Source organism: Rhodococcus sp. IEGM 1366 (assembly GCF_033142425.1).
GTDB lineage: Bacteria > Actinomycetota > Actinomycetes > Mycobacteriales > Mycobacteriaceae > Rhodococcus_F > Rhodococcus_F globerula.
In genome coordinates this window covers 405,367-460,447 of sequence record NZ_JAWLRZ010000007.1, presented here as the reverse complement: position 1 = coordinate 460,447, position 55,081 = coordinate 405,367, and the positions used below count along the sequence as shown (strand labels likewise).

The 55,081-nt window shown below is 61.5% G+C and carries 57 protein-coding genes (1 of these 57 cut by a window edge); 28 read left to right on the top strand and 29 right to left on the bottom strand.

Annotated features, from left to right (window positions below; genetic code table 11):
- Nucleotides 1-275: the 3' portion of a winged helix-turn-helix transcriptional regulator gene (locus tag R4P64_RS23155; protein ID WP_033237353.1), read on the top strand. Its footprint begins 79 nt before the window's first position; the window shows 275 of its 354 coding nt (coding positions 80-354); the start codon falls outside the window, past its left edge; it ends in the stop codon at nt 273-275.
- Between the two features lies 1 nt (nt 276).
- Here the strand turns inward: R4P64_RS23155 and R4P64_RS23150 are convergent, their stop codons facing one another.
- Nucleotides 277-693 (bottom strand): PPOX class F420-dependent oxidoreductase, encoded by a 417-nt coding sequence (locus R4P64_RS23150; protein WP_317822849.1) that lies wholly within the window; start codon nt 691-693, stop codon nt 277-279.
- 237 nt (nt 694-930) lie between these two features.
- Here R4P64_RS23150 and R4P64_RS23145 point away from each other — a divergent pair, with 237 nt between their 5' ends.
- Entirely contained in the window at nt 931-1,755 is an 825-nt protein-coding gene (locus tag R4P64_RS23145; RefSeq protein ID WP_033237355.1) for an esterase/lipase family protein, read from the top strand.
- Between the two features lie 15 nt (nt 1,756-1,770).
- Here R4P64_RS23145 and R4P64_RS23140 read toward each other — a convergent pair whose 3' ends face one another.
- Genes R4P64_RS23140 through R4P64_RS23130 form a run of 3 tightly spaced genes read right to left on the bottom strand, consistent with a single transcriptional unit; the run spans nt 1,771 to nt 4,387 of the window.
- Nucleotides 1,771-2,964 carry an acetyl-CoA C-acetyltransferase gene (locus tag R4P64_RS23140; RefSeq protein WP_317822848.1) on the bottom strand — a complete coding sequence of 398 codons (1,194 nt, stop codon included), beginning with the start codon at nt 2,962-2,964 and terminating at the stop codon, nt 1,771-1,773.
- On the bottom strand, nt 2,961-3,623 hold the full coding sequence (locus tag R4P64_RS23135; RefSeq protein ID WP_287165120.1) for a CoA transferase subunit B: 663 nt from the start codon (nt 3,621-3,623) through the stop codon (nt 2,961-2,963). The genes R4P64_RS23140 and R4P64_RS23135 overlap by 4 nt, the downstream gene beginning before the upstream one ends.
- Nucleotides 3,620-4,387, bottom strand: a complete 768-nt coding sequence (locus R4P64_RS23130; RefSeq protein WP_172937628.1) for a CoA transferase subunit A — start codon at nt 4,385-4,387, stop codon at nt 3,620-3,622. The genes R4P64_RS23135 and R4P64_RS23130 overlap by 4 nt, the downstream gene beginning before the upstream one ends.
- A 169-nt stretch (nt 4,388-4,556) precedes the next feature.
- Here R4P64_RS23130 and R4P64_RS23125 point away from each other — a divergent pair, with 169 nt between their 5' ends.
- Nucleotides 4,557-5,336, top strand: a complete 780-nt coding sequence (locus tag R4P64_RS23125) for an IclR family transcriptional regulator (protein WP_092803607.1) — start codon at nt 4,557-4,559, stop codon at nt 5,334-5,336.
- 14 nt (nt 5,337-5,350) lie between these two features.
- Here the strand turns inward: R4P64_RS23125 and R4P64_RS23120 are convergent, their stop codons facing one another.
- The gene (locus R4P64_RS23120; protein ID WP_317822847.1) at nt 5,351-6,202 is read right to left on the bottom strand and encodes an alpha/beta fold hydrolase; all 852 of its coding nucleotides are present in this window, start codon (nt 6,200-6,202) and stop codon (nt 5,351-5,353) included.
- Between the two features lie 201 nt (nt 6,203-6,403).
- Here R4P64_RS23120 and R4P64_RS23115 point away from each other — a divergent pair, with 201 nt between their 5' ends.
- Nucleotides 6,404-6,607, top strand: coding sequence for a PspC domain-containing protein (locus R4P64_RS23115; protein ID WP_033237019.1), 204 nt, complete (start codon nt 6,404-6,406; stop codon nt 6,605-6,607).
- 9 nt (nt 6,608-6,616) lie between these two features.
- Here R4P64_RS23115 and R4P64_RS23110 read toward each other — a convergent pair whose 3' ends face one another.
- A complete protein-coding gene (locus tag R4P64_RS23110; protein WP_230590437.1) occupies nt 6,617-7,276 on the bottom strand; it encodes a TetR/AcrR family transcriptional regulator in 660 nt (219 codons plus the stop codon).
- A 100-nt stretch (nt 7,277-7,376) separates the two neighbouring features.
- On the opposite strand from R4P64_RS23110, the gene R4P64_RS23105 reads away from it, so the two are divergent.
- Nucleotides 7,377-8,876 carry an MFS transporter gene (locus R4P64_RS23105; RefSeq protein WP_317822846.1) on the top strand — a complete coding sequence of 500 codons (1,500 nt, stop codon included), beginning with the start codon at nt 7,377-7,379 and terminating at the stop codon, nt 8,874-8,876.
- Between the two features lie 61 nt (nt 8,877-8,937).
- Here R4P64_RS23105 and R4P64_RS23100 read toward each other — a convergent pair whose 3' ends face one another.
- A complete protein-coding gene (locus tag R4P64_RS23100; protein WP_045064834.1) occupies nt 8,938-9,642 on the bottom strand; it encodes a TetR/AcrR family transcriptional regulator in 705 nt (234 codons plus the stop codon).
- 142 nt (nt 9,643-9,784) lie between these two features.
- Here R4P64_RS23100 and R4P64_RS23095 point away from each other — a divergent pair, with 142 nt between their 5' ends.
- Nucleotides 9,785-10,222, top strand: coding sequence for a GtrA family protein (locus tag R4P64_RS23095; protein WP_045066699.1), 438 nt, complete (start codon nt 9,785-9,787; stop codon nt 10,220-10,222).
- Between the two features lie 35 nt (nt 10,223-10,257).
- Nucleotides 10,258-11,028 carry an ABC transporter permease gene (locus tag R4P64_RS23090; protein WP_233366244.1) on the top strand — a complete coding sequence of 257 codons (771 nt, stop codon included), beginning with the start codon at nt 10,258-10,260 and terminating at the stop codon, nt 11,026-11,028.
- On the opposite strand, the gene R4P64_RS23085 is transcribed toward R4P64_RS23090, so the two are convergent.
- Together R4P64_RS23085 and R4P64_RS23080 are read right to left on the bottom strand one after the other, a co-directional pair.
- Nucleotides 11,006-11,677 carry an NAD(P)H-binding protein gene (locus R4P64_RS23085; RefSeq protein WP_245006131.1) on the bottom strand — a complete coding sequence of 224 codons (672 nt, stop codon included), beginning with the start codon at nt 11,675-11,677 and terminating at the stop codon, nt 11,006-11,008. The genes R4P64_RS23090 and R4P64_RS23085 overlap by 23 nt on opposite strands.
- 345 nt (nt 11,678-12,022) lie before the next feature.
- Nucleotides 12,023-13,486 (bottom strand): flavin-containing monooxygenase, encoded by a 1,464-nt coding sequence (locus R4P64_RS23080; RefSeq protein ID WP_045064827.1) that lies wholly within the window; start codon nt 13,484-13,486, stop codon nt 12,023-12,025.
- Nucleotides 13,487-13,670: 184 nt separating this feature from the next.
- Here R4P64_RS23080 and R4P64_RS23075 point away from each other — a divergent pair, with 184 nt between their 5' ends.
- Nucleotides 13,671-14,804, top strand: coding sequence for an alpha/beta hydrolase (locus R4P64_RS23075; RefSeq protein WP_317822845.1), 1,134 nt, complete (start codon nt 13,671-13,673; stop codon nt 14,802-14,804).
- Here the strand turns inward: R4P64_RS23075 and R4P64_RS23070 are convergent.
- From R4P64_RS23070 to R4P64_RS23055, 4 genes are all read right to left on the bottom strand, one after another.
- Entirely contained in the window at nt 14,801-15,175 is a 375-nt protein-coding gene (locus tag R4P64_RS23070; RefSeq protein WP_095887071.1) for a CD225/dispanin family protein, read from the bottom strand. The two genes, R4P64_RS23075 and R4P64_RS23070, sit on opposite strands and share 4 nt — an antisense overlap.
- Nucleotides 15,176-15,247: 72 nt before the next feature.
- The gene (msuE, locus tag R4P64_RS23065) at nt 15,248-15,811 is read right to left on the bottom strand and encodes an FMN reductase (protein ID WP_045064822.1); all 564 of its coding nucleotides are present in this window, start codon (nt 15,809-15,811) and stop codon (nt 15,248-15,250) included.
- A gap of 8 nt (nt 15,812-15,819) precedes the next feature.
- Nucleotides 15,820-16,878, bottom strand: coding sequence for an LLM class flavin-dependent oxidoreductase (locus tag R4P64_RS23060; RefSeq protein WP_317822844.1), 1,059 nt, complete (start codon nt 16,876-16,878; stop codon nt 15,820-15,822).
- 11 nt (nt 16,879-16,889) lie between these two features.
- On the bottom strand, nt 16,890-17,393 hold the full coding sequence (locus R4P64_RS23055; RefSeq protein WP_317822843.1) for a MarR family transcriptional regulator: 504 nt from the start codon (nt 17,391-17,393) through the stop codon (nt 16,890-16,892).
- Between the two features lie 118 nt (nt 17,394-17,511).
- On the opposite strand from R4P64_RS23055, the gene R4P64_RS23050 reads away from it, so the two are divergent.
- Nucleotides 17,512-18,759: a vWA domain-containing protein gene (locus tag R4P64_RS23050; RefSeq protein ID WP_317822841.1), complete on the top strand. Its 1,248-nt coding sequence runs from the start codon at nt 17,512-17,514 to the stop codon at nt 18,757-18,759.
- On the opposite strand, the gene R4P64_RS23045 is transcribed toward R4P64_RS23050, so the two are convergent.
- Nucleotides 18,749-19,372 (bottom strand): TetR/AcrR family transcriptional regulator, encoded by a 624-nt coding sequence (locus R4P64_RS23045; protein ID WP_045064816.1) that lies wholly within the window; start codon nt 19,370-19,372, stop codon nt 18,749-18,751. The two genes, R4P64_RS23050 and R4P64_RS23045, sit on opposite strands and share 11 nt — an antisense overlap.
- 161 nt (nt 19,373-19,533) lie before the next feature.
- On the opposite strand from R4P64_RS23045, the gene R4P64_RS23040 reads away from it, so the two are divergent.
- Together R4P64_RS23040 and R4P64_RS23035 are read left to right on the top strand one after the other, a co-directional pair.
- Entirely contained in the window at nt 19,534-20,658 is a 1,125-nt protein-coding gene (locus tag R4P64_RS23040) for a phosphotransferase family protein (RefSeq protein ID WP_239654628.1), read from the top strand.
- Nucleotides 20,643-21,755, top strand: coding sequence for a hypothetical protein (locus tag R4P64_RS23035; RefSeq protein ID WP_317822840.1), 1,113 nt, complete (start codon nt 20,643-20,645; stop codon nt 21,753-21,755). Before R4P64_RS23040 ends, R4P64_RS23035 begins: the two co-directional genes overlap by 16 nt.
- A gap of 8 nt (nt 21,756-21,763) precedes the next feature.
- Here the strand turns inward: R4P64_RS23035 and R4P64_RS23030 are convergent, their stop codons facing one another.
- On the bottom strand, nt 21,764-22,822 hold the full coding sequence (locus tag R4P64_RS23030; RefSeq protein ID WP_033237005.1) for an alpha/beta fold hydrolase: 1,059 nt from the start codon (nt 22,820-22,822) through the stop codon (nt 21,764-21,766).
- 89 nt (nt 22,823-22,911) lie between these two features.
- Complete coding sequence (locus R4P64_RS23025) at nt 22,912-23,739, bottom strand: NAD(P)-dependent oxidoreductase (protein WP_317822839.1); 828 nt, start codon at nt 23,737-23,739, stop codon at nt 22,912-22,914.
- Between the two features lie 70 nt (nt 23,740-23,809).
- Between R4P64_RS23025 and R4P64_RS23020 the strand changes: the two genes are divergently transcribed.
- From R4P64_RS23020 to R4P64_RS23005, 4 genes are read left to right on the top strand one after another with little or no spacing between them, the layout of a single operon-like run.
- A complete protein-coding gene (locus R4P64_RS23020) occupies nt 23,810-25,387 on the top strand; it encodes a methylmalonyl-CoA mutase family protein (protein WP_033237029.1) in 1,578 nt (525 codons plus the stop codon).
- On the top strand, nt 25,387-25,815 hold the full coding sequence (locus R4P64_RS23015) for a cobalamin B12-binding domain-containing protein (protein WP_317822838.1): 429 nt from the start codon (nt 25,387-25,389) through the stop codon (nt 25,813-25,815). Before R4P64_RS23020 ends, R4P64_RS23015 begins: the two co-directional genes overlap by 1 nt.
- On the top strand, nt 25,800-26,756 hold the full coding sequence (locus tag R4P64_RS23010) for an LLM class F420-dependent oxidoreductase (protein ID WP_317822837.1): 957 nt from the start codon (nt 25,800-25,802) through the stop codon (nt 26,754-26,756). Before R4P64_RS23015 ends, R4P64_RS23010 begins: the two co-directional genes overlap by 16 nt.
- Nucleotides 26,753-27,805 (top strand): CaiB/BaiF CoA transferase family protein, encoded by a 1,053-nt coding sequence (locus R4P64_RS23005; protein WP_033237002.1) that lies wholly within the window; start codon nt 26,753-26,755, stop codon nt 27,803-27,805. Before R4P64_RS23010 ends, R4P64_RS23005 begins: the two co-directional genes overlap by 4 nt.
- A gap of 82 nt (nt 27,806-27,887) precedes the next feature.
- Here the strand turns inward: R4P64_RS23005 and R4P64_RS23000 are convergent, their stop codons facing one another.
- The 7 genes from R4P64_RS23000 to R4P64_RS22970 form a co-directional block, all read right to left on the bottom strand.
- Nucleotides 27,888-29,462, bottom strand: coding sequence for an ABC transporter substrate-binding protein (locus tag R4P64_RS23000; protein WP_317822836.1), 1,575 nt, complete (start codon nt 29,460-29,462; stop codon nt 27,888-27,890).
- 39 nt (nt 29,463-29,501) lie between these two features.
- On the bottom strand, nt 29,502-30,521 hold the full coding sequence (locus tag R4P64_RS22995; RefSeq protein WP_045064800.1) for an ABC transporter ATP-binding protein: 1,020 nt from the start codon (nt 30,519-30,521) through the stop codon (nt 29,502-29,504).
- A gap of 8 nt (nt 30,522-30,529) precedes the next feature.
- The gene (locus R4P64_RS22990) at nt 30,530-31,528 is read right to left on the bottom strand and encodes an ABC transporter ATP-binding protein (protein WP_033236997.1); all 999 of its coding nucleotides are present in this window, start codon (nt 31,526-31,528) and stop codon (nt 30,530-30,532) included.
- 52 nt (nt 31,529-31,580) lie between these two features.
- Nucleotides 31,581-33,149, bottom strand: a complete 1,569-nt coding sequence (locus R4P64_RS22985) for an ABC transporter substrate-binding protein (RefSeq protein ID WP_317822835.1) — start codon at nt 33,147-33,149, stop codon at nt 31,581-31,583.
- Nucleotides 33,150-33,239: 90 nt separating this feature from the next.
- Nucleotides 33,240-34,142, bottom strand: a complete 903-nt coding sequence (locus R4P64_RS22980) for an ABC transporter permease (RefSeq protein ID WP_033236995.1) — start codon at nt 34,140-34,142, stop codon at nt 33,240-33,242.
- Nucleotides 34,139-35,092 (bottom strand): ABC transporter permease, encoded by a 954-nt coding sequence (locus R4P64_RS22975; RefSeq protein WP_033236994.1) that lies wholly within the window; start codon nt 35,090-35,092, stop codon nt 34,139-34,141. The genes R4P64_RS22980 and R4P64_RS22975 overlap by 4 nt, the downstream gene beginning before the upstream one ends.
- A 366-nt stretch (nt 35,093-35,458) precedes the next feature.
- Nucleotides 35,459-36,505, bottom strand: a complete 1,047-nt coding sequence (locus R4P64_RS22970) for a ferredoxin--NADP reductase (protein WP_033236993.1) — start codon at nt 36,503-36,505, stop codon at nt 35,459-35,461.
- A gap of 139 nt (nt 36,506-36,644) precedes the next feature.
- Between R4P64_RS22970 and R4P64_RS22965 the strand changes: the two genes are divergently transcribed.
- Genes R4P64_RS22965 through R4P64_RS22950 form a run of 4 tightly spaced genes read left to right on the top strand, consistent with a single transcriptional unit; the run spans nt 36,645 to nt 40,781 of the window.
- On the top strand, nt 36,645-38,051 hold the full coding sequence (locus R4P64_RS22965; RefSeq protein WP_317822834.1) for a class I adenylate-forming enzyme family protein: 1,407 nt from the start codon (nt 36,645-36,647) through the stop codon (nt 38,049-38,051).
- Nucleotides 38,032-38,937, top strand: a complete 906-nt coding sequence (locus R4P64_RS22960; protein WP_033236991.1) for an acyl-CoA dehydrogenase family protein — start codon at nt 38,032-38,034, stop codon at nt 38,935-38,937. The genes R4P64_RS22965 and R4P64_RS22960 overlap by 20 nt, the downstream gene beginning before the upstream one ends.
- A complete protein-coding gene (locus R4P64_RS22955) occupies nt 38,924-40,012 on the top strand; it encodes an acyl-CoA dehydrogenase family protein (RefSeq protein ID WP_233365034.1) in 1,089 nt (362 codons plus the stop codon). The genes R4P64_RS22960 and R4P64_RS22955 overlap by 14 nt, the downstream gene beginning before the upstream one ends.
- A gap of 1 nt (nt 40,013) precedes the next feature.
- Entirely contained in the window at nt 40,014-40,781 is a 768-nt protein-coding gene (locus R4P64_RS22950) for an enoyl-CoA hydratase/isomerase family protein (RefSeq protein WP_033236989.1), read from the top strand.
- Between the two features lie 61 nt (nt 40,782-40,842).
- Here the strand turns inward: R4P64_RS22950 and R4P64_RS22945 are convergent, their stop codons facing one another.
- Both R4P64_RS22945 and R4P64_RS22940 read right to left on the bottom strand, forming a co-directional pair.
- Nucleotides 40,843-41,736, bottom strand: coding sequence for a TIGR03619 family F420-dependent LLM class oxidoreductase (locus tag R4P64_RS22945; RefSeq protein WP_233365036.1), 894 nt, complete (start codon nt 41,734-41,736; stop codon nt 40,843-40,845).
- Nucleotides 41,737-41,930: 194 nt separating this feature from the next.
- A complete protein-coding gene (locus R4P64_RS22940) occupies nt 41,931-42,692 on the bottom strand; it encodes an SDR family NAD(P)-dependent oxidoreductase (RefSeq protein WP_033236987.1) in 762 nt (253 codons plus the stop codon).
- A 52-nt stretch (nt 42,693-42,744) separates the two neighbouring features.
- Here R4P64_RS22940 and R4P64_RS22935 point away from each other — a divergent pair, with 52 nt between their 5' ends.
- From R4P64_RS22935 to R4P64_RS22925, 3 genes are read left to right on the top strand one after another with little or no spacing between them, the layout of a single operon-like run.
- Entirely contained in the window at nt 42,745-44,208 is a 1,464-nt protein-coding gene (locus R4P64_RS22935; RefSeq protein ID WP_045064786.1) for a class I adenylate-forming enzyme family protein, read from the top strand.
- Nucleotides 44,201-45,340, top strand: coding sequence for a thiolase family protein (locus R4P64_RS22930; RefSeq protein ID WP_233365038.1), 1,140 nt, complete (start codon nt 44,201-44,203; stop codon nt 45,338-45,340). Before R4P64_RS22935 ends, R4P64_RS22930 begins: the two co-directional genes overlap by 8 nt.
- Before the next feature lie 58 nt (nt 45,341-45,398).
- On the top strand, nt 45,399-46,277 hold the full coding sequence (locus tag R4P64_RS22925; protein ID WP_033236984.1) for an ArgK/MeaB family GTPase: 879 nt from the start codon (nt 45,399-45,401) through the stop codon (nt 46,275-46,277).
- Between the two features lie 9 nt (nt 46,278-46,286).
- Here the strand turns inward: R4P64_RS22925 and R4P64_RS22920 are convergent, their stop codons facing one another.
- From R4P64_RS22920 to R4P64_RS22910, 3 genes are read right to left on the bottom strand one after another with little or no spacing between them, the layout of a single operon-like run.
- The gene (locus R4P64_RS22920; RefSeq protein ID WP_317822833.1) at nt 46,287-47,366 is read right to left on the bottom strand and encodes a dihydrodipicolinate reductase; all 1,080 of its coding nucleotides are present in this window, start codon (nt 47,364-47,366) and stop codon (nt 46,287-46,289) included.
- 42 nt (nt 47,367-47,408) lie between these two features.
- Nucleotides 47,409-48,233 carry an acyl-CoA thioesterase gene (locus R4P64_RS22915; RefSeq protein ID WP_033236983.1) on the bottom strand — a complete coding sequence of 275 codons (825 nt, stop codon included), beginning with the start codon at nt 48,231-48,233 and terminating at the stop codon, nt 47,409-47,411.
- A gap of 56 nt (nt 48,234-48,289) precedes the next feature.
- A complete protein-coding gene (locus R4P64_RS22910) occupies nt 48,290-48,946 on the bottom strand; it encodes a TetR/AcrR family transcriptional regulator (protein ID WP_230590427.1) in 657 nt (218 codons plus the stop codon).
- Nucleotides 48,947-49,122: 176 nt separating this feature from the next.
- On the opposite strand from R4P64_RS22910, the gene R4P64_RS22905 reads away from it, so the two are divergent.
- Genes R4P64_RS22905 through R4P64_RS22895 form a run of 3 tightly spaced genes read left to right on the top strand, consistent with a single transcriptional unit; the run spans nt 49,123 to nt 52,073 of the window.
- Complete coding sequence (locus R4P64_RS22905; RefSeq protein WP_045064781.1) at nt 49,123-50,121, top strand: acyl-CoA dehydrogenase family protein; 999 nt, start codon at nt 49,123-49,125, stop codon at nt 50,119-50,121.
- Nucleotides 50,105-51,280: an acyl-CoA dehydrogenase family protein gene (locus R4P64_RS22900; protein ID WP_033236980.1), complete on the top strand. Its 1,176-nt coding sequence runs from the start codon at nt 50,105-50,107 to the stop codon at nt 51,278-51,280. Before R4P64_RS22905 ends, R4P64_RS22900 begins: the two co-directional genes overlap by 17 nt.
- Before the next feature lie 10 nt (nt 51,281-51,290).
- Nucleotides 51,291-52,073, top strand: a complete 783-nt coding sequence (locus R4P64_RS22895) for an enoyl-CoA hydratase (protein ID WP_033236979.1) — start codon at nt 51,291-51,293, stop codon at nt 52,071-52,073.
- A 57-nt stretch (nt 52,074-52,130) separates the two neighbouring features.
- Here R4P64_RS22895 and R4P64_RS22890 read toward each other — a convergent pair whose 3' ends face one another.
- Nucleotides 52,131-52,712, bottom strand: a complete 582-nt coding sequence (locus tag R4P64_RS22890; protein WP_141485100.1) for a nuclear transport factor 2 family protein — start codon at nt 52,710-52,712, stop codon at nt 52,131-52,133.
- A 199-nt stretch (nt 52,713-52,911) separates the two neighbouring features.
- Between R4P64_RS22890 and R4P64_RS22885 the strand changes: the two genes are divergently transcribed.
- The 3 genes from R4P64_RS22885 to R4P64_RS22875 are packed head-to-tail and all read left to right on the top strand — an operon-like array spanning nt 52,912 to nt 55,056.
- Nucleotides 52,912-53,838: a TIGR03564 family F420-dependent LLM class oxidoreductase gene (locus R4P64_RS22885; protein WP_317545203.1), complete on the top strand. Its 927-nt coding sequence runs from the start codon at nt 52,912-52,914 to the stop codon at nt 53,836-53,838.
- 17 nt (nt 53,839-53,855) lie between these two features.
- Nucleotides 53,856-54,485 (top strand): PaaI family thioesterase, encoded by a 630-nt coding sequence (locus tag R4P64_RS22880; protein ID WP_317545205.1) that lies wholly within the window; start codon nt 53,856-53,858, stop codon nt 54,483-54,485.
- Complete coding sequence (locus tag R4P64_RS22875) at nt 54,463-55,056, top strand: PaaI family thioesterase (RefSeq protein WP_317822831.1); 594 nt, start codon at nt 54,463-54,465, stop codon at nt 55,054-55,056. The genes R4P64_RS22880 and R4P64_RS22875 overlap by 23 nt, the downstream gene beginning before the upstream one ends.
- Nucleotides 55,057-55,081: the final 25 nt, after the last annotated feature.

Below are 55,081 nucleotides of genomic sequence, written 5' to 3'. Positions count from 1 at the left end.
AACGCTGGAACGGTGTCATCCTCGCAACGCTGCTCGGTGGGCCTGCGGGATTCGCGGAACTGAAGCGTGCGGTCGGGGGAATCAGTGATTCCGTACTGTCTGACCGGTTGACCGAACTGGCGAGCGCAGGGCTGGTGACACGGACCGTCGACGCCGGACCGCCCATTGCCGTGGAGTACCAACTCACGGTGTCTGGCCAGGCCTTGCTCCCTGCGTTGAGTGAATTGACGACCTGGGCTGCCGAGAATCTGCCGGCCGAGGGTTGTACGAGCTGAACTACCGCGTGTGTACGGTTCGGTGTGATTCGTACCAGGTGTCACCAGCAGGCTCTCCGCCCAAGTTCCAACTCCACGAGATTGTCGGCGTGATGCGTGAGTAGACCCCGGGGCCGACCATGCCCACCCTGTCGATCGGCGGTTCGGCAATGCCGTAGATCCTGATTCCGCGCGCGACGAATGGCTCGAACGACGGCATGTCATCGATGACCAGTGCAACCTCGTAGTGCCCTGAGCGGATGTTGCGGAATTTGCGGGTATTGACGACGGCCTCGCCGACCCCACCTATCCATAGGTGAGTGCCGTCGTATTCGAAGGCCAACGGCACGACGTCCGGTAGACCGTCTGGGCCCACAGTGGCAACTCTCGCAAGAGGTTGCGACGCCATGTACTCGATTTCCTGGTCTGTGAACGACATCAATTGATCCTTCCGCAGGTTCGCGACAAGTCCGCAACGTAGTTGCAACGTATGCGCCAATAGTGTTCTGGATCACACCGAGTTTCCACCTCGGAAACTGGTGCGCAGTATCGGTCCAGGTTCGCTACCGGTGGCGATCACGGACAAGGCTCCGTGGGTTGAGAACACAGCCCACGGAACCGTCCCCTCCGGCCAGGTGGGGCGAACCGCCCGGACACCGGCCGACAAGGAGTCCAGGTGTCTGTCGCGGCGGATACGTCTGTAGTGGACCTCGGGTGCTCCGAGCTTCCCGAAACTTTCCCCGAGCTTCTTCCAGGACCGCCGTCGTTGGCGATGTGCCTGACGGAACCGCCACGAGGGCTCGCCGACATTGCCTCGCTGGTGCTCGCGGCACCGTGGTTGCTCCGTTCGCCGCGAGGTGACGGACACCCGATTCTGGTCCTGCCGGGATTGTTGGCGTCCGACACGTCGACGATGGCAATGCGCGCGTACTTGCGGTTTCTCGGATATCGAGTCCACGGCTGGAACCTCGGCATCAATACCGGGCCGACGCCTCAGGTTGTCGACGGTCTGCCTGGGGTCCTCGCAGGTCTGGCGGATCGCTACGACAAACCGGTGTCGGTGATCGGGTGGAGCTTGGGCGGTATCTATGCCCGCCAACTTGCGCGGGATCTCCCGCACTCCGTGCGACAGGTGATCACCCTGGGAAGTCCATTCGGGTTGAGCAACCTGCAGCAGACGCGTGTCGGTGCGCTGTACTCACGTATGTCCGGCAACCATGCGATTCTTCCACCCGTCAACGGTATCGAGTGGGAACTCGGTCACCCGTTACCCGTTCCGGCAACGGCGCTCTACTCCAAGCGGGACGGTGTGGTTCCGTGGCAGGTGTGCCGCGACTTCCCGTCGGATCGTTCGGAAAGTGTTGCGGTACATGGCAGTCACATGGGGTTGACGCACAATCCTTCGGCGTTGTGGGCCGTGGCCGACCGGCTCGCGCAGGCCGCAGATACCTGGAATCCGTTTGTCGTTCCCAGGCATCTGCGGCGACTGTATCCGCGCTGAACCGTCGTCTGGCCTCTAGGCCTTGGGTACGCGGACGATCAGTGCGTCGCCCTGCCCGCCGCCGCCGCACAGTGCGGCCGCGCCGATGCCGCCGCCGCGGCGCGCCAACTCGAGTGCGAGGTGCAGCGCGATCCGGGCACCGGACATCCCGAGGGGGTGCCCGACGGCGATGGCGCCGCCGTTGACGTTCACCTTCGCCGGGTCGAGGCCGAGCTCACGCGTGGAGGCGATACCGACGGCCGCGAACGCCTCGTTGATCTCGACGAGATCGAGATCGGTGGGGTTGATGCCTTCCTTCGCGCAGGCCTTCGCGATGGCCCGCGCCGGCTGGGACTGCAGGGTCGAATCGGGGCCGGCGACCACGCCGTGGGCGCCGATCTCGGCGATCCACGCCACACCGAGTTCTTCGGCCTTGGCCTTGCTCATCACGACCACGGCGGCGGCGCCGTCGGAGATCGGGGAGGCGGAGCCGGCGGTGATGGTGCCGTCCTTGCTGAACGCGGGACGCAGTTTGCCGAGGGATTCGACGGTGGTGTCGGCGCGGATGCCCTCGTCCTGCGCGAAGACGATCGGATCGCCCTTGCGCTGCGGGATGGAGACGGGGACGACCTCGTTGTCGAAGAGGCCGTCTTTCCAGGCGCGGGCGGCGTTCTGGTGCGAGGCCGCGGCAAACGCGTCCTGCTCCGCGCGGGTGATGTGGGTGCCGTCCTGTTGATTGACCTGTTCGGTGAGCAGGCCCATCGCCTGGTCGGTGAAGATGTCGTGCAGGCCGTCGTACGCCATGTGGTCACGCATCGTGACGTCGCCGTACTTGAACCCTTCGCGGCTTTTTTCGAGCATGTGCGGTGCGCGGGACATCGATTCCTGCCCGCCGGCGACGACGACGTCGAATTCGCCGGCGCGGATCAGCTGATCGGCCAGGGCGATGGCGTCGACACCGGAGAGGCACACCTTGTTGATGCTCAGTGCGGGAACGCTCATCGGGATGCCCGCGGCGACGGCGGCCTGGCGGGCCGGCATCTGACCGGCGCCGGCGGTGAGAACCTGACCCATGATGACGTACTCGACCTGCTCCGGGGCGACACCGGCTTTCTCCAGGGCGCCCTTGATGGCGATGCCACCGAGATCGGACCCGGACAGGTCCTTCAACGAACCCATGAGTCGACCCATCGGGGTACGGGCTCCGGCAACAATCACAGAACTGGTCACGTCAGGTCTACTTTCAATTCGGTGCCGGTGGCACGGACAACGTCATCGACAGTGATGCCGGGGGCTAATTCACGCAAGGTAAGTGTGCCGCCGTCGGTGACGTCGATGACCGCGAGGTTCGTGATGATGCGATCTACGACGCCTTGGCCGGTCAGCGGCAGGGTGCAGGCGTCGACAATCTTGGGGTTGCCGTCGCGATCGGTGTGTTCCATGACGACGATGACACGGCGAGCGCCATGGACAAGATCCATCGCGCCGCCCATGCCCTTGACCATCTTGCCGGGCACCATCCAGTTGGCGAGGTCGCCGGTCTTCGAGACCTGCATGCCACCGAGAACTGCGGTGTCGATGTGGCCGCCACGAATCATGCCGAAGGAAAGTGCGGAATCGAAGTATGCCGCACCGGGATTGACGGTGACGGTTTCCTTGCCCGCGTTGATGAGATCCGGGTCGACGTTGTCCTCGGTGGGATACGGGCCGGTGCCCAGGATTCCGTTCTCCGAGTGAAGAACTACCCGAACGTCCGAGCCGAGGTACCCGGGGATCAAGGTGGGGAGACCGATTCCGAGGTTCACGTATTCGCCGTCGATCATCTCGGCCGCGGCACGGGCCGCCATGTCGTTGCGGGTCCAACCGGTCACTGTTGCTGATGCGGTCATCGTGTTGCTCCTTCGGACGCGCTGACGGTTCGCTTTTCGATTCGTTTGTTCTGGGGCCCGGTATGGACAACACGCTGGACGAAAACCCCAGGAAGATGAACTGAAGCCGGGTCGATCTCGCCAGGCTCGACAAGCCGTTCCACCTGGGCGATGGTGATTCGCCCCGCCATAGCGGCGAGTGGGTTGAAGTTCATCGCCGTCTTGTCGAAGACGAGGTTGCCCTCGGTGTCACCCATGACGGCGTGAACCAGGGCGTAATCGGCCGTGATTGCTTCTTCCATCACGTATCGCTTGGTTCCGAAGGTGCGAGTTTCCTTGGGTGGGGACGCAATTGCGATGGAACCGTCGCTGTTGTAGCGCCAGGGCATGCCGCCGTCGGAGATAGGGCTACCGACACCTGCCGGAGTGAAGAACGCCGGGATTCCGGTTCCGCCGGCGCGCAGGCGTTCTGCCAGTGTTCCTTGCGGTGTCAGTTCCACTTCGAGTTCGCCAGCCAGGTACTGACGCGCGAATTCCTTGTTCTCGCCGACGTACGACGCCGTCACGCGCCGAATCCGACCGGCAGACAGCAGGATTCCGAGTCCGTGATCGTCAACGCCGCAGTTGTTGGAGAACACTTCGAGTTCCCGTGCGCTGGTTGCCGCGATCGCTTCGATCAAGGCGTCAGGGATTCCGCACAGTCCGAATCCGCCGACGGCCAGGGTCGCGGCGTCGGTGATGTCGGCGACCGCATCGGTCGCGGACTGGTACACCTTCGTTGCCATCGTCATCTCCCCATCTTGCGTTCATCTGACGAACGCATTGTTTTTCTCTGGATGAATTCAACTATGCGCAGATCCAGCAATCAATGACGATGGGAAAGATGATAGAAAATGGTCGCTGGGCGACCAATTATCATTGATACGTTCATTCAGTGAACGCTAGGATGGACACATGGCATCGAGGGAGCAAGCGCCGCACATGGTGGCGCGGGTGGCAGCGGTTTTGCGTGCGGTCGCCGCGTCGGAACCAGACGGCGCAACGACCACTGAGCTGAGCAAGGCGGCCGATCTCGCTCGTCCGACGGCTCACAGGCTGCTTACGTCGCTGGCGGAAGAGGGTCTGGTGGACCGCGACGCGAAGAGTGGGCGTTGGTCTCTGGGGCCGGAGTTGTATCTCCTCGGTACCGCTGCGGGCAGTCGATATGACATCACCGACTCGGCGCGCGATGTTCTCGAGGATCTGGCCCGATTGACGGGGGAGAGTGCCTTCTTGTCCGCACGGCGCGGCGACGAAACAGTGTGTGTCGTGAGGCAGGAGGGGAGCTTTCCTCTGAGATCCCATGTGCTCTATGAAGGAAAACGATTTCCACTAGGCGTCGCGTCGGCTGGTCTGGTGATCCTGAGTCACTCGCCTGCCAGTGAGGTCGACAGTTATTTCGCGCGTAGAGACCTCACCGCGGAGTGGGGAGACGGCCACAGTGAGGAAGCCGTTCGCCGTCGAATCAGCCTGACCCGCGCCGCCGGCTACGCGGTCAATCCGGCTCTCCTCGTCGAGGGGAGTTGGGGAATGGGCGCCGCCGTCTTCGACCGACGGGGACGGCCGGCGTGGGCCCTGAGCTTGACCGGTGTCGAGACTCGATTCCGGCCGGACCGGATCCCCGAACTGGGAAGACTCCTGCTCGAGCAGGCACATGTCCTGACGACTCGGCTCAAAACCCACTCCGTACCGTAGAACTTGCCGCGTCACTACCGGAGGAGGAACTCGAGCGTGACTCGTTCGAATGCTTCTTTCGCTTCGACCATGACCCAGTGCCCGCAGTTCGGGAAGATGTGCAACTCGGCGTTCGGTATGAGTCGCATCGGGATCATCGGCATGTCGGGCGGGCACTGACGGTCGTCGAGGCCCCAGGTCAGCAATGTCGGGCATTGCACGCCGTGCATCATGGACCAGTACGGTGGCCGATTCGACTCGGACGTCATTTTCTGCTGCGCGGCAAAGGCTTTGGACCCGTACATCGCTGCAAGACTCTTGTGGGATTCCGGATCCTTGGCGCTCTCCCAGCGTTCCTCGATGCGTTCTTCGGTAATGATGCCGGGGTCATGCACCATGCATCGAAGCCATCGAATCAACTTCTCCCGTGTGGGACCGTCGGCAAATTCCTGAAGCAGTCGAGTGCCCTCGCTCGGGTTCTGGCTGAAAATGTTGGGGCCAACACCGCCGATCGTGACCAGTTTCTTCACTCGCTCGGGGTGCCGCATCGCCACGTTCGACCCGACGACACCGCCCATCGAGTTGCCGATCATCGCAGCGGATTCGATGTCCAAAGCATTCATGAAGCGAGTGACTGAGGAACCTGCGGTGACGACGGGATGGCCGTCGACGGGATCGCTGATACCGAAGCCGGGGAATTCCAGTACGTAACAATGGAAGTGCTGCGCGAAGGTGGCAAGGTTGCCGCGGTAGTTTCGCCATCCACTGACTCCGATTCCGGATCCGTGCAACAGAATCAGCGGTGGACCGTCGCCCGCCTCGTGATAACGCAATACCCCTTTGTCGGTAGCGATTTCTCTCTTGGTTCCCTCGTAGCTCACGTCCATTCGGCAATGCTAGAACAGGTGTCAGTTTTGAGGTGCGTTTCTGTCGGGGTCAACCCTGATTGTCGCTCGGGGTAGCACTGATACCTGAGGATGAACCGTGGCCGGAAAGATGGGTCCTGCGCCCGATGTGCGGCGCGGCAGTTCGGCGGATAGTTGATGTCAACGCGGCAGTCGCCGCGACACGTACCGAAAGGTCAATCCATGACGTCATCGATGAAGACCCGCAAGCTCACTCGCGCACGGTCGGGCGCAATGTTCGGCGGTGTCTGCGCCGGCATTGCACGCTACTTCGGGTGGAAGGCGTCGACTGTTCGGTTGCTGTTCGTACTGTCGTGCTTGCTGCCCGGACCGCAGTTTCTGATCTACCTCGTGATGTGGATTTTCATTCCGCGCGAGGCGATCTGAGCGCGCTGTTCAGCGTTTGCGAGATTTGAGTATCAGCTTTGCCTCATGCAGCTCGTCCGGCGTCAAGGGTGGCAAAGGTAAGGGGTCTCGGTGTTTGCCCTCGGCGCGGAGTCCGTCGAGCATCACCGACAGGAACCGGCGCCACACCGTCGGGTTGACGGGTTGGGCGAACTCGGTGACCGCTCCCACCATGAAGATGAGTCCGAAGAGGTCGGTGGACACCGCATCGGGGCGCAGCATTCCGGCGTCTCGTGCTCGCCGAAAGATCTCTTCGACGGCAGGTTCGATGATGGATCGCTGACTCGCGACCTGCTCGCATCCCTCGTCTGTTCCGTTGAGTACGTCCTTGAGTCCGCGGTTGACAGACATTCGGCCACAAGCGAATTCGGCAAATGTCACCAAGGCGTCCCAGGGGTCCGGGTTGGCGAGCGACGCCTCGGTGGCAGCGGCCATGTCGGCGAAGTTCTGCTGGAAGACGCCGTCGATCAATTCTTCTTTGTTTGCGAACCGTCGGTACACCGTGCCGACGCCGACACCCGCGCGGCGAGCCACGTCGTCGAGTGTGACGTCGATGCCTTCTTCCGCGTACAACTCACGCGCGGCGTCGATGATCAATCGCCTGTTGCGGGCGGCGTCGGCGCGAAGAGGGCGCTCCATTGCGGTGCTCATGATGTCCAGTTTACTCGCCAAGTGGAGACATGATCTCCATTTGGGTGTAGCGTTTTTGCTAACCGGAGAAGCCATCTCCGCATAGCTCGGGCGAGGGAACATGTCAGAAACTGCTGAGTGGACTGAAATCGACAAGTCCCCGGCGCCTTCAGGGGACAACCACGCAAAACGGTGGCTGATTCTCGCGGTTCTGGGAATTGCGCAGCTCATGGTGGTCTTGGACGCCACTATCGTCAACATCGCGCTGCCGGCAGCGCAGCGTTCATTGGAATTCGGTGATTCCGATCGTCAGTGGATCATCACCGCGTACGCCTTGGCCTTCGGCAGCTTGCTGCTGCTCGGTGGCCGGTTGAGTGACCTGTTCGGCCGCAGGCGCACCTTTATCGTCGGGCTGATCGGATTTGCGCTTACCTCGGCAATCGGCGGGGCGGCGGTCAATTTCGAAATGCTGGTCGCCGCGCGTGCAGGTCAGGGCGTCTTCGGTGCGCTACTTGCTCCGGCGGCACTGTCACTACTGTCGGTGACCTTCACTGATCCGGCAGAACGGGCAAAGGCGTTCGGCATCTTCGGCGCAGTGGCCGGCGGCGGCGGCGCTATCGGATTGCTCCTCGGCGGTGCGCTTACCGAATGGGTGGACTGGCGCTGGTGCCTGTATGTGAACCTGTTCTTCGCGGCAATCGCGCTGGTCGGAGCCGTGCTGCTGTTTGCGCCCCACGTCACTACCGGAGCCAGGCCGAAACTCGACATCCCCGGAACCGTTCTGGTGTCGATCAGCCTCTTCAGCATCGTCTTCGGATTCTCGAAGGCTGAATCGAACGGTTGGGGTGCCGGTACCACCATTGCGTGGCTGACCGCGGGCGTCGTATTCATGGCCGCATTCATCTACTGGCAAACCAAGTCCGACCATCCGCTGCTCCCGCTGCGAGTGGTCACCGATCGAATCCGCGCCGGCTCGTACCTGGCTATCTTCCTTTCCGGCGCAGGCATGTTCGCGGTCTTCTTGTTCTTGACGTACTACATGCAGTTGATCCTCGGATACACGCCGATCGTGACCGGTCTGGCCTTCATGCCCATGGTGTTCGGAATCGTCACGGCGGCAACGCTGTCCACGGCAGTACTTCTGCCGAGATTCGGTCCTCGTATCCTGATCACCAGCGGAATGGTCATCGCCGCAATCGGAATGACAATTCTGGCGCAGATTTCGGTGGACAGCACGTACGCCGTCCACATTCTGCCCGGACTGGTCGTCACCGGCCTCGGTATGGGCAGCATCTTCGCGCCGTCGATGCAGGGCGCAACCTCGGGTGTGCGCTACGAAGATGCCGGAGTTGCGTCGGCAACGGTCAACACGATGCAACAGGTGGGCGGTTCCATCGGGACAGCACTACTGAGCACCATCGCGGCATCCGCGTCTACGAATTACCTCGTCGGTCGTGAGGTCAACCCCATCACGCAGGCGCAGGCCGCAGTCGAAAGTTACACCACGACGTTCTACTGGGCTGCAGCCATTTTTGCGGTCGGCGCTGTGCTGACGGCATTGGTTGTTCGGAGTGGACTACTCCCGACGGCACCTGAGGGTGAACCGGTTCTGGTGCACTGAGATAAAGGTCGGGGCCGCTGTCTGAATGAACTGGTCAGCAGGCGGCCCCGACCTCCTCGACTCAGCAGGGGCCGTCCGGTCCACTTCCGTAACGGTGCATGACGTGGTCGAGTTGCTCGGTCGTGAGGGCCGGCACGGGAAGTTCACGGTGCGTGGTCCGCGATGCCCGCAAGCCGTCGATGATGAAGCCTAGAACGCGGCGGTATGCCTCCGGAGCATCGTCGCCCGTGAAATTCTGCGACAGCTTGATGGTCTGGATCAGAAGTGGAACGTCGCTGATTTCGAAGTCGTCGCGCAAGGTGCCCTCATCCTTCGCGCGGTTGACGAGGGCGGCGGTACTGCGAGTGATGCTGGCACGGGCACGGGTGAACGCGTCGGACGTGAAACGGGCGTCCATCAGAATGTCGCCGAATCCGCGACTGTCTGCCATACGACGCGAGATTGCTTCGAGGTAGTGGACAAGCCCGTCCCAGGCGCCGGGAATCTCGAGTGACGTTGTCGCAAGGGATTCGATCTCCGCGCAGCGGGAGTCGAACAAGGCCTGAATCAATTCGTCCTTGCTGGCGAATCGTCGGTAGACGGTGCCGACTCCGACGCCCGCGTGACGTGCGACATCCGCCAGCGTGGCATCGAGGCCCTGGGCTCCGAAGACTTCACGCGCGGAACAGAGGATGCGTTCGAGGTTCGCCTGGGCGTCGGCACGCAGACGTGGCTGTCCGCAAATGTCCGACGATCCCACTAGTGCATCGGGGTGACTTGTCGGCATCCTCACAGTCTACGACACTAAGCGGAACATACGGTTCCGCTAGTGTTATATTGCTAAGCGGAACGAATGGTTCCGATTAACTTCACGAGAGAAGCCATTTATGAGCACGTCTGACATCTGGGTCGGGAGTAAAACGACCTCGATGATGGGTACGCGGAATATCGGCTTCTCGGGCCGCGCACTGCGGGCTCTCTCCGGTGACGGTGCGTTCATCCAGCTCATCCGATTCGCTCTTGTCGGCGGCATCAGTAACATCCTCTACTTCGCCGCGTTCCTTGCTCTGCATGGCGACGGAGTCCTTGTCGCCAACGCCGTGGGCGCGGTGCTCAGCACTATTCTTGCCAACGAACTTCATCGGCGGCTCACGTTCCACGCCGCTGACCGCGTCCACTGGTTCACCGCGCAGTGGGAAGGCGGCGGACTGGCACTTGTCGGACTGCTCGCCAGCTCGGCTGCCATCAGCGCACTGGGTTTCCTGTTCCCCGGCGCAACTGGCGTTGTACAAGCCGGCCTCGTGATCGGCGTCAGCGCACTCGTCGGAGGCCTGCGCTTTGTCGCCCTCCGTGGATGGGTGTTCTGACCGAACCAGACGCAGCGTGCGGAACACTGTGAGTCATGAGCATGTCGATAGCCGACTCCGGTATCCGTCTCGGGCTGCTCTGTCTGGCGATGGCGGTGTTGGCGGCGCTCGTTTATCGCTTCACTCGCATCGGCAGTGTTCGTGTCGTCCCCGGTGCGCTGGTGCGTGGCGCCATCCAATTGGCAGCGATTTCCTTGATCCTGGCTGCTGCTCTCGCTCACCTCTGGTCGGCGGTACTCGTGCTGATCGGGATGTTTGCGGCCGCGTCATTCACGGCTGCGCGTAGATCGAACTCCGGTCGCTCCGGCGTTTGGCTGAGTGCCGCTGTGCTCGCGGGCATCGCCGTTGTGCTCCCACTCATGCTCATATCAGGGGTGGTTCCCTTGGAGGGGGTTGCGATCGTGCCGATCGGCGGGATCGTGATGGGCGGCGCTATGACCGCGACATCGATGGCCGCTAAACGTGGACTCGACGCCATCGACTCCCGATACGGTGAGGTCGAAGCTGCCCTCAGCCTTGGTTTTTCGCAGCGCGACGCCCGGTGGGAGGTGGCGAGAACTGCCGCCGCCGACGCTTTGCTGCCAGGAGTCGACCAGACGCGAACCGTCGGCCTGGTGACTTTGCCCGGAGCGTTTGTCGGCGTTCTGCTTGCGACGGGATCCGCGGTGCAGGCCGGGGCTGTGCAGATCCTTGTATTGGCAGGGCTGTTGTTGGCGCAAACCTGCGCGGTAGCTGTTGCCGTGGAGTTGGTTGCGCGAGGCCGCGTCTACCGAGGTAGGAGAGTCAGAGTTGCGCGAGTTCGTTGATCTTGTTGCTGCGCAGGACCCGATCGGGCAGATCAGGGGCGTTCGACGCGAGAGTGATCATTGCCGTACCGATGTTCTCACTTGTTGTGACGCTTGCCGGCAGCACAATGCGCAGCAGTGGGTACAACCCCGCTGACAGTTGATAGAACGCCTTGTACCACCACGTCTTCGACGGTGATCCGGGGCGCGGGCGGATAAACCCCGGCCGGAAGATGTAGACGGTCAGAGGCAGTGCCAGCAGTGCGTTCTCGGTTGCGCCACGTACTCGCTTCCACATGGTCGTGCTGGTCTCTGTGGAGTCGGCACTCTCGCCGGAAACGTAGACGAACACCATGCGCGGATTCAGCCGTGCGAGTGTCGTCGCGGCAGCGAGCGTGAAGTCGCGGGTGATCCGGGTGTAGTCGGTTTCGTTCATTCCGGCAGACGAGGCACCGAGGCAGAAGAAGCAGGCATCGGCGCCGATGAGGTCTCCCTCGATGCTCGTGAGATCAAGCAGATCGCGATGAACGATGTCGACTATTTTTGCGTCGCCGATCGTTATCGGATTACGGCCGACGGTCACTACCGTGTCGATTCGCGAATCCGTCAGGCACTCGCGCAGAACGCTGTTGCCCACCATTCCCGTTGCCCCGAAAATTACGACCTTCATCTGTGTTGCCCCCCGTTGTCGAATTCTGCGTTGTCGAATTCTGCGAACACACTACGCAGCGGTGTCGGGGCGGACTATGCCGGATCGCCAACTGAACGTTTGACCTGCAACGATTGGTCTCTTTCATCCAACTTGCGACCAAAGTCCCTACAAACCGTCCGGACGGTAGGGAGAGGATGGGTGCATGGACGAAGCGGGGGACGAGCTACATGTGCTCGGGTCGGAAACCGCCGGTCGATGTGTGGAGGCGTTGACCATCATCGTTTTCGGCGCGCTGTGTGCTGTTGTCGCAGGTTCCGCGATGTGCCTTCTCATCGGTGTGGTGGTGGGACTCGTTCGACTGGTCTACCTGTTTGCGCGCGAGTTGTTCTTCGAGAACGACATGTGGTCGTTGATGCTCCCGAACGTCGAGTGGAAGCGATCCAGGATGTAATTCTGACGCATGTTCCAGGGCGACTTCGATCCCTGCTTCGGGAATTGTTCGACGGCACGCAACACATATCCCGACTCGAGATCGAGAATGGGGCGTTGATCCATGTCCTCGGTTACCTGCGGAACGCAGGTGGAGTATCCGCGCTTGTCCATCTCGGCGAGCAGTCGGCACACGTACATAGACGTCAGGTCTGCCCGCAGCGTCCACGACGCGTTGGTATACCCGACGCACATCGCGAGATTCGGAACTTCGCTGATCATCATGCCTTTGTAGACGTATCGATCGCCAAGGGATACCGGCTCACCATCGACGTCGAGGGACATTCCGCCACAGGCTTCCATCTTCAATCCTGTTGCTGTGACCACGATGTCCGCGTCGAGTTCAGTGCCGGACATCAAGCGAATCCCGGACTCGGTGAACGTCTCGATGCGATCGGTTTCGATGGAGGCCTTGCCGGATTTCAGCGCCTTGAACAGATCGCCGTCGGGTACGACGCATAGTCGCTGATCCCACGGGTCATAGGCGGGCGTGAAGTGCGGATCGATCGGAACATCATGGGGGAGTTGCCGCTTGGCGGCTATGCTCAGTAGCTTCTTCGCGCGTGCCGGGCTGCGACGGCACAGTTGGTAGAAGCCGAGATTGACCAGGACGCTTTTCCACCGGGCCACACTGTGTGCCACCTTGCTCGGCAGGTACTTGCGGAAGGAATCCGCGATCTTGTCTTTCGACGCCAACGTCAGAATGTACGACGGTGACCGTTGCAGCATCGTGACGTGCTCGGCGCTCTTGGACATCGTGGGAACCAAAGTGACTGCGGTAGCGCCACTTCCGATCACAACCACCTTCTTGCCGGTGTAATCGAGATCGTCCGGCCAGAACTGTGGATGCACGACGGTTCCGCCAAACGTTTCCAAGCCTGGGAAATCGGGTGTGTATCCGGCGTCGTAGCTGTAGTAGCCGCTGCAGAGATAGAGAAAATTGCAGGTGAGTGTGTGTTCCCGATCCTCGGACACGACAGTGAGCGTCCAGACCGACGTTTCCGACGACCAGGACGCCGCAGTCACTTTCTGGTTGTACCGAATCTTCTGATCGATACCGTTCTCACTGGCGGTGTCCCGGACGTATTGCAGGATCGACGGGCCGTCGGCGATTGCCTTGGCATCGGTCCACGGGCGGAACGGATACCCCAGCGTGAACATGTCGGAGTCGGAGCGAATGCCGGGATACTTGAACAGATCCCAGGTTCCGCCACTGTTCGAGCGAGCCTCGAGAATGGCGTACGACTTTCCGGGAAGCTCGGTTTGCAGGCGATACGCAGCACCGATACCCGACAGGCCTGCACCGACGATCAGTACATCGAGGTGTTCGGTGCTCATCTGTGTACTCCGTATCGAGTGCGCCGTCCCGGTGAAAAGGTGGTCGAAACCCAGCCTACTGACCGATGCGCCGGCGATCGAAATCGGAACCTCGCGCCGCGAAGCTCCACAATTCACGGTTGTTATGGCAGATGATGGGATGTCCGAGTACACGTCATGGGCATTGTTATGGAGAAAAGAAAACATGGGCTGTTCGAGTAGGGTCGGCGCGGCACTGGTGGTTGTGTGTACAGCGCTGTCACTGAATGCGACAGTTGCGCGCGCGGAAGAACCGATCGCGGGATCGGTTGTCTCTCATATGCCACTCGCCGCGGCGACGCTACCGATTGGAGCCGCCGTTTCCGAACAGATTGTCTACCGAACTCTTCGGACGGCCGATCGACAAGGAATCTCGTCGGGTTCGATATTCCTGCCGGAGGGGGCACCGCCGACGGGTGGGTGGCCGGTGATCTCGTACGCCCACGGAACGGTGGGCAGCGCTGATCGCTGCGCGCCTTCGGTGGCCGGGTTCTACGAGACCGAACGACGCCCCATCGAGCGATGGTTGGCGGAGGGCTACGCAGTTGTGGCGACGGACTACTCGGGACTCGGGACCGAGGGCGCTCTGGCCTACCTCGACGGCCCAGCCGCGGGTGCCAACGCAATCGACATCGTTCGCGCCGCGCACGAGGTGTACGGCGACGTGCTGGACGAACGCTGGATGGTGGCGGGTCTGTCGGAAGGTGGGCATGCTGCCTACTTCGCCGGCCATGAAGCAAGTTCCCGCGCACCGGAATTGGATTTCCGGGGCACAGTGGTTGTTGCCGGACCTACTCACCTGGAGGGGTTGTTCCCGCTCGGTGGCCCGTTGTTCCCGGAGTTGGGTATTCCCGGCCTCGTGGTTTATGTCCTCTACCTTCTCGGTGGGATCGATGATCAGCGCCAGGAAGAGAATGTCCGACAGTATCTTTCGCCCCTCGGAATTTCGTGGATGGAGAAGGCTGCGACGCAGTGTGCGGTCGATATCGGTAAGACTGTTGCAAGCGAGAGGGTTCCCTTGGGCGCTCTCTTTTCTCAATCGCTGTGGACGCCACACATTTACGAATTGATGCGAGAGATGCTTCAGGTTCCTGTCGACGGTTACGACCGGCCGTTGCGCATCGTTCAGTCCACCGCCGACACAACACTCCCCATTCCGTTCACCTGGGCGCAACTCGTCGATCTACGTTCCAGAGGTACGCAATTCGAGTATCAAGAAATCCAGGGAGTCCCCCACAGTCAGTCCGTGATTGCATCGATGGATCAGACTGTCGAGTTCACGCAGCGAGTATTGCGCTAGCGCATGCGGCGATGAAAATCGCTGTCGCCGGTCTGCGCGAACCACACTATTGCCGCGATCGCGTACAGGATGACGAAGATCAACAGCAGCCCGCCCGCTATCACGAGTGATATCTGTCCAAGCCTCTTGACCCGGTCCGATGCGTAGCGTGAACCGTCCGCGTCGCCGTCCGCCCACAACGGATACACGTTGAACGCGTGGTTGAATGCCGAGAAGGCCAGCGGCCAGAAGAAGAGCAAGGACACCACCGCCCACCCGGCATTGACCGGTGGGCGGTCGGGGTTCCGAGGGAAGGCTGCAGACGTGGGTTGCGCAGCGGTGGGTTGCGCAGCGGTGGGTTGCGACCGAGGGGGTTGTTCCGAACTTGTCATGATGGGCTCCTGACATGAGGGTTCTCCTCGACGCTACTGCGATTCAGCTCGAGAATCATCGGAGTAACCCAACTAGGCGGAAACCGATGTGTGATCCGCGAGCAACCTGGCTACCGGAAGAACGTCCTTGACTGCCATGTCGATACGTTCGAATACCTCAGGGTTGAGGATGGTCGTCCCGTCGAAATCACCGGCGCTGAGATAGATGCCGACAGGAGCCGTCCATGCTTGGAAGAACGCAAAGAGTGGCCGCAGTGCCTGGTCGAGAACCAGTGCATGCCGATCACTTCCACCGGTTGCCGCGAGAATGACAGGCGTGTTCGCGAGAGCATATTGATCGACGAGATCGAAGAAATGCTTGAACATTCCGGTGTACGAACCGCGGAACACAGGCGACGCCGCAATCACGATGTCTGCGTTTTCGACCGCGTTCAGCGCGTCGGCGGTGGCTGCGTCGACGTGGTCACGATCGAGTGCGCCGGCCAAGCCGGGTACCAGATCCACGATCTCGATCACCCGAGCGTCGACTTGCTCGACGTCTCCCATCGTCTCGATGACGAGGTCGACCAGTGCCCGGGTTTTCGACGGCCTGGACATGCTGCCGACAACGGCAACAACTTTCAGGGGTGTTGTCATGAGTTGTCCTACTTCTCGGTTGGTGTCAGGGATTCGATTTCCTTGCGGACGACGGGAGCGACTTCGGTGCCCAGGATCTCGATGGCTCGGAGCATGTCCTTCTGGGGAACGTTGCCGAAACCCATCTGGATCATGATCCGGTCGTGGTGAAACAGTTCGTACTGCGCCATTGTCTTGTCGATGATCTCTTGCGGACCACCGAGGAAGAAGGCTCCGGCTGTTGTCGCCTGCGCTTCGTATGCCCTGCGCGGCATGGGAACTCCGTTGCCACGCTGGTGGTGGTTCTGCATCCAACCGGCTTGGAAGTACGGGTACGACGTATCGAGAGCGGCCTGCTTCGACGTGTCGACGAAGCCTGGCGACGCAATCGAAACCTTCAGGTTCTTCGGGTCGTGGCCGAACTCCACGGCGGCCCGGCGGTACAGGTCGACAAAGGGCTCGAACTGCTGGTAACTACCGCCGATGATGGCCAGCGACAACGGAAGTCCCAGCTTGGCTGCCCGAACTACCGACGCCGGGGTGCCGCCGACAGCGATCCACACCGGGATCTGACGGTCAGGCCGAGGTGTTACGTCACCGTCGACGAGGCTGGGACGCAGGTGTCCCTCCCACGTGATCGGATTCTCGTCCCGCAGTTTCAGGAGCAGATCGAGCTTTTGGGCAAAAAGCTCGTTGTACTGGGACAGGTCGTATCCGAACAGTGGGAACGATTCGGTGTACGACCCGCGTCCGGCGATGATCTCCGCTCGTCCCTCGGACAGGAGGTCGAGCGTCGAGAACTGCTGGAAGACGCGGACCGGATCGTCGGAGCTGAGTACGGTGACAGCGCTGGAGAGTTTGATGGAGTCGGTGGCCTGCGCCATCGCGGCGAGCACCACAGCGGGCGACGAGACCGCGAAGTCCGTCCGATGATGCTCGCCGACTCCGAAGACGTCCAACCCGACCTGGTCGGCAACGGTTGCCTGCTCCACCAAATGTCGAAGGTGGACACCGGGGTTCATCGTCTTGCCGGTTTCGGGGTCGGGCGTGAGTTCGCCGAAATGGTAGATGCCGAGTTCGAATGCCATGGTGATTCTCTCTATCGTGTCGTGGGGGTGATGGGGAGGCGCGTGCCGCCGACATCACAGGTGTCAGTTGTTGTGGTGTGGTGAGCTGCGAGGCGGCTGAAGAAGCGATCGAGGACCGGAAGTTCTTCCGCTTCGACCAGGTCGGCGAAGTACTCCGCTATTCCGCGCGAATGAATGGCAGATGCGGCTCGCAGAGTTTCCTTGCCTGCGGGCGTCATCGAGACCGTGACGACCCGTCGGTCGGCGTCGGGGCGCACTCGCTCCACCAGTCCGGCGTTGACTAGTCGATCCGCGACTCGGGTGACGCCACTGGTGGTCACCAGGACTTGCTGGGCGAGGTCGCCCATACGCAGTGAATTGCCGGGGGCTTCGTGCAGTCGCAGCAGTACGTCGTACTGACCGAGCGTCAGCCCGGTGCTTGCGCGCAGGTCAGCCTCCATTTTTCCGAGGATGACGCTGTGCGCGACGACAAGATTGCGCCACACCCGGCCGCGCGTCTGTTTGTCCTGGTCCATCGCCCTCGCTCCTCGATTTATTTGCTTACGCAAGTATTGCTTACTCAACTATTACGCTGGGAGGGCGGAATCTATTCCTGAACGCTCTGAGAGGTCCGGATCTCGATAGTGTTCCCGCATGGAGTTGGTACGCGGAGCGAACACAACGGTCGACGGACACACGCTGAGAGTGGCGGTGACGGGTGCCGCCCCTGGCAGCGTCGACCTGATGGTTTTCCAGCTCGACGGCAACAACAAGGTCCGCAGCGACGTGGATTTCATCTTTTTCAATCAGCCGAATTCGCCGGAAGGTGCGGTACGCCTGAGCGACGGAGGAGTTGTCGAGATCGACAGCGCCGGCGTGCCGGCCGACATCATGATGCTCAGCGTTGCGGTCGCGCTCGACGGCAATGTGTCCGGTGCTCTTGCCGACGTGCCGCAGTTAGGAGCCACCGTTGATCAGGCAGGCGGTGAACGGATCGCTGCCCCTGCACTGGGCTTGACCACCGAACGGGCGGCTGTGCTGGTCGAGATCTACCGCCGCGGTGAGGCATGGAAGATCCGCAACGTCTCAGCCGGGTGGGACGGGGGATTGGCGGACCTGGTAACGACTTTCGGGGTCTCGGTCGACGATGAGCCTGCAGAAGCGTCGACGGACGGTATTCGCAGCGTTCCCGACGAAGCCAAGCTGTCGATGGTCAAGCGTGAGAAGCTCGACCTTCGTAAACGCGAAGTCGCGAAGGTGCTTTTGACGAAGGGCGGCAACGGAATCCGCGCCCGCGTGATCCTGGTGATCGACAAAACCGGCAGCATGAGCAAGCAGTACAGGTCGAAGGTGGTGCACCGGGTCGTCGAGCGAATGGTTCCCGTCGCGATTCAGCTCGACGACGACGGCAAGCTCGAGCCGTACCTGTATGCGGTTGGCTTCCACAAACTTCCGGAGATATCGGTGCACGACGCCGAATCCTGGTCGGAGGAATACCTCCACCTGCGCGGATCGCACGGCGGATTCGACTACGACGCGATCGGTGCGTCCAACCGCGAAATTCCGATCATGACGGAAATCGTCTCCGGCTTGCGCTCCGGTACGGCGCCAACGCTTGTCCTCTTCTTCACCGACGGAGGATTCACCGAGCGTCGGGAAATTGCGGCTCTGATGCGCGACGCGTCGGAGCTACCGGCGTTCTGGCAGTTCGTCGGGATCGGCAAGGCCAAGTACGGAGTGCTCGAGAAGCTCGACGACATGGACGGGCGAGTGGTCGACAACGCCGGGTTCTTTGCCCTCGACGACATCGATTCCGTTTCCGACTCCGAGCTCTATTCACGGTTGTTGAGCGAATTCCCGGACTGGCACAAGAGTGCCGTCGCAGCCGGAATCACGAGATAGCGTCTCGCGGTTCGAGTGCTTCGGCGATGAAACGTAGAGCGTCGTCGAAGCTGCCGGTGTTATCCGTGTTGTCGGCTGCTGGCGGCCGCGAGTACTGAACCGATGAGATATACACGGCAGCAGCTGTCTGAGCGAGAAAATGGGCCGAGAAGTCCGTGCGCACTTCGCCGTCGACGATTCCGCGATCGAGTAGTCGACGGATTTGATCGTGGAACTGTTCGGTGCGTTCGGGACTGATCTGTTCGCGCGCCGGGTCTCGCTCGAGTTCGCCGGCGCGGAGGTACTCCCTGAATCTGTGCGTTGCGTCGGTGACGTCTTCGAGGACGAGGCGAATCCGTTCATTTGTCGTCATTTCACGCTCGAGCAGTCCGTCGATCAGAACGCCCAGCTTCTGCATGTGGCCGTCGTGTAGTGCCGAGACCACCGCATCCTTGCTGGGGAAGTAATTGAAGAACGTCGCGCGCGAGACATCGGCTGCCTCGGCGAGGTCGTCGATCGTCGTGCCTGTTACACCCCTTTCGGCAAACAATGTGCGGGCTGCGCTCAGGAGTCGCTGGCGTGTCTCGTACTTGTTGCGCTCGCGGCGTGAGAGCGGCATCTGTTCGTCGGTCATCAATTCTCCCGAAAACCTTCCACAAAACTAAACTCAAGTCTATATTTGGCCTGCAGTACAGAAAGTTTAGCCCAATCACGGAACTTTTGACGCTGCCGGCGATTTTCTCGGAGTCGAAGATGCGGCGCGAACGTGAATCGAGTGAAGGAAGGCTCCCTGAAGTGACAACGAGCATGCCGGACGACGTGGAAGCGTCGATCACCACAACGGAGACCGACCTCGAGGTTGTCTCTGCGCAACTCGAAAAGTGGCTTGTCGGAACGCTCGGCGCCGCCACCGATGTGCGTGTGTACAACGTGAGCAGGCCGGCCCATTCGGGAATGTCCAGTGTCTCAGTGCTGTTCGATCTGGACTGGACCGAGGAAGGAGCCCCACAGTCGGCACAGTTGGTGGCGCGACTGGCACCTGAGGTCTCGGCATTTCCTGTTTTCCCCACGTACGACCTCCAATATCAGTTCGACGTCCTGACCGCGGTACGCGAGCGAAGTGATGTGCCCGTCCCGCACGTTCGCTGGGTCGAGACCTCGTCGGAAGCCCTCGGGACCCCATTCCTGGTCATGGACCGAGTGACCGGTGCAGTCCCGGTGGACAACCCGCCCTACGTATTTGGTGGATGGCTTCTGGAATCGAGCAGTGAAGACCAGGCGCGTGTTCAGTCGAGCAGTATCGATATTCTGGCGCGGATTCACGGCATCGACGCAGAACTGCCCTTTCTGAGTGGCATGTCAGGCCTGCGCCGACACTTCGAGGGCGAGCGTGCATACTACGACTGGACCCGCCGCGACGACGGACTACGAATCCCGCTGTTGGAAGCTGCTTTCGAATGGCTCGAAGCCCACTGGCCGAAAGAGCCGAGTGCAGATGTGTTGTGCTGGGGTGACTCTCGGGTTGGCAATATCATGTTCCAAGGGACCGCTCCGGTCGCGGTCCTCGACTGGGAATCGGCAGCCGGGGCGCCGCGCGAAGTTGATCTCGGTTGGTTCATATTCTTCCACCGTCAGTTCCAGGACCTGGCGGAACAGTTCTCCATGCCCGGATTGCCGAAGATGTTCCGACGCGAAGACGTAGTCGCACAATACGAGCAGGCGACGGGTGTGACGGTTCGTGACCTCGACTTTTATCTGGTGTACGCGGCGTTGCGGCACGGAATCGTCATGTCACAGATCGCTCGACGTCGAATCCACTTCGGGGAGATAGAGGCTCCGGAGAATCCCGACGAATACGTACTGCATCACCGCATGCTTGCAGACCTCATCGATGGAACCTACGAATGGGACAAGAAATGAAGCCGATCGATCTGGACGAATACCCAGTGCACCAGGCGCCGCTGTCCATGGCGCGCGTTGCCAGCACGGACCGCAATTTCTACGACCGATGCTACTTCAACGCCCACGACCGCACCGGGGACGTCTTCCTCGTGACCGGACTCGGGGTGTACCCCAACCTCGGCGTCGTCGACGCATTTGCCACCGTCCGCACCGGTGATACGCAAGTGGCAGTGCGGTTTTCGGATGCGCATGACGGTGCATCGACCAAAACCGAAGTGGGTGGGTACCGGGTCGAGGTGATCAAGCCGCTGCAGACCTTGCGGGTTGTCTGCGAACATGAAGACCTTTCCTTCGACATGACATGGGAGGGTGCCTTCGATTCGGTTCTCGAGGAACACCACACTTTGATGTCGGGTCCGCGAGCGATCCTCGACGCCACCCGCTTTGCGCAGGTCGGCAGTTGGTCCGGCACGATGAGCGTGCGCGGCACCGATATTGCCGTCGATCCGGCAGTGTGGACGGGAAGTCGTGACCGCTCGTGGGGGATCAGACCCGTCGGCGAGCCGGATCCAGCGGGCCGCATGGGCGACGAGCCCCCCGGCGGTCACTGGTGGACGTATGTGCCGCTTCGATTCGACGATTTTGCGTTGATGATCATCGTGCAGGAAAGCCCCGACGGCTACCGCACTCTGAGCCACGCGACGCGGACCTTCCCGGACGGACGAGTCGAGCAATTGGGTTGGCCGCGTACCGAAATCGCGTACCGACCCGGAACCAGGCATCCCGAGAGTGCACGTATTCACCTGACCACGCCGGCCGGCGAGGCTCTGGTTGTCGATATCGACACCATCGGATTTGTTGCTCTCAACGTCGGTGCCGGCTACGGCGGCGACAGCGGCTGGACTCATGGAGAATGGCGCGGCCGTAACTGGAGCTCGTCGTCGGTGTACGACCTCACCGATCCGGCGATCGTCGCGAAGCTTCCCTACGGAACAATTGACCACATCGCGCGGGCAACCTGCAACGGGTCCGAGGGGTGGGGCATGTTCGAACACGCCGTCATGGGGCGCCACGACCCGTCCGGCTTTGTGGGTTGGCTCGACATGGCGAAGTGAACGTGTATCTAGAGAGCCGTAACCATCTGCTGGGTAACGTCTTTCAAGAAGCTGTCGATGTGCGCCCAGGTGGAGTTCTCTGACGTCGGGCCGGCCACAATGCCGAGGTGGCTTCCCGGCACCTCCTCGAATCGAACGGACGGTGATCCGGTCAGGACCGACCGGATTGCCGCCACCGAGGCGGCGGGTGCGATGACATCGGATGTTCCGCCGATGGCGAGTACCGGCACATTCAGTTCGGACAGGTCGATGCTTCGGCCTCCCAGAACGATTGTGTTCTTGTACAACCCGTTTCCCAGGATGAGTTGCCTACAGATCTGCCTGAATGCCCGCCCGGGGTAGCCGGGCATGTCCGCCATGAAGGTGTCGATCGATTCCATGCGGGCAAGGGTCTCGGTGTTGTGCAGGTTCTTGGCTATGAACCACGGCTTGAGTAGTTCCCGTTGCGGCGCGGTCACGCGATAACTAGCTTGCACCAGGGGAGCGGGAAGCCCGCCGATCAGATCGGTGGCCGTCGTGAGTGGGCGATCGCCGGTGTATCCACCGATCAGCCGAAGTGGGCTGATTGTGGGAATTTTGGTGTAGTCGACCGGGGTGCCGATCGCTGTGATCGACGCTATCGGCAGGTCGGAGTGAGCCGACGCGGTCAACAGCGTCATGGTTCCACCGAGGCTCCATCCGATGACGGAAACATCTGTGCCGTCGTGCAATTCGGAGACCGCACGTATGGCATCGGGGATGATGCCGTCGATCCAGGATTCAAATCCCATGTGCCGATCTGTGTATTGCATCGTTCCGTAGTCGAGCGCGTACGGCGTATGTCCACCTCGAACGAGATGGGAAGCGAGACTCTGGCCGGGCCGGAGATCGTAACAATATGCGGGGACAGCCAACGGGGGCACCAGGAGTACGGGTCGTCCCTGGATTTCTCCGAAGCGGTACAGATCGCGGTGCGGACCTTCGGAGATCAGGGTGGACGGGGTGCGCCGGCGCCCTTCGACTCCGTCGCCGAAGGACAGACCCCACGCGTTACGAGCACTCGTGATCAAACGCCTCGTATCCAACACAGCTGTCCCCTCGCAGTCGGCAGCCGTGCTTCGGCCACAACGAGTGTATGTTACCTACGATCACATACACCCGCTGCAGTGTGTTCGAATCAGTCCAGGAACAGATCAAGCTGCGGATTGTCGCCGCCGCCGTAGACCGACAGGTCCGTGATTCCCGACTCGATGAGTACATCGGCGTCGATGAAGCAGTTGCCGGTGGTCTTCGTGGACGGCTGGGAGAAGATCTCGACGGCCGCGTCGGCCATGATTTCCGGACTACGTGACGAGGACAGCAGGCTGTCTCCGTCGGCCATGTTGGCGACCGCTGCAGTGGCGATGTACGTCTGTGGCCACAAGCAATTCGCGGCGATGCCGGCGTCGGCAAATTCTGCCGCAAAGCCCAAGGTGAGCAGGCTCATTCCGTACTTCGAGAGCGTGTATGCGGGGTGTGCGCCGAGCCAGTACGGGTTCATGTTCACCGGTGGTGCGATGGTGAGGATGTGTGCGTTTTCCGACTCGCGCAGGTGTGGCAGGGCGGCCTGTGTGAGTAGGAACGTGCCTCGCGAATTGATTTCCTGCATGAGGTCGTACTTCTTTGCCGGCAGGTTTTCCGTGCTTTCGAGGGCTATTGCACTCGCATTGTTGACGCAGATGTCGACGGCACCGAAATTCTCGACCGCGACGGCGACAGCGCGCCTGGCGTCTTCTTCTTTCCGGACGTCGCCGACGACGGCAACGGCCTTTCCGCCGGCAGCTTGGATGCCTTCGACGGCTGTGTGCACGGTTCCCTGAAGTCTCGGGTGTGGTTCGCCTGTCTTGGCGAGCAGAACGACGTTCGCTCCGTACTTGGCTGCTGCGGTGGCGATGGCAAGGCCGATTCCACGGCTTCCGCCGGAAATGACCAAGGTGCGATCGGTGAGTGCGTTCTGGCTGGGCATCGTTCTCCTAAGTTCTCGTTCTCTGGAATGGTATTGGCATTCTCATTTTTTGCAAGTACCGTATTCAACGATGAACGACTTCACGGAAACCTCGTCCGGCATCCCTCTCGCTCCGGTCTACGGACCGGAGGACAGGACTGTCGATCCGCCCGCACCGGGCGCGTACCCCTTCACCCGCGGCAACTTCTCCTCGGGATATCGAGGGCGCTTGTGGACTTTTCGGCAGTACTCCGGGTTCGGCACCGCGGAAGAGTCCAACGCTCGCTATCGCTATCTCCTCGCGCAAGGCGGCACCGGACTCTCGGTTGCCCTCGACCTGCCCACCCAATGCGGCTACGACTCCGATGACCCAGAGGTCACCGAAGAAGTCGGGCGCGTCGGTGTAGCCGTCGATACCCTTGCCGACGCGGAGGTGCTGTTCGAGGACATCCCGCTCGACAAGATCAGCACCAGTTTCACGATCAACGGAACGGCCGCGATTCTGCTGGCGTTCTACGTGGCTGCTGCTGAACGCAAGGGTGTTCCGCGGGAGAAGCTCACCGGGACTATCCAGAACGACATCCTGAAGGAATATGCCTCCCGAGGTACGTGGATCTGGCCCCCGGAGCCGTCGCTGCGGTTGATTGCCGACACCATCGAGTTCTGCGCCGCCGAGGTGCCCAGGTTCAATGCAATCTCGGTGGCCGGAGCGCACTTCCGTGATGCCGGCGCCACCGCCGTCCAGGAGATGGCCTTCACACTCGCGGACGGTGTCACCTACTGCGACACAGTGGTCGAGCGTGGACGCATGACCATCGACGAGTTTGCGCCGCAGATTTCGTTCTTCTTCTACACGCACGGCGACTTCTTCGAGGAGATCGCCAAATATCGTGCCGGACGCCGTCGTTGGGCCACTATCGTCCGGGAGCGTTACGGCGCCACCACCGACAAGGCGTCGATGTTCCGCTTCGGTTGTGTCGCCGGTGGCGCGTCGCTGTACGCGCCTCAGGCGCAGAACAACCTCGTGCGTGTGGCGTACGAGTCCATGGCGTCGGTACTCGGCGGCGTCCAGTCCATGTTCACAGCGGCCTGGGACGAGCCCTTTGCCCTTCCCAGTGAAGAGTCCGCAACGCTGGCCCTGCGTACCCAGCAGATCCTCGCTTACGAGACCGGAGTGACGCGGGTGGCCGACCCGCTCGGTGGGTCCTACTTCGTCGAAGCCCTTACGGACGCAACGGAAGAGCGACTCATCGAGATCATGGCGGATCTCGAAGCGCACGGCGGCATGGTTCGAGCCATCGAGGACGGCTACCTGCAGGGGCTGATCGCCGATGAGGCCTACCAACTCCACAAGGACGTCGAATCGGGCGTAAAGCCGGTTGTCGGTGTCAACCGGTTTGTCTCCGAGGAACCCGCGCCGGAGATTTCGACTTACGAGCTCAACGCCGAAGGGCGTGAGCTGCAACTGAAACGGCTCGCGAGGGTCAAAGCGGACCGTGATCCTGACGAGGTGGCGAGGTCACTGACGGCACTGTCCCGAGCAGCGGAAGGAACGGACAATCTGATGCACAAGTTGATCGACTGCGCCAACGCGTACTGCACAGTCGGCGAGATGGTTTCGTCCCTCAAGGCAGTATGGGGCGAATTCCAGCAGCCGGTGGTGTTCTGATGAGCGCCCGCGTTCTTGTTGCAAAGCCAGGCCTCGACGGCCATGACCGTGGTGCCAAGATCGTCGCACGAGCGTTGCGCGACGCCGGATTCGAAGTTATCTATACCGGCATCAGGCGGACGGTCGAAGACATCGTCACCATTGCGCTGCAAGAAGATGTGGCCGTTGTCGGACTCAGTATTCTCTCCGGTGCTCACGTCGCGCTCACAACTCGAACCCTCGAGGCCCTTCGGGCTGCGGACGCAGGAGACATCAAAGTTGTTGTAGGAGGCACAATCCCGCAGTCGGATGTGCCGCGCCTGCTCGAGGCCGGTGCCTCGGCAGTGTTTCCCACCGGCGCTTCACTGGAAGAACTGGTCAGCGGAGTACGCGCATTGACTGAAACATCGGCAACAGCAAATCTGGAGGAACCGTGCGCATCGGAGTGATGATCGGCCCCGAGCGGGGCGACTCCGCGAAGAAGGTCGCCCGCATGATGGCGGACGTGGAGTGGGCAGAGGCCGCCGGTCTCGACAGTGTCTGGGTGCCGCAGGTTCCCAGCGACTTCGACGCGTTGACGGCTGTGTCCCTGATGGGCACGCGGACGTCGAGAATCGAAATCGGCACAGCCGTGGTTCCGCTGCAGGCACAACATCCGATTGCACTGGCGCGGCAAGCGCTCTCGGCTCACGCAGCAACCGACGGGCGGTTGGCGCTCGGTGTCGGTCCGTCGCATCACTGGATCATCGAGGACATGCTCGGCTTGCCCTACGACAAGCCGGCCGGGCTCACCCGCGACTACCTCGAGGTCCTTGCCTCTGCCCTCAACGGCCCCGGTCCGGTAGACGTGGAGAACTCGACGTTCACGGTGCACAATCCGCTCGAGATCGGTCCCGTATCTCCGATGCCAGTTCTGGTTGCCGCTCTCGGACCAGTCATGCTGAAGATCGCCGGCGAGCGCGCCGACGGAACCATACTGTGGATGGCAGACCAGCGTGCGATCGAAGATCACGTCGTTCCTCGGATCAGCAAGGCAGCAGCCGACGCCGGCCGTCCCGATCCGCGCATCATCGCCGGCATCCCGGTCTGTCTGTGCAGTCCGTCCGAAGTCGACAAAGCGCGCGAGCGAGCCAACCGGATCCTCGGTGAAGCCGAGGTGTCGCCGAACTATCAGAAACTCTTGGAAAAGGGTGGCGCCAAGGACATTGGTGATCTGTGCGTTGTGGGTGACGAGAATGCGATACTCGAGGGATTCCGCAGCTACGAGGCTGCCGGGGTTACCGATCTTTCGATGCGACTACTCCCCATCGGTGACAACCGGGACGAGCTGATCGCCTCCAAATACCGGACGCGCGAAGTGATCGCACAGATCGCAGCGGAGTTCCGGTGACCTCCGGGCCGCTGGCAGGCATCCGGATCCTCGAGATCGGGCACATGCTCGCCGGACCGTACGCCACCATGATGCTGGCTGATCTCGGCGCAGATGTCATCAAGATCGAACCGCCGAGTGGAGACATATCGCGCCAGGTCAGCGATTCTTACTTCGCGAGCCTCAATCGCGGCAAGCGGAGTATCTGCATCGACCTCACGACAGAGGCCGGGCAGGCGCGTCTCGGCGAATTGGTGGAGGAATCCGATGCGCTGCTGGCAAACCTGAAACCGTCGGCCATCCACCGGTACGGCCTGACCTACGAGGCTCTGCGTAAATGGAACGAACAAATCGTATGCGTTGCACTTACCGGATTCGGGCTGGCCGCCGGTGACGATCCTGCCTTCGACTACGTCATCCAGGCAGCAACCGGCGTAGCTTCGCTGACCGGGGACCCGTCCGGTCCGCCGACGCTTCCCGGATACTCCTCGGCAGACAATTCCTCCGGGCTTACTGCGGCTCTTGGACTTCTGGCGCAGATCGTATCGGGTAGCGGGGGACAGGTCGAGGTGTCGTTGCAAGACGTCATGCTCTCGCAGCTCAACTATCGAGCGTCGTCCTACCTCAACGACGGCGTGGAGCCGCGCCGACTCCCTTCAGGCGCGCATTCGTACTATGTTCCCGCTCAACTATTTCCGACGGCAGACGGACACCTCGCACTGTTCATCACACACGACGGTTTCTGGCGCTCGTTTGCCGGCGAAGCCGGCATCGTGGGATTCGAGACGATGGCTGAGCGAGCTGAGCGCAGAGACGAGGTACTGGGCGCCGTTACCGAAGTGTTGGCCACGGACACCGCCGCCAACTGGGAATCTCGCCTGCGCCCATTAGGAGTGCCCGCATCTGCAGTGCGTTCACTACCTGACGCGCTCGACGCGCTTCCGGAGGCGATAGTGACGGCCGGGGACTACCGTCTGGTCGGGAGTCCGATCCGCGTCGCTGGTTACGAACCCGAGTACGGCCCGCCGCCCCTGCTCGGTGAGCACGGGGACATTCCGGCTCGGATTTGATTTAACAGTTCCGACAACAACAAAGATGGTCCCGCGAGTTCGCAACTCGCGGGACCATAGTTGTGTCTTCAGTTGTGGAAGATCAGTTGGTCATCCAGAACTCCTCGGGCAGTGGTGATCCGAAGCCGTACATCACAACGCCATGTGCATTCTTTGCAGTGATGACCGACGGTGCAGACTTTGCGTACCAAATACCCGGATTGAGTGCTACCAGACGCTTCTGCACGGTTTCGTACGCCGCGCGGCGTTCCTCGATCGTCTTCCCGACACGGCCGGCGTCCAGGGCGCCGGTGAGTTGCTGGTCGCTGATTCCGGTGATGTTTCCCTGCGAGGAGGAATGAAATGCGGTCCACAGCGCGGCATCGGGATCCTGGAACAGTGCCGATGCAATGATCATGTCGAAATCGTGAGTGGCATTGCGGGAATTTCCGGTCGCGGCATCCACAACTTCGATATCCATGGACACATTCTTGAAGGCGCTCAGTTGCGCCTGCACAGTTTCGGCGGTTGCCTTGTTCTCCGGCAGTGCATAGGTGGTGAAGGTGAAGGACAGGGGTTTGCCCTCGGCTGCCAACTCGTCGAAGAGTTTCTGCGCCGTTTCCTTGTTCGGAGTTGTCAGTGGAATGTCGGAGAAGAACGGTGACGTTTCCGGGAAGAGTGTTTGCGGGACAACGCCTTTGCCGTCGTTGATCACGGTGTTGACTGCTTCGAGATCCACAGCCATGGAGACTGCCCGACGGGCGCGTTCGTCGTCGAACGGTGCGCGTCGCACGTTCATGCCCATGTAGAGTCCGCCGCCGAACGATACTGTGTCGGTGGACAAACCGGCGTCCTGCGCCTGAGCCAGGCTCGCCCAGTTCGTTTCCATGGCAAAGTCTGCGCCGCCCGCGATCATCGTGTTGAGGCGTTGCGTGGCGTCAGCGACCGTTCGGAGGGTCAGCCCGTCGAGGTACGGCTTCGGCGCATCCCAGTACTGCGGGTTCTTCTTCAGCTCCATGACGTCCTGGCGTGTCCACCTCGTCAGCGTGAAAGGCCCGGCACCGACGGGGTTTTCGTCGAAGGCGGCTTGCCCCTTCTGCAATGCAGTTGGTGAGGCGATCCAGTTCATGGCACCGGTCACCAGCGCCTGTGGGAAGACCGGACTGGGCGCTGCCATCACGACGTTCAGAGTCGTCGCGTCCACCACCTCGGTGGACGCCACCTGCGACGCCTGCCTGATCGAATCGGATGGATTCGCAGGATCACGCAGACGATCCCAGTTGAACTTCACGGCAGCCGCATCCAACGGTGTTTCGTCGGAAAATGTCAGCCCGGGGCGAAGTTTCAGTGTGAACGTCGATCCACCGTCGACTGTGGAGAAGTCTGTCGCCATGGTGAACTTCATGTCGAGCGTCGAGGGATCCTCGATCATCAACGTCCCGTACAGCGCGTTTCCGAGAAGGCTTTGCCGCGTCCACGAATTACCCAGTCCAGCCGGGTCGAGAGTGCGAGGTTCGCCGATGACAATGGCACGCGCCACCCCACCAGCTACCGGTTCACCGGCATCGGCGCTGGTTCCTGTGGTTTCTGCGGGGCTGGTGCCGCACGCACTGACAAACACTGCCACGGAACACACCGCGGCCAGAGTCGCGGCTAGTGCGCGCCTCGTTCGGATCATGGTCGACCTTTCAGAAGTAATGCAGCTGGCAAGTCGAGATCACCCGGCGACGCTGTCCACCAGAAGGTTCTTGCTCACCGAAGCCAGGGGGAAGTGACACGCTGCGAACTGGCCGGGACGAACCTCTCTCATCTCAGGTTCCTCCGTAACGCAACGTTCCTCGACTTGGGGGCACCGGGTGCGGAATCGGCATCCGCTCGGCGGTGAAAGCGGCGACGGCACATCCCCTTCCAGCGCTGGCCCGGCAAAGCCCTTCTCCGGATCGGTCAGCGGTACGGAATCGAGTAGTGCGCGGGTGTAAGGGTGTGCGGGGTCGTCGTAGACCTCGACGGAGTCGCCGAACTCGCAGACTTTGCCCAAGTACATGACCATGACGTTGTCGCTGACCGTTCGCACCACACCGAGGTCGTGGGCGATGAAGACAACGGTGAGGTCGAACTCGCTCTTGAGTACCTCGATGAGGTTCAGGATCTGTGCCTGGACGGAGACGTCGAGTGCGGAGACGGGTTCGTCGCAGATCAACAGTCGTGGGCTCAGTGCGAGTGCGCGCGCGATCGCTACACGCTGTGCCTGGCCGCCGGAAAGTTGGCGCGGCAACATCTCTGCGAACCGCGTGCCGGACAGGCCGACCTGTTCGAGAACCGATGCCGAGGTGGTGACTTTTTCTGCGGTGGGGGCGCCGGCGACTGCCATGCCCTCGACGACGATGTCCTTGACGGAACGCCGCGGGTTCAGCGACGCTACCGGATCTTGGAAGATCATCTGCATGTCGCGGCGCAGTTTACGCATCTGCGATTCGTCGGCGTTTTCGATCCAGTCCTCGCCGAAGCGGATTCGGCCCGCGGTGACTCGGTCCAGACGCAGAACTGCGCGTCCGGTGGTGGACTTTCCGCAACCGGATTCGCCGACGATGCCCAGGGTTTCGCCGGGCAGTACGTCGAAACTGATCTTGGATACGGCCTGAACGGTTCCGGAACTTGTGTGGTATTCCACGACAAGATCTTGAACACTCAGGAGAGCGTCGTCGCCCCGTAGGTGGGCGCTACCACTACCAGCCATGAGATTCTTTACCTTCCGGACATTGCCGACGCCGGAACGGCGACCGGGTTGAGGCACGCCACGTCATGGTCTGCGCCAACTGATTCCAACTGCAGGCCGGGAGTGGAACACTCTGCGACGGCCTGACCGCAGCGTGGCTCGAAGCGGCAACCCTCGGGTGGGGATGTGGGGTCGGGGAGCGATCCGTCGATCAAACGCAACGGTGAGTGGCGTTCGTGGTCGATGGTGGGCGTTGCTCCCAGGAGGGCGTGGGTGTAGCGGTGGCGTGGCTCGTCGAATACTTCTCGGGTGGAGCCGATTTCGGCGATCTTTCCCGCATACATGACGGAGACGCGGTCGGTTCGGCCGGCGACGACAGCCAGGTCGTGGCTGATCAGCAGCATCGAGGTGCCACGTTCGCGTTGGATGCGTCGCAGCAGGTCCAGGATCTGGCGCTGAATCGTCACGTCCAATGCCGTGGTGGGCTCGTCGGCGATCAACAGATCCGGCTCGCACGCGAGTGCGATCGCGATCATGACGCGTTGGCGCATGCCGCCGGACATTTCGTGGGGGTAGTTGCTCAGACGTCGTTCGGGGTCGGGCACCCCGACCTCCTTGAGGAGGTCGAGGGCCCGACTGTGAGCTTCGGAACGGCTGACTCCGAGATGGCGGCGCATCCCTTCGGTCATCTGTCGTTCCACTTTGACTACAGGGTTGAGTGATCTGCCCGGATCTTGGAAGACCATGGCGATCTGGTTGCCCCAGATCTCGAGCTTTTCCTTCTTCGTCAGCGACAGTAGATCGCGTCCTTGGAAGGTGACTTCCCCCGATCGGCCCGAACGCGGTGGCATCAGGCCCATGATGGCCCGTGCCATGACGGACTTGCCGGAGCCGGATTCACCGACGATTCCCAGTGCTTGACTTCGGTCCAAGGTCAAGGAGACCCCGTCCACGGCACGCACGATTCCGCGTGGTGTGCCGATGTGGGCACGTAGGTTCCTCACTTCGAGGAGTGGCTGAGAGTTCATGGTGATCCGGCCCTTTGATCTGTAGTCGGCTACTGCGTCGAATTGCTTTCGGCTACTTCGCGATCCACATAGCGTCGGTGAGCGGCGAGCCCGAGCCGTACATGGTGACGCCCTGTACGTCCTTGCCCGTCACGGTCGACGGTGCTGCGCGGATGTACCAGAGTCCGACGGTGAGGTCGGCGAGGCGCTCCTGCACGGTCGTGTACGCGGCCTTGCGCTCGTCCTGCGACTGCGAGGTACGGCCGACATCGAGTGCGTCGCTCAGTTCCTGATCGTCGACACCGATGATGTTGCCAGGGGACTTGTTGTGGAAGGTCGACCACATGGAATCCGGATCCTGGATGATCGCGGAGGAGATCACCATGTCGAAGTCCTTGGTGCCCATCTTGGCGGTAGCGGCGGCGTAGTCGACCACGTCGACCTTGGCCTCGACGTTCTTGTAGGCGCTCAACTGTGCCTGCAGTGCCTCACCGGCGGTCTTGCTCTCGGCCGTCGGGTACGACGTGAAGGTGAACGAGACAGGCTTGCCTTCAGCGGCGAGCTCGTCGAAGAGCTTCTGCGCTTCGGCCTTGTTGTACTCGCTCAACTTGATGTCCGCGTAGAACGGGGAGGATTCCTGGAACAGGGTCTCCGGGACCTCGCCCTTGCCGCTGTAGACGACGGTGTTCATGGCGTCGAGGTCAACTGCGAGTGACACTGCACGACGGGCACGCTCGTCGTTGAAGGGGGCGCGTCGGAAGTTCATGGACAAGTACTGGCCGCCGCCCATCGGAACGATTTCGGTCGGGAAGCCCGCGGTCTCGGCGGTATCCAACGTCTGCCAGTTCGATTCGTTGATCAGATCAGCGCCACCGGTCGAGAGTGTGTTGTAACGCTGATTGGTATCAGCGGCCACACGGATGGTGAGGGTATCCAGGTACGGGCGCGGTGCGTCGTAATACGTGGGGTTCTTTGCCAATTCGATGGAGTCCTGTCGCGCCCACTTGGTGAGCGTGAACGGTCCGGCACCGATGGGGTTCTCGTCGAATCCGGCCTGACCCTTCTGCAGTGCGACCGGTGAGGCGATCCAGTTCATCGAGCTGGCGATGAGGGTCTGCGAGTAGTGCGGGGTAGGTGTAACCATCGTGACCGCGAGGTTGGCCGGATCGACGACGCTCAAATTGGCGATCTGTGCGACGTAGCGAGCGGACGTCGAACCGAGAGCCGGGTCCTTGAGGCGCTCCCAGTTGAACTTGACCGCTTCGGCGTCGAGAGGTGTTCCGTCCGAGAACTTCAGGTTCGGGCGAAGTTTCAGGTTGAACGTGGCACCACCGTCGGCGGTCGAGAAGTCCTCGGCCATGGTGTATGTGACGTCAAGGGTCTTGGTGTCGTTGATCATCAACGTGCCGTACAGCGAGTTGCCGAGGATGCCCTGGTGTGCCCAGGTGTTGGACAGCGTGGCCGGGTCGAGGGACCGCGGCTCGCCCGCCATGATCGCGCGGCCGGCACCGCCGGATACGGGATCGCCTGCAGCCGTGGTGCCCTCGTTGCTGCTGCCGGAATCGGAGCCGCAGGCGGTCAGCACGAATGCTGCGGTACACACCATCGCGACCGCTGTCAGTAAGCGTCTTTTTCGGATCATGGAAAGCCCTCTCAGGTGGAACGTGGAAATGAGTACGTCGTGTCGAGCGGGAAAACGGTCTTGGTCGTTCAGTCGTGCAGTCCTCGAGGTTCAGTCGTGCAGAGTGCGGTCGAACTTGTTGCGGAGGAAGTCACCTGCCTGATTGAGGGCGAACACCGTGAAGAAGATCGCCAACGAAGGAACGAAGACCAAGTATGGGTAGTCGGCAATGTAGTTCTTGCCGTCGCCGATCATTCCGCCCCAACTGGGCTGTGGCGGTGGGATTCCCAGGCCGAGGAAGCTCAGTGAGCCTTCGGCGACGATCAGGGCGGCCATGATGATCGGCAGGAACGCAGCCAGGGGAGCGAGGACGTTCGGCAGGATTTCCTTGAACAGGATTCGCCAGTGGCCGGCGCCCATGTTCCGTGCGGCCCGGACGAATTCCCTCGAGCTCCACGCCATTGTGTTGGCTCTGGCCAGACGGATGAATCCGGGGATGACGACCAAGGTCAGTCCGAGCAGCATGGTCGGAATGGAGGGGGTCAGGACGGACGCCAGCGCCAGCAGCAGGATCAACGGCGGGAATGCGAGCATCGCGTCGGCAAGGAGGGTCACGCCGGAATCGAGACGCCTACCGAAGTAGCCGCCGATCAGGCCGATGAAGGAGCCCACCACAAATCCGATCAATCCGGCTACAGTACCGACAAGGAGCGAGACACGGGCGCCGTAGATGATGCGGGAGAGCATCGACCGCCCGAGGGTGTCCGTCCCCAGCAGCAGATCGAGGGATTCGAACGACGGTGAAAGGCGCGGTGCGCCAACCGGAACGGAGTAGGAAGCAATGGGCAGGACATTTGCCAGCGCCGCTGCGAGAAGCACAGTGACGAGCCAACCGAAGGAGAGGTACACCAGAATGGATCGTGACTTCTTCGCCGGTGGCACCAGAGGTGCCGGCGGGTCCGACGGTTGCTCGTCCTGCGAGCCGGTCCGGTCTTCGACAACTGATCGCGTCATGCTCCGACAACCTTCCTGACCCGTGGGTCGATCAATCCGTAGCTGAGGTCGACCAGGGTGTTGATACCCACGTACACAATCGCGATGAAGACCACGATTCCCTGGACCATGATCACGTCGCGCGACGTGATGGACGAGGAGATGAGCTGTCCCAAACCGGGTAGACCGAAGAGTGTTTCGACGATGACGGTGCCACCGATGAGTCGACCGAGACTGATGCCGGCAACGGTGATCAGGGAGAACGACGACGGTCGGAGCGCGTGCCGGAACATCACGTACCACCCGGGCATTCCCTTCGCCCGAGCCGCTGCCACGTAGTCCTCGCGCAGGGTTCCGATCAGGTCGGTGCGCAGCAGACGGTGGAATGCGGCGATCTCGGTCAACGCGATTGCGATCGCGGGCAGCAGTGCGCTCTGGAGGTTTGCACCGAGGCCTTCGCTCATACGCGACCAGCCTGTCACCGGGAAGAGCTGGAATTTGATCGCGAAGTAATAGATCAGGACCGGGCCGGCGATGAACGCGGGAACCGAGAGGCACACAGCCGAAACGACATTGATGCCGCGGTCGAGCTTGCTTCCTGGGCGCGACGCGGAGGCGACGGCCATCAGAACGGCAACAACCAGAGCAATGATCAGGCCCATAGCGGCCAATTGCAGGGTGACAGGGAGGCGCTCGACGATGGCCTCGCTGACTGACTGACCGGTGAGCGGTGAGGTTCCGAAGTCTCCGCGGAATGCGTCACCGAGCCAATTGAAGTACTGAGTCCAGACGGGAACGTCGAGTCCCATCTTTGCTTCCATCGCCGCAACGGCCTCGGGGGTAGCGTTTTCACCCAGGATCACCTCGGCGGCAGACCCGGGCGCCAGGCTCAACAGCAGAACAGCTGCTGCCGCTACCAACAAGACGACCACCAAGCTGCGGCCTACACGCCTCGTAATTGTGAGAATCATCCAACTCGACTTTCATCATGCAAGCGAGGCCAAAGTTCCTTGTATGCAGAGATTTTGGACTGTTACGAAGCTTGCGTGTGATTATGCGCACTCTTGGCGCACCTGGATTTGTTGTAATATATTCAATGATCGCTGCGAATAGCAAGAGAAACCTGGATCGAACTCCCGTTGGTGCATTTCGACGTTCGCCGAGTTCCAGTGAATGATCGTTTAATTCAACAGGATTGAGGGTTGTCAAAGTAGCGCCCTCAGCGTGTCTGCCGAAATTGGGCACGGCGATGTTGCTCATGTCGGCGAGCTGATGGCCCCGAGCGAATGCGTCAATTCTGTTGTTTTACAACGACTTTTGGCCTGGAATCTCCTGTCTCACTCGTATTTCACTGTGATCGACTCGGAGTCGGGTATTGCCTGGCAGGTCAGAACGTAGCCGTCCGACACCTCCTCGTCGGTCAGTGCGTCATTGATTCTCATCACGGCGCTTCCCGAGGTGACGTGTGCCATGCAGGTTGCGCAGTTTCCGGCTTCGCAGGAGAACGGCGGCGTAAGTCCAGCGCGCCGAGCACTTTCCAGCAGAGTCTCGTTGGGGTGTCGTGGTACCGAGGTCTTCTTTCGCCCGAGAACGATGGTCACTGTTCCGGTGACTTCGGTGGAAGTTGGTTCGGTAGCGGCAGATTCACCGGTGCTCACCGGTTCGGCCACGATCGGTTCGGCCACAATCGGTTCGGCCGCACTGCCGAATCGTTCGCTGAAGACGCGACCCGGTCCCGGTAGGGCCGATTCGATCAGGTCCATGAAGGGTTCGGGGCCGCACAGGTAACTGTCGGCTCCCACGTGCTTGCCGACAAAGTCGAGTACTGCGGCCTTGTCGAGGAATCCGTTCTTGTCGTCGAGGTGGCGTGTGACGGTGAGCCGACCGGGGTAGCGGTCGACGAGTTCCGAGAGAACGCGCTCGAAGATCATCGAGTCGTGATCACGATCGGCGCACAGAAGGTGAACCTCGCGATCGGTGGTGGCGAGAGTGGTCTTGGCGAGCGACAGGATCGGGGTGATGCCGCTGCCGCCGCTGAACCCGAGCAACGGCGCCTCGGATTCGCGAAGGCGAAACGTGCCGGCCGGCCTGGTGACGACCACCTCGTCACCTTCGGAGACATTGTCGTGTAGCCAGTTCGAGACCTTGCCTCCGGCAACACGTTTGACGGTGGTCATCAATTCGTTGTCGGTGTCCGGTGAGCTCGACATCGAGTACGACCGGAACAGTTCGGTGCCGTCGACCTCGACGCGGAATGTGCAGAACTGCCCGGCGCTGTAGGTGAACGGACCGTCTGCCGGAGCGAGAACAAATGTACGCGCGTCGGAGCTCTCTTTGACGATCCGGGTGACGGTCGCTCGTTGGAACAACGGTGGTCTCGCCATGGCTACCTCCTGCTGATATTGAGATTCTATAAGTTTGAGAATACTATTCTCTCAAACGAGATAGGATCTTCTCAATGAAGCATTTGTACACGCGAGACGGGGGATGCGCTAGCCCCCATCCCCCAGTGAGGAGCCAAGGATGAGCGGGCAGAGCGTCCTTGTGTTCGACGAACAGAAATACAGCCGAGACGAGCTGGAGACGCTAGCCGACGCGCTTGCATCGCGGCTGGTTCGGGATGGTGTCACTGCTGGTCAACGCGTTGCTCTCATGTCGTCGAATCGTCCGGAGTTTGTAGTCGCGGTACTTGCGATCTGGCGCGCGGGCGCCGCTGTCGTGCTGATCAGTCCGGCGTGGAAGAGCGTCGAGGTTGCGCACGCACTGGCGACAACGAGCCCCGTGTATGCAATCGGAGACAATCCTGTGCTCGCGGAACTGATGCCGATGCTGAGCCTTGACGAGTCGGTCTCGTGCAGCGCCGATACCGAAACGTTCGGCGAGCCCGATCCTGCGTCGGATGCCGTTCTCGTCTTCAGTTCGGGAACAACCGGCTTACCCAAGGCGGTCCGGCACACTCATGGGTCGTTTGCCGTTGCCGTCGAGCAGTGGCGAGACGTGCTGGAGCTGACGGAACGCGATCGCATGCAGATCGTGACTCCGCCTTCACACATACTCGGGCTGCTCAACATCGTGACGGCACTCGAGTCCGGTGCATGGCTGCGGCTTCACCGCCGATTCGATCTCGATACGATGCTGCACCACATCGAGGTAGACCGGATTACCGTCGAAATGGCCGTGGCGCCCATCGCTCTGGCAATCGCCTCGCATCCGAAACTCGAATCGTACGATCTCTCGTCGCTGCGCTACATCATGTGGGGCGCAACGCCGGTGACACCTAGCGTTGCCGAGGAAGTCACGCGGCGAACAGGTGTCGGGTGGATGCCGGCGTACGGTGCCAGCGAGCTGCCCGTCATTGCGTGCAACCCCGTCGAGGGTGCACAACTCGACAGCGTGGGGCGTGCGGCACCGGGCGTGAGCCTTCGAATCGTGTCCACCGAAACCGGCGAGGTGCTCGGCACCGGCGAGACCGGAGAAATCCAGGCACTGTCGGCTTCGGTCATGGCTGGGTATCTTCCCGACGAGGAAACCGCCGGTGCGTTCGCCGGCGGTTGGTACCGCACCGGTGACGTCGGACATCTCGACAACGACGGTTGGCTGCGAATCACCGACCGCCTCAAGGAAATGATCAAGGTTCGCGGCTTCCAGGTAGCCCCGGCCGAGATCGAAGCAGTCCTCCACGGACACCCCGACGTCGCGGATTGCGCGGTGTTCGGAATCCCCGACCCGAAAGACGGCGAAGCGATCGTCGCGGCTGTCGCGACAAGCGGCTCGATCGGGGAAGTGGAACTCATGGAACTCGTAGCCGGCCGGATGGCCGGCTACAAACGCCTGCGGCGAGTGGTGTTCGTGCCCGAAATTCCTCGCCTGCCCTCCGGCAAGGTGTTGCGCCGAGAACTCAAGGAGCGCTATGGACGTACGTCTGACTAATGAACAGCGGCAGCTGCGTGACGCTGCCGCAAAACTGGCCGACGATTTGGGACCGGGTTCGGTCCTCGATTTGGAGGACGGCTCTCGCATCGCTCGTCTGGAGAAGGCGGTGGCCACAACCGGCTGGCGTTCACTCCGCTCGGACGGAGCGTCTGGCGTCGAAGTTGCTATCGTCGCAGAGGAATTCGGCCGCGGACTGGTCGACGTTCCATTTCTCGGACCGGTGCTTGCCGACGATCTACGTCGTCATGTCGCCGATGATCAGCTCACGTGGGCAATAGCTGTCGGTGACGAGGCGGTCGACGCGACCGGTCTCGACCACGCTCTCGTCTTGCGTGAGAACAAGGCATTTGCCGGCCGCGTCGGACCGGTAGCTGCAGGCGCCGATCTGACCAGAGGTTTTGCCGAGTTGCTCGATCCGACGGATTCCCTCGGGGAGATATCGACGGACGACGTGACGCGGTGGGAGGCACTTGCGCTCGTCGCTACCTGTGCCGATCTGGTCGGCACGGCGCGGGGCGCTCACCATGTTGCGACCGAGTACGCCAAGGTCCGTGAGCAGTACGGCACGGCGATCGGGTCGTACCAGGCTGTTGCACATCTGCTGGCCGAAGGCCTCGCGCTGATCGAAGGATCGGTGAGTGTGCTCCGGTACGCGGCGTGGGCCGTGGACGAGCTGCCGCCGACCGAGGCGATCGCAGCGGCGCGGATCGCAAAGATCTACTGCGCACGGGCAACTCGAACCGTGTGTGAAACCGCAGTGCAGGTGCACGGCGGAATCGGCAACACGTGGGAGTGCCTCGTGCATGTGTACCTGCGGCGGGCATTGACGTCCACCGAACTGTTTCCCGTAAGGCTGGAGGAGATCGACCTTGGACTTTCGTGATTCGCCGGAAGAAGCCGCTTTCCGAGACCGACTGCGGTCATGGGCAGCTGAGCGGGCAAAGACATTCCCGAGCTCGGGAGACGAGTACTGGGCACGGCAGGGCGAGTGGCATCAGGCGCTCTACAGCGGCGGATTCTTCGGCGCATCGTGGCCCAAAGAATATGGCGGACAGGAACTGCCGCCCGTCTACGACGTCATCGTCGACGAGGAACTGGCCATAGCGGGTGCTCCGCCTCGGCCCAGCCTCGGATACCTGGTACACGGACTCGGCAGGCACGGCAGTGAGGATCTTCGGCGTCGTTTCCTTCCCGGAATGATCAACGGCACCGAACGCTGGTGCCAGGGATTCAGTGAGCCAGGTGCCGGTTCGGACCTTGCCTCGCTCACGACCACCGCCGTCCGTGAGGGCGACGAGTACGTCATACACGGCCACAAGATCTGGACAAGCTACAGCGATGTCGCCGACTGGTGCCTGCTCTTGGCGCGGACGGAACCCGATGCAAAGCGTCACCGCGGACTGACCGCATTCATCGTCTCGATGGACCAGCCCGGTATCGAGCAGCGTCCGCTCAAGATGATGAACGGTGTCACCAAGGAGTTCGGCCAGGTGCTCTTCGACGGTGCTCGTGTGCCGGTCGATCAGATGGTCGGTGCTCCCGGTGAAGGCTGGGCGTTGGCCATGACGGTTGTCGGGCACGAACGTGAACCCTCCACGCTGGGCTATGCGGCGCGCTACGGCAAACTGGTCCGCCAGCTCGCGGCCAGGAGCGACGGACCGCCGTCGACGGAATTAGCCTGGGCTGCAGTGGAAACAGAGATGTTGCGGCTACACGTGCGTCGCCGGTTGTCCGAGCAGTTGGACGGACTCTCCCACGGTTCTGAGGGCTCGCTCGACAAGCTCCTGATGACCTGGGTGGATCAGGCCGTCGGGCACGCAGCGTTGACGGAGGCGGGTAGCCGCGACACCGAGATGCTCGGTTCGTACCTGTACAGCCGCGCCCAGAGCGTCATGGGTGGGACATCACAAATTCAGAAGAACATCATTGCCTCGCGCATTCTCGGATTGGGAGTTTGACATGTACGACATGCCCGAAGAGATCGACGTCCGCGCAGAAGGCTCGCTGCGGATCATCACTCTCAATCGACCGGACGCGCTCAACGCCGTCAACGACAGTCTGCATACCGGCTTGGCGGAGTTGTGGCCACGGCTCAGCGCGGATCGTGACGCCCGTGCCGCAGTACTCACCGGCAACGGTAAGGCTTTCTCGGCGGGTGGCGATTTTGCCTACCTCGCAGAGTTGGCCGAAGACTCCGAAATGCGGGCTCGCACAATCGCGCACGGTCGTGATCTGGTGCTCGGAATGGCTCGGTGCCGTGTCCCCGTGATCGCGGCTGTCAACGGCCCGGCCGTCGGCCTGGGATGCAGCCTCGTTGCACTGAGCGACATCGTCTACATCGCAGAATCCGCCTACCTGGCCGACCCGCACGTACAGGTCGGACTGGTTGCCGCCGACGGTGGACCGCTGACGTGGCCGCTGCAGATCAGTCTGCTGCTGGCAAAGGAATACGCATTGACCGGGACGCGCATCGGAGCGGAGAAGGCCTGCACGCTCGGCCTGGCCAACCATGTGTCGCTCGATCCACTTGCCGACGCCATCGAATGCGCGAAAAAGATTGCCTCGCAGCCGCGTCAGGCCGTCGAGAGCACCAAGCGACTGCTGAACATGCACCTCGAGCGGGCGATTCTTGCCACACTCGACTTCGCGACGACGGCAGAAGAGCTGACTTTCCAGAGCGAGGATTTCCGGGACAACATCGCGAAGCTCACCGCCGTCAAGAGTTGAATCGGAGAAAGTGGAAGAGGCTGGGCACCAGGGGATCTGTGCCCAGCCTTTTCTTTTCACATCACAGGCACTTGGAGACGATCTCTTCGGCGAACTTCTCGATGGGGGCTCGGTACTGCTCCGCGCTTCCCTTCAAGTGCGAGTGGTCTCCGCTGTGCTGGAGGTCCCAGTCGGCCCACGGTGAGCACATCACGCCGGTGATGCCGATGTCTTCTGCCCGCTTGTAGAGGTCAGGTGTCCGCTCGTCGAACAATCCGAGAATGATCTCGAAAGGCTCGTTTTCGCGTCCGTATTCGCGGCGGTAGCCCTTGATCCGGTCGATCCACACAGTGGCTTCTTCCAGCGTGTATGCAGTCCCGACCCAGCCGTCGCAATAACGCGCTGCGCGTTTGAGCGCGGCAGCGGATTCGCCGCCGCAGAGGATCGGGACAGGGGCAGGCGGGTGCGGTTCGATCATCATTTCCGGGATGTCGTAGTACTCGCCTTTCCACGACACCCAGCCGCCCTTCCAGAGGGCCCGCAGTGCCTGGATCATTTCGTTGAGTCGTGGTCCACGGTTGTCGAAGTCCTGGCCGAGTAGTTCGAATTCCTCACGCATCCAGCCGGCTGAGAGTCCGATGGACACGCGTCCGTTGGACAGTGCACCCGCGGTGCCCACCTGTTTGGCGACCTCGAGGATGGGGCGCGCGGGAGCGATGTAGACGTTGTTGCCGAAATGCAGGTTCTCCGTCACCGCGGCCATTGCGCCGATGAGAACCCAGGCATCGGGCCACTCGGTGTCGGGTTGCCAGTACGGCACGCCGCTTTCCGTTGCCGGATAACGTGTTTTGAGTTCACGCGGGAAGATGAGGTGGTCCGATACGAGGACGCCGTGGTAGCCGTTTTCGTCGAGCATCTTTGCGACGGAGGGCATCTCGGCGGTGTTCATGAAGGCTGTGCCGGTCCAGAATTTCATGCTTCTGCCCTACGCTGGCCGCTGGTTGTCGAATGTATGGAAGTCATGCGGACACAGTATGGGACTGGCATTCAAGTTGTCGGGGAACCAGAATCTTTGATTGTTATTGCAGAACAAAGGTTTTCATAGTGTTTCGCGAACGGTCGGGGGCGTCGCACTGGCGTCGACGCCCCCTGGCGTCGCGGTCCGGCAATTTACTTCGGGGGGAACCGCAGTGCGCCGTCGAGGCGGATGACCTCGCCGTTGAGGTAATCGTTCTCCACGATCGAGGAGACCAGCGTGGCGTACTCCGGCGAGCGGCCCATGCGCTGGGGATGCGGAACCTGCGGTCCCCAGTACGCCTCGAGCTGATCGCCGGCCTTTCCGTATGCGGGCGTCAGGAAAGTGCCGGGAGCGATCGTCACGACGCGGATGCCGAGCGGCGAGAGGTCGCGTGCGGCAACAAGAGTCATGCCGACAACACCGCCCTTGGCTGCGGAGTATGGCAGCTGGCCGATCTGGCCTTCGTACGCGGCGATGGACGCCGTGTTGATGATGACGCCGCGCCCACTCTCGAGAGCCTCCTGACGACCCATCGCTGCTGCCGACAGGCGCATCACGTTGAACACCGAGATCAAGTACGAATTGATCGTGGTCGTGAACGCCTCGAGGCTCATGGCGCTGCCGTCCTTGCCGACCAGGCGGCCGCCACCGGCGGGGCCGCCGTGGCAGTCGACCGAGATGCGCAGCGGACCCAGTGATTCGGCTTCGGCGATTGCGGCAAGAACGCTGTCTTCGTCGCCGGCATCGGTGCGGACGTATCGAACGCCGAGTTCGCGTTCGAGTTCCTTGCCCTTGTCGTCGGCAACGTCGGCCACGACGACCTTGGCTCCCTCCGAGTGGAGACGGCGAACCGTAGCCTCGCCGAGCCCTCCGGTGCCACCGACGACGATGGCGGAACAACCGTTGATCTGCATTTCGATTTCCCTTCTTGCAAGTATTGATCTCTGTTGAGAGAATAATGTTCTCATGAACATCACCATGATTGCAGAAATGGCCGCATCGAGTTGCGATCGGGCCGTAGTGACCGTCGAAAATCGGTCATTGACCGCCGCGCAACTCCTTGCCCTTGCCCGCCGCGCCGCCGACCGATTCCGGCAATACCCTGCCGTGCTCTACCTCGGCACCAACCACCTCGCGTACCCCGTCGCGCTGTTCGGCGCCGCGATGGCCGGGGTTCCGTTCGTGCCACTCAACTACCGACTGGGCGATCAGCAGTTGACTGCCCTGATCGACCGCCACCCCGGTGCACTGGTGCTGCGTCTCGACGATCTCGACGAACTGATCGACATCGAAGCGATACAGCAGGATTCGGCCGAATCCGAAGCTCCGGCTCCATCCGATGCTCCGGCTCCACAGTGGGACGGTGACAGCGTCGCCGCAATCATCTACACCAGCGGAACCACCGCTGATCCCAAGCCCGCGATACTCCGGCATCGGCATCTACTTGCTTACGTGCTCAACACCATGGAGTTCTCGTCGGCCGACGAGAGCGACGCGTCGTTGGTCTCTGTTCCGCCCTACCACATCGCCGGTCTGACGAACCTGCTCTCGAACCTCTACACCGGGCGTCGGATCGTCTATCTGGCCGCTTTCGACGCCAACGTGTGGCTCGACACCGTCCGGAGCCAAAGCGTCACTCACGCAATGCTCGTTCCCACGATGCTGGCGCGTGTTGTCGCCGAATTGGGGGAGAACGATGCAAATACTCCCTCGCTGGCAAGTTTGGCGTACGGCGGATCGAGAACACCCCGGCCGGTACTCGAGCACGCGCTGCGAAGCTTCCCGGATACCGGATTCGTCAATGCCTACGGACTCACGGAGACAGCGTCGTCGGTGGCAGTTCTCGGCCCCGACGATCACCGGATTGCGTTTGCCTCTACCGATCCGGCAGTGCGTGATCGTCTCGGATCGGTCGGAAAAACGCTGCCGGGCATCGAAATCGAGGTGCGCAGCGAGGACGGTGATCCGGTCGGTGCCGGGGTTACCGGCCTGGTGTTCGTTCGAGGCGAGCAGATTTCCGGTGAGTACGGCAACCGGAGCGTCCTCGACGAGAACGGCTGGTTCGCCACGCGTGATCTCGGCCGACTCGACTCCGACGGTTTCCTGTTCATCGAGGGGCGCGCGGACGACACCATCATCCGAGGGGGTGAGAACATCGCCCCCGCAGAAATCGAGGACGTGCTTCTTGCGCATCCCGCCATCATCGAGGCTGCTGTGATCGGCGTTCCGGATCCTGAATGGGGACAGCGGATAGTTGCTGTTCTCGTCGGTGAGGTCGATCAGGCAGAGATCAAGGCGTGGGTCAAGGAACGACTGCGTTCGTCCAAGACTCCCGACATCGTCGTGTTCCGACACGAACTCCCGAAGACCGAAACCGGAAAACTACTGCGCCGCGTTCTGCTGGCCGAATTGGAGAACACCCATGCCTGAAGCAATTATCGTCTCCGCTCTGCGAACCCCCATCGGTACCGCGGGTAAGGGAACGTTGCGAGACACCACCGCTCACGACCTCGCGCACCATGTCGTCGCGGCGGCAGCAGAAACTCTCGACGCGAGTCAGATCGACGACGTCATGCTCGCCGAGGGACTGTACGGCGGCGGCGTGATCGCCCGCCACGCGGCAATTACCGCGGGCCTGACTACGGTGCCAGGCCTGGCACTGAACCGGCACTGTGCGGCCAGCCTGGGCGCCGTGCAGGCCGCTGCAGGGTCCATCCGTTCCGGGATGGACAAGCTGATCATCGCCGGTGGCGTCAACTCCGCGTCGACCAGCCCGAGGTCCTTGTTCCGCGTCGACGGCGAATTTGTGCCGTGGATGTCCCCGACGCACCCGGATCGCCCCGATGCGCCGAACAAGGACATGTCGATCACGGTGGGCTGGAACGCCGCAGTGAAGGCCGGAGTCTCGCGCGAGGACATGGACGCGTGGGCTCTGCTCTCGCACCAGAAGGCAGTGAGCGCCATTGACGAGGGGCGGTTCAAAGAAGAGATCGTGCCCATCAGCACACCTCACGGACTCTTCTCCGTCGACGAGCATCCGCGCCGTGAGACGAGCCTGGAGAAGCTCGGCTCGCTCAAGGTGCTGCACCCCGAGATCGAAGGCTTCAGCATCACCGCTGGAAATGCCAGCGGCGCCAACGATGCTGCTGCGGTTCTCACCATCGCCAGCAGCGATCTGGGAATGCCGGGACTGGGAACCGTCAAGTCGTGGGCATCCGTCGCGGTCGATCCCGCATTCACGGGTCTGGCTCCTGTCGAGGCAATTCCGAAGGCGTTGGCACGCGCGGGAATGTCGTTGGCCGACGTGGATCTGTTCGAGATCAACGAGGCGTTCGCGGCCATGTGCGTGGCGACGATCAAGATGCTCGGAATCGATGCCGATCGTGTAAATGTCAGCGGCAGTGGATGTTCTCTCGGGCATCCCGTGGCAGCTACCGGTGCGCGCATGCTGGTGACCCTGGTGCACGAGCTGCGACGCCGCGGCGGCGGAATCGGTGTGGCAGCCATGTGCGCCGGCGGCGGTATGGGTTCGGCGGTTGTCATCGAGGTTCCGGCTCCGTGACGTCGACTGGGATATCGACTGGGATTTCGACTGGGGCCGAGAGGTATTCGAGTACTCGATGACTGTAATTACCGTTGCAACGATCGAGGATCTTGTCACCGCGGCGCGCTCAGGTTCACTGCGCGCCGCGGGTCGGCTGTTGAGTCTGGTCGAGAGTAGTCGGCGAGAAGAAGTTCTCGACATCGTCGGCTCACGACCGGTGCGGGTGGTCGGAGTGACCGGTCCGCCGGGCGCAGGCAAGTCGACCACCATCGCAGTCCTCGTGCGGGCCTACCGTCAGCGCGGACTGCGGGTTGCCGTTCTTGCGGTCGATCCTTCCTCGCCGTACAGCGGCGGGGCATTGTTGGGCGATCGAATCAGGATGGCAGAGCACATCGACGACGCCGACGTCCTCATCCGCTCGGTGGCCACTCGCGGTCACCTGGGCGGTCTGGCCGTTGCCGTACCCGCAGCGATCCGCCTCCTCGCGGCGCTCGACTACGATCTGATTCTGCTCGAATCGGTGGGCGTCGGGCAGTCCGAAATCGAGATCTCGGCCATCGCCGATCCCGCAGTGGTCGTTCTCAATCCCGGTGCGGGGGATGCAGTTCAAGCGGCCAAGGCCGGACTGCTCGAGGTTGCCGACATCCTGGTCGTGAACAAAGCGGATCGAGAGGGTGCGGATCAGACCGTCCGGGACTTGCGCGCCGAGGCCGGCGTCCCCATTCTCAAGCTGATTGCGTCCAAAGGTGTTGGTGCGGAAGAACTGGCCGATGCCATCGACGCTCACCAGCGTGCAGACACCCTTGCCAGACGCACAGCTCGGGCAAGGGTGCAGATTCTGTCGTTGGCGCAATCGAGGCTGCGTGCCCACGCAGACCTCGACGAACTTGCCGCCGCCGTCGCAGCGGGCCGCAGCGATGCGTACACCGCCGCGGCGCGACTGCTCGGAACGTAGGAAAGCCAGCTAGCTCAGATCTGCGACAATCTGCGGAAGATCTTGTGTCGTACGAATTCCCGGAGCTGCATCACAGACAGAAGGAATGGCGTTGACTGCCCGGTTTGCCGTGTAGGCCGGGGCGGTCTCGCTCATCCTCTCCAAGGGGATGGGGAAACGAAGATCGATGTCGAGTGGCGCATCGCCGTCGACGTCGATGTGCCAGCCGGTGTCACGAATCTTCCAGTCCACGTCGAGTTCGCTCGAGCAGTACCACGTTGCGCAGAAGCTCAGCAGTTCTCGGCCGGCATGTTTGCCGCTCACGGTGATCCGTTGAGCGGCAACGGTTCCCGCTTCCAGAGTTCCCGCTGCGATCTGGACTGTAGTTCGGGTGGTGGCCAGCTCGCCGTGGGCGTCGACGGAGTCGAGCGGCATGCCGATCGACTCGGCGACCAGCTGGAGAGACGGACCGAAGTTCGACTTTACGTGTGCGATTCGGTTCTCGTCGAAATCGGTCGGGGTGAGCCCGAATCCCATGACGTCGAAGAGTATCCCGGGTGAATTACGTTGGGAGAGATCGGCGAATTCACTGATCGCGAGGTGGTTCAGGCGACGTTGAATCGAGCTCAACACCAGGGGGAGTGCCTCGGTCACGAATCCGGGACTGCTGCCGGTGCTGTGGATCGACGTTCCTCCGGTTCGGCACGCGGCTTCGATCCGCTCGCGCAGTGTTGGGTCCATGCCGGCAGGGTAGTGAAATTCTCCACGAGTGGTGACGATGTTCGAGCCGGCCGCGAGAATGCGGCATACTTCGTCGGCGTCGAACTGGCGTGGCATGTACAGCACACAATCCGCGGCCAGCCCGATGACGTCGTCGATGCTGTTGGTGGCCACCACCCCGGCGTCGTCGATACCGCACAGTTCACCGGCGTCACGACCGGCCTTGTCAGCCGAATGCACGTATACCCCGGCCAATTCCAGATTTGAATGTTCGATGACGCCGCGCAACGAGCGGGTGCCGATGTTGCCGGTCGCCCACTGAACCACCCGGTAGGGTCTCACGGCAGAGGTTCTCTGGACAGCGCTGTCGGACAGTGTATTTGAACTCATGTCACACCTAACTGATCGGTCGGTGCTACCGAGAATCGGTTGTCACGGTAGGCGGAGCAGGGCTTCCTGTGCATACGAGGCAACGAGGTTGCCGTCTTCGGAGTACACGTCGCCGCGGCCGAAGCAGCGCCCGTGAGCAGTCACGGGGCTGTCCTGACGCAGCAATAGCCACGAGTCGGTCGTGAAGGGTCGGTGAAACCACAGATTGTGTGAGGTGACTGCGGACGTGAAAGTGGTTCCGTTGCCGAGTTGGCTCAATCCGTCGACCGGGCGTAGGGCGGTGCCGATCAGCGTGAGGTCGGTGGCGTAGGTGGCGATGGCGGGCGCGAGGTTCTGGCTGACCGGTGGGGTGCGCATCCACATTTCGAACTCGGGCGCGCCGGTGTCGGTGGAGTTGAGGTCGACGTCGGTGCGTATTTCCCACGGGATCAGGTCGACGTCGGTCCGGAACTCTTCGCCGAGTGGCGACGCAATTGTGTTCTCTGACTGACGATCCGGGCCGTCCTCGGGAGCATGCATGGAGATCAGGGACGTGGCGATGACGCCTTTGGATTGGCGCGCAATGATGGTCAATGTTGCGAAGGAACGGCCTTCGTGTTGACGCGTCACTTCGTAGCGGACGGTTTCGTCGGCGCTGCCTTCCCTGGCAAACAGGGAATGAAGCGACTTGATGCTCTTGTTCGGACAGGTCAATTCGGCCGCGCGGACGAACTGACCGAGAATTTGCCCGCCGAAAAGTCGGTGGTACGTCAAATGCAGGTTGGGACCCTCGAAAACGAGGGTTGTCGCATTCTCGTCGGTATCAGTTCGTCCGGTCTGCGGTTGCAGGTCGAGGCAGGCTAGGAGGTCGTTCCATAACTCGGACATCGGCCGAGTGTATATAAAATTTCCTCAATTGAGAATGAAGTTCTCAATCCTGTTTTTCAGCCCTTGTGTGCGAACCCCTGTGAACAGAAGGCCCAGACCTCGTCGGAGGAAATGGGATGGACGGTCGCGTCGTCCGGGGCGCCGCTGGACTGCGCAATGAACATCACCGTCTGCATGGTCATGGCGGCAATTCGGCGGGGGTTGACGCCCTCGCGCAACTGTCCTGCTTCGCTCACCTTTTCCATCAGTTCGACAAAGAATGCGAGAAGCGAGGAGTGGGCAACCTTGACCTCGGCCGGATGCGACAGCAGCAACTGGGGGGCGAAATCGGTGAACAGCGGACGCTGAGCAGCCGGGTCGGGACGACAGAACTCGAACAGAAGCTCGACGGCGATCTTGAGTTGGTCCATCGGTTCGGATGTACCGGCGGTCGCTGCACGGATCTGTTCGGCGCTACGGCTCAGGGCGTCTTCGAACAATGCCAACAGTAGTTCGTGCTTACCGTCGAATTGGAGGTAGAAGCTACGCAAGGACAGTTTGGACCGGTCGACCACCTCTTGCACGGTGAAGTCGGTGGTGCCTTTTTCGGTGATGATCGACTGTGCCGCATCGAGAAATCGCTGCACGCGTTGCTCTGCGCGAAGCTTTGCGGTCTTGATGGAACGCTCGACCGACCGTTGCTTCCATGCCGGCTCTTCGCTGGGCGTGGTCACCACTGCACCAGCCCCCTTCCGATTGTCAAAAACATGTTTGCACTGTACCGGAGATGTCTGTGTCACAGTGGAACGACCAAGTGTTATTTACATTTTCGAGACTATTACTATCGCTGAGCGAGAATGCTATTCTCAAACAATAATGCACCGCAGCTCCGACAGGGAGGCAGTTCGGGATGCTCTTCGAGTTCGACTCCGATCAGCGACTATGGCAAAACACCGTGCGCGAAGTGACGGCAAAGGAATGCCCGTCGTCGCTGATCCGGGACGTCGTCGACAACGACGCCAACCCGATACAAATTTGGAAAACTTACGTTTCGCTCGGTTGGACCGAGTTGACCGACCCTGATACCGCAGTTGAATTGGCAATCGTCTTGGAAGAGTTGGGCCGAGCGACGGATCCCACTCCCTACCTGGCGACAATGACACAATTTGCTCCACTTTCGAGTGAGCCGATCGATCCTGAGCAGCCGGGAACGGCAGTATTCGAGGGCGTCAGTGCCAGCCGTGACGGAAACGGGTGGCGTCTGGACGGCACGGCGCACCGCGTACTCGACGGTGATCGCGCCGAGAAGTTGGCCGTCGTCACGTCGGCGGGAGTCTTTGTTGTTCCGGCCGCGGACGTCACAGCGACGCGCAGTCCGATTTTCGATCCGGTGCTTCATGTTGCGGAAGTGTCGTTCGACGGCGTGCGGGTCGGCGTCGACCAGCGCAGTAGCGCAGATCCGGCACGGGCCATGGACCTCGCGCTCACCGGAATGGCGCTGACGACAGTCGGAGCGTGTCAGCGCGTCCTTGATCTTGCACTCGACCATGTGCGGAACCGCAAGCAGTTCGGTTCCCTCATCGGATCGTTCCAGGCTGTCCAGCACAAAGCTGCCGACATGCACCTTGCAATCGAGCGTGCCCGCGCCCTCGCGTACTACGCAGCGCTGACGATTGCCGAGAACGACCCGAGGCGGCGGCTGGCCGCGTCCATGGCCAAGGCTGCAGCCGGGGAGTGCCAATCGTTGGTGTTCCGCAACGGAATGCAGCTGTTCGGAGCGATGAGCTTCACCTGGGAAAACGACCTACAGTTTGCGCTCAAGCGTGCCAAAGCCGGTGAGCTACTGCTCGGCGGTGCGGCACAGCATCGGGCGCTGATCGCCGAGGAGTACCGTGCAACTCAACTTTGACGCCGACGTCGAGGAATTCCGGGCAGAGTTCCGCGCTTTCCTGGACGAGAATCTTCCCAGCGAGGCGCAGGCCGCGGAGCGCGCCGGATCCAGCGCGGATATTCCGCAGTGGGCGCGCGAATGGCAGCGTCTGCAGTTCGACAACGGTTGGCTGTTACCGGGCAACCCGCCGGAATTCGGTGGGCGCAATGCTGGGATCCTCGAGCAGTACGTGCATCTGGAGGAACTGTCGAAGCGGCGGATCTATCACAGCTTCAATCCGCAAGGACTGGGCATTATCGCCGCGTCGTTGCTCTCGTTCGGAACCGAGGAGCAGAAAAAGCAGTGGGCCGCACCGATTTTGCGTGCTGAGATCACCGCTGCACTCGGCATGAGCGAGCCAGGCGCAGGTTCGGATCTTGCGTCGCTGCGCACCCGTGCCGATCGTGATGGAGACCATTTTGTGGTCAACGGTCAGAAGGTCTGGACATCCGGCGCGCATGACGCCGACGTGATCCTGACCTTCGTCCGCACCGATCCCGACGCCCCCAAGCATCAGGGCATCAGTGTGCTGATGATCCCCACCGACTCACCAGGCTTGGTTCGCCGGCCCTTTGCATCCATCTGCGCAGACGATGATCTCGATTTCAACGAAGTGTTTTTCACCGATGTGAAAGTTCCGGCAGAGAACCTGATCGGTGAACTGAACAAGGGGTGGTCAGTGGCAACCGGTTCGCTCGGACACGAGCGAAACCTGTTGTGGCTCAGCTTTGCCGATCGCCTGCAAGATCTGATGGCGGACTTCCATCCGGCGACGGACATCGACCGGGATCACTACGCGACGCTCGTGATGGACCATCAGGCGCTGCGTCTGCTTGGTTCGGCAGCGTTGGCGCGCGCTGCTCGCGGTGAACAGGACGTGGCCGCCCTGTCGATACTCAAACTGCTCGGTTCCGAAGCGGTACAACGCTCTTCGGAAGAAGCCTTGATCGCCGCCGGACCCGAAGGTTTGGTTCATCCGGCTTTGACGTCGGCGTACAACCCGATGGACAACGAGGCCTTCAGTTCGAGTTGGTTCGAACGTTATGCACGAAGCTTCGCCGGCACGATCGCCGGTGGAACCTCCGAAATCCAGCGCACTATCGTCGCCGAGCGCGTGCTCGGCCTTCCCCGAAGCTGAGGAGCCTGACATGTACATTCTCTACGAGGTGGCCGACAAGATCGCGACCATCACCCTCAACCGTCCCGAAGTTGCGAACGTCCAGAACATGCAGTTGCTCGACGAACTCGACGCAGCCTGGACCCGTGCGGCCGAGGACGACGACGTCGCGGTGATCGTAGTTCGCGCCGAAGGCAAGCACTTCTCGGCCGGTCACGACCTCAATGATCGTTGGCCCTCGCCCAAGGAAATCACCTTGGAATGGATCTACCGCGCCGAAAGCCGTCGATACCTGGAATACACGTTGCGCTGGCGCAACACTCCCAAGCCGTCGATCGCAGCGGTTCAGGGGCGCATCATCGCGGGTGGCTTGATGCTGTGCTGGCCGTGCGACCTCATCATTGCTTCCGAGGACGCATTGTTCTCCGATCCGGTTGCGTTGATGGGCATCGGCGGCGTCGAATACCACGGTCACACTTGGGAACTCGGCGCCCGTAAGGCAAAGGAAATCCTCTTCACCGGTCGTCCGGTGACGGCCGAAGAGGCTGAGAAGACCGGCATGGTCAACAAGGTTGTGCCGCGCGATCAGCTCGATGCCGAGGCGCGCGCCATGGCCTTGCAGATTGCCGAGATGCCGTCATTCGGCCTCCGTCAGGCCAAGCGCGCAGTCAACCAGACACTCGACGTGCAGGGCTTCTATGCTGCCGTGCAGTCCGTGTTCGACATCCACCAGACCGGTCACGGCAATGCCCTCAGCGTTTCGGGCTACCCGATCCTGGTGAAGTTGGACGAGATGAAGGAAAAGATCAAGTAGGGCCTTCGGCTCTGTGCGCCTTTCTGGTAGTTCGCGCTACCGGAAAGGCGCACAGGGTTATTCCCACCTTGCGGGTGCAGGCTTCTCCAACGTCAGCGGACGTTCGTATGACAAATCCTCGCGGTCGCGGGTGCCGACGAGGTAGCCCTTTTCTGTGAAGAAGGGCGATTGCAGCACCCGTGCGTCGGCGATGAACATTGCCTCGACGGTTGATCTCCGAACTGCAATGCGCCACTGCCCCTCTCGCCGTTCCAGGCGATCGAGATAGCGTCCGCTGATGAATTGCGCGCTCTTGCCGTCATTGCCGACGAGGACAACGATGACATAGCTCTCGGCATGTGCGACCTCGCCGTCGATGTCGCATGAGTGCGTGGTGATGTTGTGCGTGTGTACCTGCGAGGTTTCGGCGTGGGCAGTGTTCGCCCATTCACCGTATTCGGGACCGGTATTGGTTGCGAACCCGTGCTCGTCGACGCCGTCGTCGTGGTACGCGGCGGTGATGAGATCGATGTCGTGTCGATCGCATCCACGGGCGTGCCGGCTGATGCAGTCCAGGATCGCGGTGCGATCCATGAGATAGCGAACTTCTTTCTGTAGTGTCTCGAGCTGCTGGGTCTCGGTGGAGTTGTCGAGGGTCATCCTCTGCTCATTTCAGCTGATGTGATGTCGGCGGGAAAGTTTGCCGCGATAGACGTATTGGACTATACAGTTGTATAGTCCAACCGTGGCGTGATTCGGCCGGGGGCCATCTTTCTCCGTCGAGGCCAACCCAATTCTCTGGCAGCGTGATTCGCGCCAGACGGTGGCCGGGATCAGCCACTCCAACATTGGAGGAATCATGCGAATCGGATTGACCGGCGGCGCTTCGTCCACCGACAAAATTGTCCAGCAAGCACAACGAGCAGAGGCAGACGGTTTTACCTCACTCTGGTATGCCAGCACGGTCGCCGGTGATCCGCTGACCGCCCTTGCGGTAGCCGGCCGGGCCACGACGTCGATCGAGCTCGGAACTGCTGTTTTGCAGACCTATCCGTGCCATCCGCTACTGCAGGCGAATCGCGTTGCTGCCGTAGCAGAGGCCATGGGACGCAAGGGATTCACATTGGGGCTCGGACCTTCGCACGAATCGCTGGTCCGGGACGTGTACGGCTTGTCCTACGACCGCCCGGGTCGCAATACCGAAGAATATGTACAGATCGTCACCGCACTGCTTCGCGGTGAAGACGTCGACTTCCGCGGCGCGGATTGGTCGACGCGCAGTGCCGGCCGGATGGCCAAGGTCGTCCACGACGTCCCGGTGCTGCTCTCCGCCATGTCGCCCCGCATGTTGCGGGTGGCAGGACAATACGCCGATGGCACGGTGTTATGGATGGCGTCGGGCAAGGTGATCGAGTCCCACATCGCTCCCGCGCTCCATACTGCTGCGGAATCTGCGGGTCGGCCGACACCCCGAATTGTTGCCGGGTTGCCGGTGGCGGTTCACGACGACGCCGACGAAGCCCGTGCCGCTGTTGCTGCAAATGCCACCGCGTATGCCGGAATGCCCAACTATCAACGGGTTCTCGACGCCGGCGGAGCAAGCAGCCCAGCGGATGTGGCGATTGTCGGCAACGCTCGATCGGTGCGCGCACAATTGCAGTCCCTGGTGGATGCCGGTGCGACCGATATCTGGGCTGCCGTCTTCCCCGTCGGTGCGGACCGGAAGGAATCCGTCCGCCGGACCACTGATCTTCTCGCCGAAATGGCAACTCCGGTAACAGGGTAACTTCCGGGAGGAACCGAATGAGGTACGACGTGGACACGGTGGCACAGCAGGATTCGGATGAGGTTGCCCGAGCTGTTGTGTCCGTGCGGCGGCTGACAGCGGCTGTAGCGGCCGCCCGCTCCGACATGCCGGGGCTCTCTGCCCTGGCCTCGCGGATACATGCTCTCGCTGACGATCTCGAGGCTCGCTCCTGCTCTGCCGCGGAGCGGGTGAATCAGATGAACACTATCGGCAGGATCGTCCGATACAGTCCGGTAGTCGGATCCGCCAATGTGCTTGCAGCTCCGCTCCACTTGCGTCACATCGGCGACGGTAACGAGGGGACAGTCACTTTTTCGGTCGCGCATCAGGGTTCCCTCGGAGTAGTGCATGAGGGTTTTGCTGCGATGGTCCTCGACGTTGCTCTCGCGGAAGCGAACATGGCAGCAGGAGTCCCCGCCATGACAGCAGGTTTGATGCTTCGCTACCACCACCCGATGCCGGTGTGCTGCGACCTGACGGTGCGGGCCTGGCATGTATACGTAGACGGCCGAAAGTCCTGGTGCCGTGGAGAAATCTGGTGGGAACACGACCTGTGCGTGAGTGCAGAAGGACTGTTCATCGTTCCGCGCGAAGGAGGGGCTCGTGGCCAGGATCGACAGGGCTGACGTGATTAACCTGTCACCGATCGACGACGCGGCGGACGGACTGCGGCGATTGACTGACCTTCTCCTGAGGGTGGACGAGAACGATCCCGCCCTGGTCGCGGTAGCCGACGAACTCGACCGCATCGAAGCGGCGCTCGAGCAGAACGCTGGACCCGTGGAGTTCCGTGACCCTGTGAGTGGGAGAGGCAATGCCCTCGCACCGCCCCTGGATCTGGAGAGATTGCCTGACGGCACTGTCCGGGCGACCGGCTCGCTCGGCCTGCCCTACCAAGGACCGCAGGGACTTGTGCATGGTGGGATGTCGGCGCTGATGCTCGATCACATACTCGGCCTGACACACCCGGAGGGATCGACCCTTCTGGAGGAACTGGTGGTCCGCTACCACCAGCCGCTCCCACTCTTCGAAGGCGTTGTGATCACCGGTTGTCGGATGAGCGATGAAGACGAGAAGGTCCGCGCTCGCGGTGAGATCACCGTGGACGGGTACCTGGCGGTGTCGGGGGGGGGGGGGGTACACTTCACAACCCCCCCCCACCGACGAAAGTATTTTTATAACAGACACTTTTTTTAACAATTGATACAAAAAAAATTGTTTT

Excerpts from the sequence above, each read along its gene's own strand:
- R4P64_RS23150 (WP_317822849.1), bottom strand. The coding sequence starts at position 693 with ATGTCGTTCACAGACCAGGAAATCGAGTACATGGCGTCGCAACCTCTT.
- R4P64_RS23135 (WP_287165120.1), bottom strand. The coding sequence starts at position 3,623 with ATGACCGCATCAGCAACAGTGACCGGTTGGACCCGCAACGACATGGCG.
- R4P64_RS23130 (WP_172937628.1), bottom strand. The coding sequence starts at position 4,387 with ATGGCAACGAAGGTGTACCAGTCCGCGACCGATGCGGTCGCCGACATC.
- R4P64_RS23125 (WP_092803607.1), top strand. The coding sequence starts at position 4,557 with ATGGCATCGAGGGAGCAAGCGCCGCACATGGTGGCGCGGGTGGCAGCG.
- R4P64_RS23120 (WP_317822847.1), bottom strand. The coding sequence starts at position 6,202 with ATGGACGTGAGCTACGAGGGAACCAAGAGAGAAATCGCTACCGACAAA.
- R4P64_RS23115 (WP_033237019.1), top strand. The coding sequence starts at position 6,404 with ATGACGTCATCGATGAAGACCCGCAAGCTCACTCGCGCACGGTCGGGC.
- R4P64_RS23110 (WP_230590437.1), bottom strand. The coding sequence starts at position 7,276 with ATGAGCACCGCAATGGAGCGCCCTCTTCGCGCCGACGCCGCCCGCAAC.
- R4P64_RS23105 (WP_317822846.1), top strand. The coding sequence starts at position 7,377 with ATGTCAGAAACTGCTGAGTGGACTGAAATCGACAAGTCCCCGGCGCCT.
- R4P64_RS23100 (WP_045064834.1), bottom strand. The coding sequence starts at position 9,642 with ATGCCGACAAGTCACCCCGATGCACTAGTGGGATCGTCGGACATTTGC.
- R4P64_RS23095 (WP_045066699.1), top strand. The coding sequence starts at position 9,785 with ATGATGGGTACGCGGAATATCGGCTTCTCGGGCCGCGCACTGCGGGCT.
- R4P64_RS23090 (WP_233366244.1), top strand. The coding sequence starts at position 10,258 with ATGAGCATGTCGATAGCCGACTCCGGTATCCGTCTCGGGCTGCTCTGT.
- R4P64_RS23085 (WP_245006131.1), bottom strand. The coding sequence starts at position 11,677 with ATGAAGGTCGTAATTTTCGGGGCAACGGGAATGGTGGGCAACAGCGTT.
- R4P64_RS23080 (WP_045064827.1), bottom strand. The coding sequence starts at position 13,486 with ATGAGCACCGAACACCTCGATGTACTGATCGTCGGTGCAGGCCTGTCG.
- R4P64_RS23075 (WP_317822845.1), top strand. The coding sequence starts at position 13,671 with ATGGGCTGTTCGAGTAGGGTCGGCGCGGCACTGGTGGTTGTGTGTACA.
- R4P64_RS23070 (WP_095887071.1), bottom strand. The coding sequence starts at position 15,175 with ATGACAAGTTCGGAACAACCCCCTCGGTCGCAACCCACCGCTGCGCAA.
- msuE (WP_045064822.1), bottom strand. The coding sequence starts at position 15,811 with ATGACAACACCCCTGAAAGTTGTTGCCGTTGTCGGCAGCATGTCCAGG.
- R4P64_RS23060 (WP_317822844.1), bottom strand. The coding sequence starts at position 16,878 with ATGGCATTCGAACTCGGCATCTACCATTTCGGCGAACTCACGCCCGAC.
- R4P64_RS23055 (WP_317822843.1), bottom strand. The coding sequence starts at position 17,393 with ATGGACCAGGACAAACAGACGCGCGGCCGGGTGTGGCGCAATCTTGTC.
- R4P64_RS23050 (WP_317822841.1), top strand. The coding sequence starts at position 17,512 with ATGGAGTTGGTACGCGGAGCGAACACAACGGTCGACGGACACACGCTG.
- R4P64_RS23045 (WP_045064816.1), bottom strand. The coding sequence starts at position 19,372 with ATGACCGACGAACAGATGCCGCTCTCACGCCGCGAGCGCAACAAGTAC.
- R4P64_RS23035 (WP_317822840.1), top strand. The coding sequence starts at position 20,643 with ATGGGACAAGAAATGAAGCCGATCGATCTGGACGAATACCCAGTGCAC.
- R4P64_RS23025 (WP_317822839.1), bottom strand. The coding sequence starts at position 23,739 with ATGCCCAGCCAGAACGCACTCACCGATCGCACCTTGGTCATTTCCGGC.
- R4P64_RS23020 (WP_033237029.1), top strand. The coding sequence starts at position 23,810 with ATGAACGACTTCACGGAAACCTCGTCCGGCATCCCTCTCGCTCCGGTC.
- R4P64_RS23015 (WP_317822838.1), top strand. The coding sequence starts at position 25,387 with ATGAGCGCCCGCGTTCTTGTTGCAAAGCCAGGCCTCGACGGCCATGAC.
- R4P64_RS23000 (WP_317822836.1), bottom strand. The coding sequence starts at position 29,462 with ATGATCCGAACGAGGCGCGCACTAGCCGCGACTCTGGCCGCGGTGTGT.
- R4P64_RS22995 (WP_045064800.1), bottom strand. The coding sequence starts at position 30,521 with ATGGCTGGTAGTGGTAGCGCCCACCTACGGGGCGACGACGCTCTCCTG.
- R4P64_RS22990 (WP_033236997.1), bottom strand. The coding sequence starts at position 31,528 with ATGAACTCTCAGCCACTCCTCGAAGTGAGGAACCTACGTGCCCACATC.
- R4P64_RS22985 (WP_317822835.1), bottom strand. The coding sequence starts at position 33,149 with ATGATCCGAAAAAGACGCTTACTGACAGCGGTCGCGATGGTGTGTACC.
- R4P64_RS22980 (WP_033236995.1), bottom strand. The coding sequence starts at position 34,142 with ATGACGCGATCAGTTGTCGAAGACCGGACCGGCTCGCAGGACGAGCAA.
- R4P64_RS22975 (WP_033236994.1), bottom strand. The coding sequence starts at position 35,092 with ATGATTCTCACAATTACGAGGCGTGTAGGCCGCAGCTTGGTGGTCGTC.
- R4P64_RS22970 (WP_033236993.1), bottom strand. The coding sequence starts at position 36,505 with ATGGCGAGACCACCGTTGTTCCAACGAGCGACCGTCACCCGGATCGTC.
- R4P64_RS22965 (WP_317822834.1), top strand. The coding sequence starts at position 36,645 with ATGAGCGGGCAGAGCGTCCTTGTGTTCGACGAACAGAAATACAGCCGA.
- R4P64_RS22960 (WP_033236991.1), top strand. The coding sequence starts at position 38,032 with ATGGACGTACGTCTGACTAATGAACAGCGGCAGCTGCGTGACGCTGCC.
- R4P64_RS22950 (WP_033236989.1), top strand. The coding sequence starts at position 40,014 with ATGTACGACATGCCCGAAGAGATCGACGTCCGCGCAGAAGGCTCGCTG.
- R4P64_RS22945 (WP_233365036.1), bottom strand. The coding sequence starts at position 41,736 with ATGAAATTCTGGACCGGCACAGCCTTCATGAACACCGCCGAGATGCCC.
- R4P64_RS22940 (WP_033236987.1), bottom strand. The coding sequence starts at position 42,692 with ATGCAGATCAACGGTTGTTCCGCCATCGTCGTCGGTGGCACCGGAGGG.
- R4P64_RS22935 (WP_045064786.1), top strand. The coding sequence starts at position 42,745 with ATGAACATCACCATGATTGCAGAAATGGCCGCATCGAGTTGCGATCGG.
- R4P64_RS22930 (WP_233365038.1), top strand. The coding sequence starts at position 44,201 with ATGCCTGAAGCAATTATCGTCTCCGCTCTGCGAACCCCCATCGGTACC.
- R4P64_RS22925 (WP_033236984.1), top strand. The coding sequence starts at position 45,399 with ATGACTGTAATTACCGTTGCAACGATCGAGGATCTTGTCACCGCGGCG.
- R4P64_RS22920 (WP_317822833.1), bottom strand. The coding sequence starts at position 47,366 with ATGAGTTCAAATACACTGTCCGACAGCGCTGTCCAGAGAACCTCTGCC.
- R4P64_RS22915 (WP_033236983.1), bottom strand. The coding sequence starts at position 48,233 with ATGTCCGAGTTATGGAACGACCTCCTAGCCTGCCTCGACCTGCAACCG.
- R4P64_RS22905 (WP_045064781.1), top strand. The coding sequence starts at position 49,123 with ATGCTCTTCGAGTTCGACTCCGATCAGCGACTATGGCAAAACACCGTG.
- R4P64_RS22895 (WP_033236979.1), top strand. The coding sequence starts at position 51,291 with ATGTACATTCTCTACGAGGTGGCCGACAAGATCGCGACCATCACCCTC.
- R4P64_RS22890 (WP_141485100.1), bottom strand. The coding sequence starts at position 52,712 with ATGACCCTCGACAACTCCACCGAGACCCAGCAGCTCGAGACACTACAG.
- R4P64_RS22885 (WP_317545203.1), top strand. The coding sequence starts at position 52,912 with ATGCGAATCGGATTGACCGGCGGCGCTTCGTCCACCGACAAAATTGTC.
- R4P64_RS22880 (WP_317545205.1), top strand. The coding sequence starts at position 53,856 with ATGAGGTACGACGTGGACACGGTGGCACAGCAGGATTCGGATGAGGTT.